The organism is uncultured Amphritea sp., assembly GCF_937127095.1.
Lineage (GTDB): Bacteria > Pseudomonadota > Gammaproteobacteria > Pseudomonadales > Balneatricaceae > Amphritea.
Genome location: NZ_CAKZLP010000054.1, coordinates 1 through 57,671 on the forward strand (window position 1 = coordinate 1; position 57,671 = coordinate 57,671).

The following is a 57,671-nucleotide window of genomic DNA, read 5'->3' on the forward strand; positions in this document are numbered from 1 at the left end:
TGCTGAAGCCGAATAACTACGTGGGGTGTAGTGGTAGGACTAGGCGGATTCGAACCGCCGACCTCTACCATGTCAAGGTAGCGCTCTAACCAACTGAGCTATAGTCCTGAAGAGATGCGTATTATACGGTTGCGACTGATCTATTCAATACCTTAATCAATAAAATTTCACTCTCATATCATTTATTTCAAAATATACGGACTGGAGTGCTTCTATCAGGCGATTGCCCCACTACACAGAAAGAAAAAATGAACACTAACGATCACCCACCTGCGAACTGATCAAGCTCCACAGGGGGAAGATAGCAGAGCGTCTGATCAGACCTCCGTATCGAAGAGAGTAACCCGGTTACGGCCGTTCTGCTTAGACTTATAGAGCGCTTGGTCAGCCTGTTCCAACCAACTCAACGCACTATCTTGTTCCTGTGTCAGTTGGGATACCCCCAAACTGATAGTCACAGACAGGCTATGCTCACCATATTCCATAACAGTCGCTTCGACAGCTGCACGTATTCGCTCAGCGAAAATCAGCGCATTTTCGCCACTGGTGCCGACCAGAATAGCGCCATACTCTTCGCCGCCGTAACGACCGGTAATATCCGTTTTTCGTACATACTGCTGAAGCGTCTGCGCTATGGTCTTAATCACCAGGTCACCGGCCTGATGACCATAAGTATCATTCACTTTTTTAAAGTGGTCTATATCAAACATAATCACAGAGCTGGTTTCATGCATTCGCGCGAATCGATCAAATTCTTTTTCCAGACACTCCTGCCAATAGGCCCGATTATATAGCCCGGTCAGGCCATCAGTTCTGCTCAGGGATTGCAGCTGTTTATTCGCTGCCTCTAATTTCTGCTGCGCTATCGCATTATCAGTGACATCGTAGATCAGAATTCCTATATGATCGATCTGCCCGGTAGGCGAGCTTAAAGGAGACAGGGTGACATTCTGATACATATAGTGCGCACTGCCCGTAATAGGCCGGTGACTCTTAAACGGGAACAGGTAAGGCCTTTGTTCCCAGGAAATATAGGCGGTGTTGCTTAGCAACAAAACAGCTTCAATTTTTTTCTTCAGCCACCGCACAGGCAGTTCAGGATAGAGCGAAAAGAGATTTTGATTGACCGCTTTGCTGGCAGAGATACCTGAATGGTTTTCCATAAAACCATTCCACATACAGATATAGCTGTCACGATCAACGACCACCAACCCCACTTCCAGATTCTGCAATAAACCCAGGTTCCAGTGCAGATCTTCAATTTCCTGATGCGTATCTCCAATCATGAAAAATATCTCGCCATTTCCTGTAATTTAGGCAGTGAGTCCGCTGTGAAAATAACCAGAAGTTCACAATGAAAACCCTGTGATTTTAACTGATAATTAATAGAGATCATCAGCGTCTTCTGCCACTGGGAGTTCTGCTCTGTCATACCGGAAAAATTGCGCAATATTATCGGTGTTGCTCTGCTTAGAGCGATGTCCAGTTGCTTTGAAAAGCTTGATAAAAAAGCGCCGATTAAGACATTCGAAAGAAACATCTCCAGTTCTGCCTCAAGCTGATCCCCCTGGCCTTGCATATCCATCAAACTGGCAATGGTTTCCAGGTTGCTATGCTTAATAACCAGTATCGCCTCTCCTGCGAGTTCAGGGCCAACAAACCCCTGACTGACAAGATTAAAGCCACTATTGACAGCAGCAAGCAGCAGTCCTTCAGTTTCTGCGGGTGACACCAGACTTACTTTAGGAATCGGTAGATCAACAAAGGTATCCAGCAGACTGGCTAGCATAGCCCCAGCCTGCCCCATGGCTACGTTAGATATTTCCTGATAGTAATCCGGGAGTTCAATCACTTCTTCGCTGTGTATGTCGCTGTCAGGATGTTCCAGTTCAGTGAGTAAACCATATTTATGTAATACGTCTGCAATTATCTCAGCAGAACAGGGCTTTTTAATAAACTCCAGCGCGCCCAGTTTTAATACCCGCTTTCTTGCTTCAGGCTGCACATCACCCGAGACAACAATGACCATGGTCGGGAGATCATCCCGGCGAATCTCTTCCAGTACCTGATAACCATCCATGATCGGCATATTCAGATCCAGAAACAGAATATCACCTTTTTGAGCACGCACTGCATCCAGCGCTTGCTGGCCGAGTTCGGCAAAGGTAATGTCTACATTCCAGCCTTGTAACGCTGAAGCCATCTGCTTACGCGCCAAACGAGAATCATCGCATATGACAATAGGGACGGGGGCACTCAAAACACTATCCTTCTACATTCTTTTATTATTCTATATTCCATTCTGCTACATTCATTCCTGAGCAATACTGGGAAGGGTCATAGAGACTAGAGAATATTCAATCAGAACACAATTCCAACTAAGACTTAAATAAATTTTCAATCTATTTTTAAACAGTTACCCTATCCCCCCCATTCGGTCTAACTGACATTTTGTTTAGTTATTCCTTATTTAAGGCTTGCCTTAACAGCTGTATATATGAAGCATTATTAAGTCTGTATAAGCGATGAGGCTAAAGAGATAAACCGCCGCAACAAAGCCCTCAATACTGTTCCGCCCCGGGTAAACCCGCATCAGAACCTGTAGCTGTGACAATGAATCTCTCGACAAGTAGCACCAAATCCAAAAATTTCACTGTTTATCTTTCTAATATTTAATCTCTATGACTGGGAAAACACTAAACTCTGCTATTTTTTGGCGTAAAAATCTGTTCAACCGGTGCTAACTTTATATGAGTGAAGGGTTATTGTGTTTTCTCATCTGCAGGAGTGCTGGATATGTTAATTGGTATCCCAAAAGAGATTAAGAATAATGAGTACCGTATCGGGATGACGCCGGCCGGGGTGCGTGAACTGGTAAGCCATGGTCACCACGTCATGGTTCAACGTGACGGCGGCACGGCAATCGGTCTGCTCAACGATCACTATGAAGCCGCTGGCGCCTCACTGGTTGATACTCCGGAGGAGATCTTCGCCACTGCAGAGATGATTATCAAGGTGAAAGAGCCTCAACCTGAAGAGTGCAAAATGCTCCGTCCAGGGCAGCTGCTGTTTACCTATCTGCACCTGGCCCCCGACCCGGAACAAACCCGTTTACTGCTTGAGTCAGACTGCGTCGCTATCGCCTATGAAACGGTCACTGATGCGCAGGGAGGCCTGCCGTTGCTAGCACCAATGAGTGAAGTGGCGGGCCGGATGTCAGTTCAGGCAGGTGCCCATGCCCTGGAAAAGGCGCAAGGGGGTATGGGTATTCTGCTTGGTGGCGTGCCCGGCGTAGCACCTGCTAAGGTCACTGTAATCGGAGGTGGTGTTGTCGGTATTAATGCCGCACGAATGGCGATGGGTCTGGGGGCAGATGTTACTATTCTGGATCGTTCACTGCCCCGCCTGAAAGCGCTGGATGAGCAATACGGCCCACAGCTGAAAACCCTTTATTCCAGCGTTGAAAGTATCGAGCATGAAGTGACTCAATCAGACCTGGTGATCGGCGCGGTGCTTATTCCGGGCGCGGCTGCCCCGAAACTGGTTACCCGTGAGATGCTGAAGAAGATGAAGAATGGCTCAGTGCTGGTAGACGTTGCCATCGATCAGGGCGGTTGTTTTGAAACCTCCCGCGCCACCACCCATCAGGACCCTACCTATGAGGTGGAGGGTATTATTCACTACTGTGTTGCCAATATGCCCGGAGGAGTCGCACGAACCTCAACCTTTGCGCTGACCAATGCCACCCTGCCGTTTGCACTGGCGTTAGCCAATAAAGGCTATCAGCAAGCACTGATTGATGATCCTCATCTGCGTAACGGTTTGAATGTGCACCGGGGAAAAGTCACCTATCAGGCGGTGGCAACCGCCCTGGGATATGACTGTCTGGCGCCGGAGCAAGCCGTCGGTTAACGGAGTCAATCAACAACGTTTCAGTTTCGACATAGCAAAAAAACGCTATCGACAGGATAGCGTTTTTACTGCTGTCATCCGGAAAAACCTGCTTTTCCGGCAACCTTTAAGCGGGCAGTTGTGATCATTGTCGCTACCCTCTATCAGTTACTGCATCTCATCTGAATAAATCATATCGGTATCTCTCATTACAGGCGTTTACCAGTTCCACGAACTCTTCTGCAGGAACCGGTCTGCCGAAAAAATACCCCTGTATCGAATCACAATCGATATGGTTGAGAAAATTATACTGAAATTCATTCTCTACTCCCTCAGCAACCACTCTGAGCCCCAGCCCTTTTGCCATGGTTATAGCCGCCTGCACCAGTTGCTGGTCACCCTGATCATCTTCCAGATCCTGGATAAAACTTCTATCCACTTTGACAATATCAAAGGGAAACTGTTTTAGATAACCCAAAGAGGAATAGCCGGTACCAAAGTCATCCATAGCAAGGATGATACCCATTGCCTTAATCTGATTCAGTGTCTGAGCCGTTTCCTCATCATTTCGGATCAGAAGCCCCTCGGTAATCTCCATCACAAGTTGAGTGGGGGGAAAGCCGGTCTTACTTAAACTACTCCGCAATGCCGAAAGGATATGGCCATCTCTGAACTGGACCGGTGAAACATTCACTCCCATTCTGAAGTCTTGGCCTAAGGTTTCTCGCCAAGACTGGCCTCGACTACAGACCTCCAGAATAATCCAGTCGCCAATGGGCACTATCAAACCGGTCTGCTCAGCGACCGGAATAAACTCATCGGGTGAAACCTGGCCTAACTCTGGATTATTCCACCGTATCAGAGCTTCAGCCGCAACCACCCGTTGCTGTTTAAGGTCGAAGACAGGCTGAAAATGCAGACTCAATTCCTGACGTTCTAAAGCGTGTCGAAGTTGTCGGCCGATTTCCAGATTTCTGATAACGTCTTCATTCATATCAGGGGTATAAAAGTTGAAGCCGTTACGCCCGGCGGCTTTAACCCGGTACATCGCGGTATCTGCTTTGCGCAGAAGCTCATCCGGCACGGTACCATCGGTAGGTGAAACCGCGATACCAATACTACCACTGATAAAATAACTCCGATCTTTAACCCTGAACTCCCGACTTAGCGCTGATAAAATGTTCAAAGCGATCTCTTCCGTAAGATACAGGTCCTCCTGTCCTTCAATCACAAGGATAAACTCGTCACCACCGTAGCGGGACAACGTATGTTCACCACCGAGGGTCGCACGTAGCCGGTTTGCGACCTTAATCAGCAGTTCATCGCCCTCCTCGTGGCCCATGGAATCATTAACCCACTTGAAATCGTCCAGATCAATAAACATCAGAGTAAGCAGGTTACCTTCTGACTGAGCTTTAACAATCGCGCTATGTAACTTCTCATGCATCAGAACACGGTTAGGCAGATTGGTCAGCGCGTCAAACTGGGCCTGATAAAGAACCTTTTGCTGATGCTCTTTCAGCTCGGTGATATCACGGATACAGCTAATGCCTACTATCTCGTCATCAACCTGGGTTTGTTGATAGTTAACTATGGCATTGAAACTTGTGCCATCGGGCCGCAGTGCATCACATTCAAAGCTGGACTCTCCATGACTATATAATTTTTCAATTTCTGTACGACCTTGGGTATTAAACAACTCAAGTAGCAGAAGATTCTTTAACTGATCTCCCCGACACTGAAACAAACGTTCTGCTGCCAGGTTAAAATCGAGAATATGATCACCCCGATGCATGATTACCGCTTCCGTTGAAACCTCTGATAGCTGTAATAACCGCGCTTCACTTCTGCGCAAAGAGGCCTCAACCTGAACCCGCTGCTCAATCTGTTTTCTTCCCTCCCGGTATAAAAAAATGATCAGCGAAAAGACTAACAGCGAAATACCGGACATCAGATATAGAATCCGATGACCAAACTCGCCGCCCCAGGAGGAGTTATGCTCATTGAGATAGACCAGACTCCAACCGGGTAACAATGAAGACGTCTGCTTAAACACCTTGTACTGAATGCCTGCAGAATCCTGAACAGTATCTGTATTTAGCCATGCCAGAGAGATCGTTTTTGCCGGATCAGATAAAGAGTAACCAAGCTCTGGACTCAACGTCGAATCCAGCACGGGCATTCGCTGTAAAACCCACTCTTTACGACTCGACGCAAATATGACCCCGTCGGCATCAATCAACAAAACAATGCCGGGTAACCCATCAAACTTATCTTCCAGTATTCCAGGGGGAAATTTATTAACAACAACACCGAGTAACGCGCCCGTTTCATCTTCAATTCTATGGGAGAAATAGACTCCCCTTCGATGCGTAGTTGCCCCAACTGCTAATTGAAGAGCAGAACCAACGGATATCGCTTCTTTAAAATAGGGACGATAGGCAAAATTATCCTTTAACAACTGCTCTTTTTCAGCAACATCATTCACCGCGATTATATCGCCCTGTACATTCAGCAAATAACAGAGAGAAGAGTTACTCAGATCACAAATACTGTTTAATACGGGGGTTAAATCTCTGTCTCCTTCGACAAGATAATCTCTTATCTCTGGAAGCGTGGATTGAATGGCCACCTGAACACGAAAACCATCTATCAGCGATTTCAGATCATGATTAATATAAGAAACAACACTTCCAACATTACGCTGGGCATCTTGCTGGGTGTATACCCCTAAAACAAGGTAGTTAGCAATGACACCCAATGTTGCTGTAAGTCCGCAGGTGAACGTCAGCAATAACAGGATATTTCGGGCTCTCATATATCAATTTCACCATACGTATTGGATACTGCTCAACACAGTGGATTTACTGTGGCGGTGTTCTCAGGAACAATAAAATGACTGATATACAATATAGAGAATCTGAACGACAAAAAGTGACATTGCCACTCAGTTTGGGTAACTGATAGATTTCGTTATGCTCTATAAAAGCAGGGGCACTCTCGCAATGTCTGGCCCCTTTACTGAGAAGATGGATGATCTATAAGCCACTATGTTTGAGTTTCTCCAGCTGATCCCGGTATTGAGCAGCTTTCTCAAATTCCAGATTTTTGGCCGCTTCATACATCTGATCTTCCAACCGACTCATCGTCTTAGCCAACTCAGCAGAACTGAGTTTCTTAGCGTCAAGCTGATACTCTGTCACCGGCTCGGCGACTTTACGTCCTGATTTGGTTTTACGCCCCGGAATTGAAGACGCTCCCTCCATGATATCTGCAACTGATTTCTGAATACCGATCGGGGTAATGCCATGCTGCTCGTTATAGGCGATCTGCTTATTCCGCCGCCGTTCGGTTTCATCGATTGCCCGTTGCATCGAACCGGTAATCCGGTCGGCATAGAGAATAGCCCGGCCATTAATATTTCGTGCAGCACGACCAATGGTCTGGATCATTGAGGTTTCTGAACGCAGGAAGCCCTCTTTATCAGCATCCAGAATGGCCACCAGCGACACCTCCGGCATATCAATACCTTCCCGCAGCAGGTTAATACCCACCAACACATCAAACTCGCCGATGCGCAGATCGCGGATAATCTCAACCCGTTCGACGGTATCGATATCAGAGTGCAGATAACGCACCCGCACTCCATGCTCGTCCAGATAGTCGGTCAGATCCTCTGCCATGCGCTTCGTCAGAACAGTGACTACAATCCGTTCGCCCTTGGCGGCGACGGTATTAATCTCACCCAGCAGATCATCCACCTGAGTGCGTGCCGGACGAATCTCAACGATGGGATCAAGCAGACCGGTTGGCCGAACCACCTGCTCAACCACCTGACCGGCATTGGCTGCTTCGTACTTACTCGGGGTCGCCGACACCATAATCATCTGTGGCGCCTGACGTTCCCATTCTTCAAATTTCATCGGCCGGTTATCCAGTGCAGAAGGTAGCCGGAAACCATATTCAACTAATGTTTCTTTGCGGGAACGGTCGCCTTTATACATTGCTCCCAGCTGCGGGATGGTGACATGGGACTCATCCATCACCAGCAGCGCATCCGCTGGCAGATAATCAAACAGTGTCGGAGGCGGCTCGCCCGGCGCCCGCCCCGACAGATAACGGGAATAGTTTTCAATCCCGGAGCAATAGCCCAGCTCCTTAATCATCTCCACGTCATACATAACCCGCTGCTCAAGCCGCTGCACTTCAACCAGTTTATCGTTACTGCGCAGCTGCTCCAGCCGGGGGTGCAGCTCTTCGAGAATATTATCGACCGCTTCCAGCAGTTTCTCCCGCGGCGTGACGTAGTGGGATTTAGGATAGATAGTTGCCCGGGGAACCCGACGCAATACCTCGCCTGTCAGCGGATCAAAATAGCTGATGTTTTCCACTTCATCGTCAAACAGTTCGATCCGTACCGCTTCTTTCTCTGATTCCGCAGGAAAGACATCAATCACATCGCCCCGCACCCGATAGGTACCCCGGTGTAGTTCAACATCATTGCGAGTGTACTGAAGCTCAGCCAGACGGCGCAAAATGGTTCGCTGATCCGCAGCATCACCCCGGTCCAGGTGCAACATCATCCCCAGATAGGATTTGGGATCCCCCAGACCGTAAATCGCTGAAACCGTCGCAACAATAATGGCGTCATCACGCTCCAACAGCGCCTTGGTTGCCGATAATCGCATCTGCTCGATATGTTCATTAATCGATGCATCCTTCTCAATGAAGGTATCCGATGAGGGCACATAGGCTTCTGGCTGATAATAGTCGTAATAGGAAACGAAATACTCGACAGCGTTGTTCGGGAAAAACTCGCGAAACTCGCCATACAACTGCGCAGCCAGGGTTTTGTTGTGCGCCATAATAATGGTCGGGCGCTGTAATTCTGCGATCACATTCGCGATAGTAAAGGTTTTGCCTGATCCGGTAACCCCTAAGAGGGTCTGAGCCGCAAGACCGGCATGGATACCATCAACCAACCCCTTAATCGCGGCGGGCTGATCACCGGCGGGTTGAAACTTTGACTGAATCTGAAAACGTTGCTTCATAATAGCTGTTTCATAACTGATCTATACGACACAAAAATGGAAGCCGACTATTATACCTGTATGAAAAATTTTCTGCTGAATGATCATCTGATAAAAACTACATCACTATTTCAGACATAGTTGTCACTTTGTTGAAAGAAATACTACTTTTAACCTGATTCAGCGATGAAAATGATTTTTCCGCAACCCGGATTCCGGTATCATTTATCGGTTAAACACACCGTGGTATAGCACCACTTTTTTTCAGAGGATATGGCTAGGACAATGCAACTCTCCGATCGCGTTAACAGCATAAAACCTTCTCCGACACTGGCAGTGACTAACCGTGCTGCTGAACTGCGTGCAGCGGGTAAAAACATTATTGGCCTGGGTGCAGGCGAGCCTGATTTCGACACCCCGGATCACATTAAAAACGCTGCTATTGAAGCGCTGAACAACGGCTTCACGAAATACACAGCTGTTGACGGCACGCCCGCTCTGAAAAAAGCCATTATTGCCAAATTCAAACGGGATAACGGTTTTGATTATGAAGCCAATCAGATTCTGGTGTCATGTGGAGGAAAGCAAAGTTTCTTTAACCTGTCTCTGGCGCTGCTGAACGCGGGCGATGAAGTGATTATTCCGGCGCCTTACTGGGTATCTTATCCGGATATGGTGCTGATGGGTGAAGGCGTACCTGTCATTGTTACCACTACCCAGGAAGCCCGCTTCAAAATCACACCGGCGCAACTGGAAGAGGCGATCACTGACAAGACCCGACTGCTGGTACTGAACAGCCCGTCGAACCCGACCGGTGTTGCCTACACTGAAGCAGAACTGAAAGATCTGGGTGAGGTACTGGCTAAGTATCCAGACGTACTGATCGCAACCGATGACATGTACGAGCATATCCTGTTCACCGATACGCCGTTCATCAACATTCTCAACGTCTGCCCTGAACTGTATGACCGCACCATCGTCTTGAATGGCGTATCCAAAGCCTATTCGATGACCGGCTGGCGCATCGGTTATGCCGCAGGCCCGGCGAAACTGATCGGCGCGATGAAGAAGATCCAGTCGCAGAGCACTTCCAACCCTACGTCTATCTCTCAGGTTGCTGCACAAGCCGCCCTGGATGGCGATCAGGAGTGCGTTAAAGAGATGGTCAAAGCGTTCAAACAGCGCCATGACTTCGTGGTCGAAAAACTGAACGAGATCGAAGGGGTTGACTGCATCCCTGCTGACGGCACTTTCTATGCGTTCCCGAGTTTTCAGCAGGTCATCGACAAAGACGAGCGCTTTGAAAACGATATCGATCTGGCTGAGTTCCTGCTACTGGAAGCCGGTGTTGCGCTGGTGCCGGGTTCGGCCTTTGGCGCTCCGGGTAACATGCGTTTATCCTTCGCAACCTCTCTGGACATTCTGGAAGACGCGATCAGCCGTATAAAAGCAGCTCTGGAAAAATAATTTTTCAGCGCTCTGTAAGCCGGGCTCAGCCCGGCTTTTTTTTATTATCATCGTCGCTACCGACACTCCATCCCACCTCCTCTACAGCAAGCCTGATCAGGCTTAACAGTTCAAAAAACTTTAATCTAAACAGCATTGGCATTTCCGCAAAGTCTCACTATAATATTTCTTTTTAAGACGACCGGTCTAATCAGCATGACTCGCCCCAAAAGAAACGAACACAACCGTGAGAAGATCCTACAAACAGGTATGGATCTGTTTAACCGTAAGGGTTACCACGGCACCGGGCTGAAAGAGATCCTCGACAGCTGCCAGGTTCCGAAAGGCTCTTTTTATAACTATTTCGAGAGTAAAGAACAGTTTGCCGTTGAAGTACTGGAATACAGTCATCAGCTCGAAGATGAAAAGTGGGATGAACGCACAAGCGCTGCCGAAGGTCATTTACTGAAGCGCTTTCTATATGCGATCAATCTCTTCATCGAAGATTATGAGAATGATCCCGATTCAACAGGCTGTTTATTAACCAACATGATGGGAGAAGTCGGTAATGCCAGCGACTCCTTTCGAGAGATCATAAGACTCTCCTGCGACCGCGTCATTGACTGCATCGAAGAAAGCTTTAAAGAGGGACAGTTACAGGGCAGTTTTCGCGCTGATATTCCCGCCCGGGCTCTGGCCCAGCTGTTTTGGGATAGCTGGCAGGGCGCTCTTTTACGCACCAAAGTCGAAGCATCAACCACGCCCCTTCGTGAAGTGGCGGACACTATATTTAAACTATTTGCACCATTGGAAAATCCTGAGACTAAGGATGGAGATAATAATGAAATTTAATCAGTTCTTGCCCCCTGCACTTCTCAGCCTGACGCTGATCTGTACCCCCATGGCTCAGGCTGCAGGCCTGCCCGCGGAAGTAATACATGTGCAAAGCAAATCCCTCACTCAGATGATTGAAGCCGTTGGCGGTCTGAGTGCAAATGAGTCGATCATTCTCCGCCCCGAACAGAGCGGCAGCGTTGAAAAGGTTCAGTTCACGGAAGGCTCATCTGTTAAATCAGGTGAAACATTGATCGTGTTAGAATCATCGTTGTACAAAGCCCAGCTACAGGAAAGCAAAGCACGGGTGAATCTCAGTCGTATCGCTTATAACCGGGCGGCCAGCCTGGTGAAGAAAAAGGTCGGCTCGCAGCAGGATATGGATTCATCGCTGGCGCAGCTGCAGGTCGATCAGGCACAACAAGCGGTCGCTCAGACCCAGTTAGACAAAATGACTATCGACGCCCCCTTTGATGGCGTTATCGGCCTGCGTAAATTCAGCCCCGGCGATTATATCACCACGGGCCAGGACCTGGTCGAGCTGACCGATATTAATACCATGAAGGTTGACTTCAAAGTACCGGAAAATCAGCTGCCGAATATCCGTATCGGGCAGCAGATTAAGGTGCTGGTTGATGCCCTGCCCGGTGAAAGCTTTGATGGTTCAATCTATGCCATCGCCCCCAGCATCGATGAGCGCAGCCATAACATCGCCATCCGGGCTAAGATCGAAAACCGCGACAACCTGTTGCGTCCCGGCCTTTTTGCCCGGATTCAGATTATCCTCAGCACCGATGATAATGCGGTGATGGTCCCTGAAGAGGCGATCATCCCTCAGAACGATAGTTTTTTCGTCATGACGGTAACTGACGGCACGATTGGTATGGCCCCGGTTAAACTGGGCCTGCGTCGTAATGGCGAAGTGAATATTGTCTCCGGTCTGGAGGTGGGTCAGGTTATTGTCACGGCGGGTCAGATAAAACTGTTCCCTGGCTCTCCTGTCACACCGATCTTCGTTGACGGCACGGCAGAAAAACCTGCCCAGCCTACAGCTGAACAACAACCAGGAGCCTGAGCATGATCCTTTCCGAAATAAGCATCAAACGACCGGTATTGGCGACTGTTATGAGTCTGCTGATATTACTGGTGGGTGCCGTTTCCTATGACCGCCTCACGGTAAGGGAATATCCGAAGATCGATGTCCCTGTAGTCACGGTTGAAACCAACTACCCCGGTGCCAGCTCATCGATTATAGAGTCTCAGGTCACCCAGATTATCGAGGACTCGCTGTCCGGTATCGAAGGGGTAGACTACATCAGCTCGGTTAGCCGTTCGGGCAAAAGCCAGATCACCGTCACCTTCAAACTGACCCGTGACCCTGACGATGCTGCCAGTGATGTACGGGACCGGGTCGGCCGGGTGCGGGGCGCGCTGCCCGATGATGTCGAAGAACCCATCACTGCAAAAACAGAAGCGGATGCGCAGCCGGTATTCTGGCTGGCTCTTTCATCTGATAACCACAGCATGATGGAGATCTCTCAGATCGCTGACAAGATGGTTAAAGATCCTCTGCAAACCGTTGATGGCGTTGCCAACGTTATGCTGTTTGGTGACCGCCGCTTTGCTATGCGCATCTGGCTGGACCCTGCCCGCATGGCTGCTTATAAGGTCATCCCTCAGGATATTGAGAGCGCCCTGCGCAGCCAGAACGTTGAGATTCCTGCTGGCCGTATCGAAAGTAGTCAGCGGGAGTTCAGCGTCCTGGCAAAAACCGACCTGAACAGCATTGAACAGTTTGAAAATATCATCATCCGCAATGACAACAACTATGCGGTCAAAATCCGTGATGTAGCCCGGGTGGAAATCGCGCCTGAAGATGAACGCCGAAAGTCTCGTTTTAAAGGCAAATCCGCGGTCGCGCTGGGGGTTGTAAAACAATCAACTGCAAACCCCCTTGATGTATCCAACGGCATTCAGGAGCGTCTGCCACTGATCACAGCAGCGCTCCCGGAAGGGGTTAATGTCGAGATTGCCTATGACTCCTCTGTCTTCATTTCTGAGTCGATCAAGTCTGTTTTCAAAACGATCTTTGAAGCCAGTATTCTGGTAATCGCGGTTATCTTTTTCTTCCTGAGAAACCTGCGGGCAACACTGATTCCGATAGTAACAATCCCGCTGTCACTGATTGGCGGTTTTGCCCTGATGCTGATGTTCGGTTTCAGCATTAACACCCTCACGCTGCTGGCCATGGTGCTGGCAATCGGTCTGGTGGTCGATGATGCCATCGTTATGCTGGAAAATATCTACCGCCATGTTGAGGAGGGGCTATCGCCGATTCAGGCAGCGTTCAAAGGCAGTAAAGAGATAGGTTTTGCCGTTATTGCCACCACCATGACACTGGTGGCCGTATTTGCCCCGGTTGCGTTTACACCGGGACGCACGGGTAAGCTTTTCACCGAATTTGCCCTGACCCTGGCAGGCGGCGTGCTGGTTTCCGGCTTTATTGCGCTGACACTGTCGCCCATGATGTGTTCTCGCCTGTTGCACCATGAAAAACGTCACAGTGCGGTCTTCAATCTGATTGAAGGCTGGATTCTGAGCTTAACTAACGGCTATCAGTCACTGCTGAAAAAGGTGCTCAAGTCACGTCTGTTGGCAATACTGATCATGGCCGTCAGCCTGGGTGGAGCGGGCCTGCTGTACACCCAGTTGCCCCAGGAACTGGCACCGGTAGAAGACCGGGGAACCATTTTGGCGATGTCGATCTCTCCTGATGGCGCGTCGGTCGACTATGTCGACCGCTATGCAAAACAGGTGGAAGGGATGATTGCAAAACAACCCGCCAGCAACCGTTACTTTACGATTGTCGGCTTTCCGACTGAAACCAACTCTATGACTTTCATGGGTCTTAAACCCTGGGACGAACGGACGCAGAAGCAGCAAAGTATCGTTGCCGAACTGACCCCGCAACTGTTTGGCGGCGTCACCGGTACGATGTCATTTGCTATGAATCCTCCCTCTCTGGGACAGAGCTTTGTCTCCCGGCCTGTGGAATTCATTATTAAGTCAAACACCGATTATGCCGATCTGAAACTGATCTCTGACCAGCTGATGGCTCGGATCTTAAAGAATCCTGGCTTTGTGCAGCCGGATATCGATCTGAAGCTGAACAAACCAGAGCTGTCGCTGAATGTGAACCGCGAGAAGGCTTCGGAGATGGGGCTGGATATCAATCTGATCGGCCGCAGTATCGAAACCTATATGGCGAGCCGTAATGTGACCCGCTTTAAGAAAGAGGGTGAACAGTACGATGTTATCCTTCAGGTTGAACCCGGCCAACGGAAAAACCCGGGAGATCTGAGTAATCTGTATCTGCGCACCAACGACAACAATATGGTGCAGCTGAGCTCGGTGGTAGACATTAAAGAGAGTGTCGCGCCCAAAGAGCTGAACCACTTCGATAAAATGAAGTCGGTTAAGTTTCAGGCGATTCTGGCGCCCGGCTACAGTCTGAAAGAGGCACTGGATTTTCTCGAGCAACAGATGGCTGAGATCAGCCCGGAAACACTGTATGATTTCGGCGGACAATCGCGTGAGTTTAAAGAGTCCGGCAGTGGCCTGATGGTCACCGCAGCGTTAGCGCTGATCTTCACCTTCCTGGTTCTGGCGGCACAGTTTGAAAGCTTCCGTAACCCGATGATCATTATGCTATCTGTTCCTCCGGCACTGTTCGGTGGCCTTTTTGCTCTGTATTATTCCGGCGGTAGTCTGAGCATTTACAGTCAGATCGGTCTGATCACCCTGATTGGCCTGGTGACAAAGCATGGTATTCTGATCGTGGAATTTGCCAACCAGCTTCAGGATCAGGGACGCGAACTGCAGGATGCTATTATTGAATCAGCAACCCTGCGTTTACGCCCGATTCTGATGACCACCGGTGCAATGGTACTCGGCACACTGCCGCTAGCCATAGCGGTCGGTGCCGGGGCTGAAAGCCGTCAACAGATCGGCTGGGTAATTGTCGGTGGTTTGACCTTTGGTACCCTGTTAACCTTATTTATAGTACCAACGGTTTACAGTTATCTGGGACGGCGTCGGTTCAAAAAAGTAGAGCCGGACTATCAACTAATGGAACAAGGATCAGAGCAGTGAAAGCAACTCAACGCACCATACACCATACTCTGCTGGCCACCGCCATCAGTTGTGCACTGATAGCGCCTCAGGTGAATGCCGGAACATTGTCAAATATCTATCAGCAGGCCCTTGATCAGGATCCGCAGCTAAAGGCCGCTGAAGCCGCGTCTAAAGCCGGTGCTGAAACACTGCCACAAAGCCGGGCAGGGTTGCTGCCAAGCATTTCACTCAACGGCAATACCACCTGGATTGAAGCGGAAACAGCAAGCTACAACAACCACGGCTATACCGTGAGTCTGAGTCAGCCACTGTTTTCAGCGTCCTCCTGGTTTACCTATCAACAGGGTATCGCACAGTCTGAAGTCGCCAGTCTGCAGTTTGACCAGGCTCAGCAAAATCTGATCCTACGGGTAATTGACAGCTATCTGGGGGTGCTGCGGGCACAGACCTCGTTGGAAACATCCCAAGCACAGGAGCGTGCAATCAAACGCCGCCTGGATCAGGTTAACGCTCAGTTTGAAGTAGGCCTGATCGCGATCACCGACGTTCAGGAAGCCCAGGCAACCTATGACAATGCCAAGGTTGCCAGAATTCTGGCTGAAGGAGATCTGGACAACAGTTTCCAGGGGCTGGAGCGTCTGACCGGACAGCCTGTGGGCACAATTGACCCGCTGTCTAAAGAGTATCCAATTGAAAACATCAGCCCCATCGAACCCCAGGCATGGTTGGAAAAAGCCATGGCTGGAAACCTGTCACTGAAAGTGGCTGAAGCGAATACGGAAGCCGCCCGTCGCCAGGCACAGGCCGCCTCAAGCGGTCATTTGCCAACGCTATCCCTGACGGCCAGCTATGACCGGGATAAAGGTAAGCCGAGCGGCACCAGTGGCTGGGAAGAGACTAACCAGATTGGCCTGACCCTGTCGATGCCGATCTTCTCAGGAGGGGCGACCAGCTCTATAAGTCGCCAGGCCGAATACGGTTTTGCCCAGGCACGCTTTAATCAGGATGATGCCCTCAGAGGCGTGACTCAGGAAGTCCGTAACCTGTTGCGTAATCTGCAAACCAACGTACTCAGTGTGGCTGCCCGTAAGCAAAGCATCCTCTCCAGCGAGACAGCATTGCGCGCCACAGAAGAGGGCTTCAACGTCGGCACACGAAATGTTGTCGATGTACTGCAGGCAGAGCAACAGCTCTATTCCGCTCAACGGGATTATGCTAATGCGCGTTTCGACTATATCCAGAACCTGTTCAGCTTTAAGCAACAGATCGGCACCCTCAGCCCCGAAGATGTTATCGGCCTGGACCAGTGGATGCAGGCAAAATAAGCCTCCCCAATATATAAAACATAAAAAAGGCTGATGGGTTAAACCATCAGCCTTTTTGTTGGGCGCTGTTCATGAATAACAGGAGTCAGCCCGTTACTCTGTAACAACGATCTCACTTAAACCATTTTTTTCAGCAAACTGATACAGCTTACCGGTTTTTTTCATGGTGAGCAGGAAATCATCAACCTCACCTAACCAGCCCATCTCTCCTTTAGGCACTGCATAAGCGTAATAGGTTTTAGCCAGCGGCGATTTGGGGGCAAATAACACCGCCCACTCGGTTAAAGCGGTCATTCTCTTGCCGTAGGGATAATCGGTCATAAAGACATCTGCTCTGCCACTCAGCACTTCCTGTTCGCGCGCTTTAAAACTATCCACCACAGACACATCTGCACGTTTAAAAGTCCTTTTAACCACCGGCTCCATATAGGTGCCTTTCTGCACCACTGCAATAACGCCCTCCCGGTCAATCTCTTCCCAGCGGGTGACGACGGTGTTGTCTTTCGTCCCTACAGCATAGATTCCACTGGCCAGATAGGGCTTGGAAAACTCCATATGCGGTTTACGGCTATCACGCACACCAACACCATGCATGGCGATATCACAGGCATCATTTTCCAGATTAGAAACCAGATGCGAAAAAGAACTTTCAATAAACGTCAACTTAACCCCAAGACTGCTGGCCAACTCATGGGCCATATCAATATCGATCCCTTCCAGTTGCTGAGTGCGGGGGTTGCGATAGCTGATCGTAAAGTAATCGGGCCAGATACACACCCGAACCTCACCCGTGCGCTTAATTTTTTCAGCCCGTTCACTGGCGATGGCACTGTTCATTAAGAGCGGCAGAAGAGATAATGCCACGCAGAGCATAGTTTTAAGGTAATTGGTCATGGTTTTCAGGTCCTGCTTCAGCTGTCTGCAATCAATTAACTTCTATACGTTCGTTTATTTCAAGCCTTTATCTGAGATATGATCAGATTTGTTCCGCTTCTTTGATACGAGTTGTAATTCAATGAGAAATAGTAGTCCAAAGAAGCCCCCTTCTTTTGCCAGATGGATCTATGGGGGGGTGTTAGCAACAATCCTGCTGTTCGCCACGGTTCTCTGGTTCAGCTTCATCCAAAGCATGGACGAGCGGGATGAACGCTCAGCACTGTATGCGCGAATGATCGAAGGCACAATAAGCCGTACTCTGGAAGGTCTGGAGATAAGCTTAGTTTCCCTTTCTGATGACCTTATCGAAGCCGAATTGGAATCAGTCAACGTCGATAAAGTTCGAGAGAAAGCACTTAAAATACTTAAATTTGCCCCTCAACTAAGACAAATTGTAGTGGTCAAAGGACGTGAAACCCTCTTCGATACTCGCAGTGTGTCGCCTGAAAACATCAACATCAATATTCTGGGTTTCAATCAGTCCGAACAAAGTGCAACCTCATTAGGACTCATCATCGGCAATGCCCTGAAGGGGCGTTTTCTTCCGCTGCAATACACCTTTCCGGATGAAGCAAGTATACGTGAACTGATACCGGTCGCGATTGAAACCCGATCCAGTCAGGGTGAGAGGTTGCTGATTATTGCGACCTTTAATCCAAGTTATATTACCCGCTATATCGACGATCTTGATCTTGAAAAGAGAGATAGAGTTTATCTGACTGACCTTTCAGGCAATAGTCTGATTCAAAAAGGGCTATACGGTCCCAACAGACAATATGTTATCCCTCAACTCAGGAAAATCTTATCGACCGGAGCCGACCAATTCTCTGCCAGCAACTTTTTTGGCCCTATCCCACTGAATACAACCACCATCCGATTGCTTTACAAATACCCATTGGCTGTTGCTATCGTGGTTAATCATCAGGGATCTTTTTTACTCTGGCTACAGCAGAAACGCAGCCTGCTACTGATCCTGTTAGTGTCCGTAGTCGCCCTCATTGCAGGTGCACTCTTCACCGTGCGCAACGGACGCAAAGCCCTGCAGATGAAAGCAGAAGTCAACCTGCTCTCCGAAGTTGTAGAACACAGCCCTACCGTTATCGTGATTACCGATCCAAATGGGGTAATTGAGTACGTCAATACCTGCTTTGAGTCGGTTACCGGCTATCGTAAAGATGAAGTAATCGGACAAAATCCCCGGGTGTTGAAGTCCGGCGAAACATCTGACGCTGAGTATGCCAAAATGTGGCAGGCTCTCACCAACGGGCAGACTTGGTATGGTGAATTTCACAATAAGCATAAAGACGGCAGCTTATACTGGGAGCGGTCATCCATCGGCCCACTGATTAATGAGGAGGGAGAGCTCACCCACTATATCGCCCTGAAGCAACCGATAACCGAAGAGAAAAATGCGCAGGAGAAACTACGACTGGCATCTGCGGTGTTCAGTGTTGCGGCGGAAGCCATTATGGTGACGGATAGTCAAAACCGTATTCAGATGGTCAACGAATCATTCGAACAGATAACCGGATATACCGAAGCCGAAGTCCTTGGTAAAACACCGGTAATTTTGAAGTCAGGCGATCATAATCCAGGGTTTTATCAAGAGATGTATCGCAAACTAAAAGAACAGCACGCCTGGGAGGGAGAGCTCTGGAATAAGCGTAAAAACGGTGAAGTCTACCCTCAATGGCTCACGATCTCCTCCCGCTATAGCCCCACAGGCGTGCTTGAAGGCTATGTTGCCCTGTTTAGTGATATAACCCAGCGCAAGCATGATGAAGCGATTATCATCCACCAGGCAAACTATGACACCCTCACCGGGCTGCCCAACCGGCACCTGTTTGAAGACCGTTTAAAACAAGCGATGGCTGTCTCTGATCGTAGCCGGACTCAAACCGCCCTGCTGTTTATAGACCTTGATCGGTTTAAGTATGTAAACGATACCTTTGGCCACTTCGCAGGCGACCTGCTGTTGAAACAGGTGGCACAACGAATTGGCTCCTGTCTGCGAAAAAGTGATACGGTTTCCCGCCTCGGAGGGGACGAGTTTGCCGTTGTCATCACCGAGTTACACAACCTTTCAGCCATAGAACATATCGCCCAGAAAATTCTACTTAGCCTGGCTAAGCCTTACCTGCTTGAAAACAATGAAGCCTATATCTCCTGCAGCATAGGTATCGCCATCTATCCGGATAATGGTTCAGATTCAGAACGTCTGCTACTCAATGCCGATAATGCCATGTACAAAGCCAAGGAAAAAGGCCGCAATACCCGGGAATACTTTAACCAGCAACTTAACGAAGATTCACAGCGTCGCAGCCTGCTGGAGCAAGATCTTTATAAAGCGATCGAAAGAGATGAGTTCTATCTTGTATACCAGCCAATCTGGTCAATTGACGGCTCATGCATAGAGTCCGTAGAAGCACTGATTCGCTGGCAACACCCTGAGCGCGGCACTATCTCGCCCACAGAGTTTATCCCCATCGCGGAAGAATCAGCACTGATACACACTATTGGCAAATGGGTGATCAGGGAAGCCTGCCGGTTCGCCAGACAACTTGCAGATAGCGGCATGAGTGCGCCGAAAGTCAGTATGAATATTTCCAGCGCTCAGTTTCTCCGCGGCAACGTTGACGCACTGCTGACCGAGGAAGTGGAGACTCTTAAACTGACGGGCTCAGCACTGATCGTAGAAATTACTGAAAGCATTCTGCTACTGGAAGAGGAGAAAATATTTAAGCAATTGGAAGCTATCGTTTCGATGGGGATTGATATTGCAGTCGATGATTTTGGCACCGGCTATTCATCCCTCAGCTATCTGAAGAAATATCCGATACAGCGATTGAAAATAGATAAGTCATTTATTGATGATCTGGTGTCTAACGAGGATACCCGTTCGTTGGTATCAGGCATGCTCTCTCTGGCCGATTCCCTGTCCCTGAAAACGGTGGTTGAAGGCGTTGAAACCCAGGGACAGCTTGATCTGCTGCGCCAGTTTGGTTCCCCCATGATACAGGGCTACCTGCTAGCCAGACCGATGACGGGAGATATGTTATTAACCCTGCTGGAAAAACAAGCGGGCTCAACGTTGAAGTAACCCTGCAACCGGGAAGCCTGTTCTAACGCGCCTACTGATAAGCGCTATAGAGCTGAACAGATAGAGCGGTACACTGCCTAACACGTTAAGACCTTTTTTTCAGGTTATCCCGAATCACATCAAGCCTTTCTTTCAGTTCTTCGTTCCCCTGCATCTGATCAAGCTCGACCGAATTTGTCGTCGTGTGGGACTCTGCACGCTCCAGCGCACTCGTAAGATCATTAAGACTTGCCGTGATCGCCTCGTAGATCTTCAGGTCAACGGTGTCCAGTGTATTCAGCGCGTCAACCGCCTGCAGCATCAGTGCGGGAAGCGTTTCCAGAATCGTATGTTCAATCGATTTTTCTTCTAGCTCTGACTGCAGCCGGGTACGATCGGCTAGCCAGCTTTCCAGTTGTTTTCGTTCATCCAGTGTGAGTGCCGCAGCAACATGTGGCGCTAACCGGTCAACCTGAGCATGAAAGGATGTCACCACCAGCCGTTGCTCTTTACCGCTATCGGGATCATCAAACACCCGAACACATTTTATGGTTTCGCCGATCGTAATAAACTCCATTAATTACCTCTTTAGTCTGTACATTATTGATATATTGATCAGATCACAGGAACAGATCTTAACGGTTGCGCTGGCAGTTCACTGTTCTCATAGCTTAGCACTCAGCGCTATTTGTTGCCGAAAGCCCGCAGCTAAAAGTCAGATTAACAGTTTCGCCAGCCCCAGGAAGGAAAAGAAGCCGATGGCATCGGTAAAGGTTGTCAGTACCACACTGCCCGCAACCGCCGGATCGATAGACATACGTTGCAGGATCAACGGTATAAAAACACCGCCGATCACTCCGGTCACTAATACGATTAGCAGCGCCATACCAAACACCGCGCCCAGCATCGGATCACCAAACCAGTAAAGCGCGATAGCAGCAACAACAAGCGCCCAGACAACACCATTAAGAAACACCACAGAGGCCTCATGGGCGATCAACTGGGCGATATTGGTTCGGCCAATCTGGTTCAGGGCTAAACCCCGGGTAACCAGCGTAAGCGTTTGTGAACCCGCCACCCCGCCCATACTGGCAACCACCGGCATCAGCACCGCCAGCGCGATCAGTTGCTCAATCACCGCTTCAAATAATCCGATAACCCAGGCGGCAACAAACGCGGTAATCAGATTAATTCCCAACCAGTAACCGCGCTTATACGCGCTGGTTAATACCGGTGAAAACATATCCGCATTACTTTCCAGACCCGCCGAACGCAACATCTTATCGTCGGCCTGTTCCTGAATCACATCAACCACATCATCGATGGTTATGCGGCCCAATAAGCGATAGTTATGGTCAACCACAGGGGCTGAGAGCAGATCACAATCCTGAAATATCCGCGCCACTTTATCCTGACTGGCATCGACCGGTATCGCCTGAAAGTTTTGTTCAAGAATATCGGCAACCAGGGTGTCCGTCGGCAGAGAGACCACTTCACTGAGAGGCAAAACCCCTAACAGTTTATTGGTTCGGTCCACCACCATTAAACTGTCTAACTGCTGGGGCATTTCGCCCTCTTTTTTTCGCAACAACCGCAGATAGCGCAACACGGAGAGGATAGAAACATCTGCCCTGACAGCCGTGGTATCGGTGTCCATCAGACCACCGGCGGTGTTATCAGGATAGTGCTTAACACTGTTATAGCGGCGCTTACGCAGCTCGTCCATGGCGGCAATCATCGCATTGATGACAGTGCCGGGAAGGTCCTCATCAATATCCGCCAGCTCATCCGGCTGCAACAGGAACAAACTTTCTAACAGTGCATCTTCGGGGGTGTTATCAATGAGGAACTGACGTACTTTACCGTGCACACTTTTAAGGACACCAGCACGTTTTTGTACATCGAGGCAGGCCCAGATATCGATGCGATTTTCAGGTGTAGTCGCCTCAATCAGACGGGCCGTTTCACTGCTGCTGACCTCAGCCAGGAGGTTATTGAGCGCAACATCATCCTGCCGCTCTATCGCTTCATGGATCTGATCAATACGCAGATTAACCTGAGACATATACACCCTACTCCCGATTCATAGACTCCCTGAACGATCCAGTAAGCGGATTAGCCAGCAACGATTGCTGGCCCGAAATCATCCGTAACGGTCTGATGAACACTGTACCGTGCAGCCTGCTTTAAAGATCTCTATTTTTACCATTTTTTATATTATTTTCGCCACCCTGACATTGCAGGCTACTCCCGCAGTTCTTGCAAGAGATCAACGCCAGGGCTGAAGTATAAGGCTTTAGTTAAGTCGCGGTACCGGATAGCCAGCCAGACAGATCGCCCGTCCGTGATCATGCACCTCGACCAGAGCCTTATGCAGACTCTTCACTGCGGAGTCATAATCGGTCTCTTCAATTACAAACTGCATATCGACCTGGCGCATAGACTGGTGAATAGCCAGCACACTGATATTGCCTTCAGCAACCGCTGCCACCGCTTTGGCCAGAATGCCCGGCACCTCCATATCGCTGCCGATAGCCGAGGCGATCGCCACCTTTTTCTGGTCCAGTTCTGCCTCAGGAAACCGTTCAGCTAACGCAGTACGGATACGTTTTACGGTTTTCAGATTAGTCGTAAGGTAATGGGTGATGGTGTTGGCATTGGTATCTTTGGCGACAATATGCGCCCGAAAGCGTTTAATCAGCGCAAGTATTTCCCGGTCATAATCTTCGATACTACCGGCCATGTCCTGGTCAAATAGTTCAAGCGCATAGACGCCCTTGCAACCGGCAATAATCTCAACCCGGGGGGTGCTGCTAACATAGTCTCCGGTAATCAGCGTTCCGGTATGCTCCGGCTCGAAGGTATTCTTTACCCGCAGTGGCACGTTATGCTGACGCAGGCCTTTTGCCGCCTTGGGATGGATCGCTTCCATACCCAGATTGGCCAATTGATCCGCCACATCGTAATTCGTCCGCCCAATCGGTACAGCATTATCTTCTCCGACAATTCGCGGGTCAGCACTACTGAGGTGAAACTCTTTATGGATAACCGCTTCCCGGGCATTGGTCAGCACCGCCAGGCGGCTGAAGGTCATCTCACTGTAACCCCGGTTAAACGAGGACATCAATCCATCTGCACTGTGGGCATAGCCGGTTACCACCGGTAACTGAACATCCAGATTGATATTCTGGAAGGCCGAACGAATCCGGTCATCCAGTGACACATGGCGATTGGTGTCCCAACCGGTCAGATCGACGTAACAGGCATTCACCCCATCACGCTTCAGCAACTCAACCATATTCCAGGCACTGTGCGCCTCACCAATACTGGCTAACATCTCCCGTACGGTTTCCAGATGTGCATCCAGGGCAAAGTGACCATGCATGCACAGGCTATGCAGATCAGAGAGACACTTCTGCGCTTCCTGCAGCCGTTCATCAATAAAATTATTCGCTCTGATCACCTGATCGCCTTTGCCAAACAGCTGCAGGTTCAGGTCATACATCTCACACTTAAGTTGTTCCAGCGCCTGTAACCAGCTTTTATCTTCCATGCTGCTGGCAAACAAACCATATACGCCCGGCTGACCACTTTTTTTATGTTCCAGTAGCTTGTCCGTCATTCCACCATAGGCTGAAACAACAAATACGCGCTGATAAAGTGTGTCAGGATTGGACGGTTTAAAAATAATATTATCCCGGACTGACACATAATCAGACATCGATGTGCCGCCGATCTTTTCTATAGTATGCATAACTCTCAAATTTTCTGGTTATAAGATGGTTGCAGACATAGCCTGCCTGTTAAACCTGAGCCGCACAGAGCGGCTCACAGGTCAGTCGACAACCGGAAGCGCGCTAATATGTTCGCGACTGCAGATATACTCCGGGCGGGGAGGCTGCTCACAAAAAGGCTCAACAACCCTGTTGCTGAGTGCGTTATAAACAAAGAAAACGTTAGAACGTGGCTCAGGGGTGATGTTGCCGTTTGAGCCATGCATGACATTACAGTCAAACACGATGACACTGCCCGGCTTACACTTAGCGGTGACAATACCACCCGACTCCGCCATCACGTTCAGCTGCTCATCTGAAGGAACGCCGTATTCCTGCTTCTTCAGCGAGGCTTTAAAATGATTCTCCGGGGTCACTCCGGCACAGGCGGCATAGCGTTGATGTGAACCCGGCATCAGCATTAACGGACCGTTATAGTCGAAGTTTTCCGTCAGCGTGATCGACATACTCAACGCCCGCATTCGCGGCATACCATCTTCAACATGCCAGGTTTCAAAGTCCGAATGCCAGTAGAACTCTTTACCCCGGAAACCCGGTTTATAGTTCAGGCGAGACTGATGGATATACACCTCATCATTGAGAATATAGCGTGCCAGCTCTGCCAGCCGGGGGTCCGCCGCCAGCTTCTTGAACAGAGGGCTATTCACGTGTACCTGAAACACCGAGCGCACTTCGCCACTTTCGGGTTCGGTAATGGTTTCACCGGACTGTTTTACGGCACTATCATTACGCAGCCGCTCCAGCTCCTGCTGAAACATCATCACTTCAACGGGGGAGAACAGATCCTCCAGCACCATATAACCCTGCTCAGCATAGTCATTTATCTGCTGTTCAGAGATCGGCGCTTCTCGATCCTTGGGCGCATAAACAGTGGGATCCTGCCGCGCGGTAAACTGGTGCACTCCCTGTCGAGAGGGGTAGACATCTTCACACTCTTGCTGACCCGACATAAACATTCCTTTTACATTCATAATCAAGCCGTCACTGCTTCTGCGCTCAGCTCATAAGCGCCGTCAGCGTTATGAACCTCTTTACCATTCAGCGGTGGATTAAAAACACAGGCCATCTGCATCTCTTCAAATGCCCGCAAGATGTGCTTATCATTTTTATCAAGGATATACAGCGTGCCCGGCTTAATCGGGTATTTTTTACCCTCTGGCACGGTCTCTACTTCACCCTCACCGGAGATGCAGTAAACCGACTCCAGATGATTCTGGTAATGCATGCCAAAATCAGCGTATTTATAGATAGTGGTGATGTGAAAAGAGAAGCCCATATTGTCATCTTTCAACAGCATCCGCGTGCTCTCCCAATTACCATCGGGGGATACCACTCGGCGGTTGCTCTGCTCGGCTGTTGCTAAATCACGTACAATCATTTTGTTTCCTCTTTGTTCAGTTGTGCTTAATTCAGTTACTTAGTGTCTGTTTCGGGCTGCAGGGTGATGACCATATCTTCACTGCCGGATACAGTGACCACCTCATCTGCCGGAATCAGCAGGCTTTCCGCCGACTTCAACCGATAGGGACGTGAACGGGACATCACCCGAATAAGCCCTGAGCCGCTGATACAGTGAAGCCTGTATTTACACTTCAGCGACCTCTCGGGAAGCAGTACCCACGCCCCCCTCTCTTCTCAAAAGATGAATCAGATCCTGCTGCGTCATCCTTAGCTGGCCAGACTGACCTGATCGAAGTACTTCTTCTGCTCCATAAAGCTATCCTCTTTGGCGCAGACTTCACGAATAGCGTTCTCGAGAATATCGATACCGGCTTTCAGGTTGTCCATGCTGATAATCAGAGGGCAAAGCAACTTAATGACCTGGTCATCCGCACCACTGGTTTCAATCATCAGGCCATTCTGGAACGCTTTAGAGGTGATCTTATCTGCCAGTTCACCACTGACACAGTTGATGCCCTGGAACATCCCCCGACCACGGGTAGAGAAGTTGCCATCACCATACTCTTTGGCGATCTGCTCCAGACGCTCTTTGACATAACGCCCTTTCATCTGCACATCTTTAGCAAAGGTGTCATCGGACCAGTAACAATCAATCGCAGCTTTTGCGGTAACAAACGCGAAGTTATTGCCCCGGAAAGTGCCGTTATGCTCACCCGGTTTCCACTGATCCAGTTCCGGACTAAACAGAACAACCGCAAACGGAAGTCCGTAGCCACCCAGGGATTTTGACAGAGTCACGATATCCGGCTTGATACCCGCTTCCTCGAAGCTGAAGTAGGTACCGGTACGGCCACAACCGGCCTGAATATCATCGACAATCAGCAAAACATCATGCTTGCGACATACTTTTTCAAGCTCCTGCAGCCAGGTGAAACTGGCAGCATTGATGCCGCCCTCACCCTGAACGGTCTCAACGATGACCGCGGCAGGTTTGTCGATACCACTACTGGAGTCGCTCAGAACCTTATCCAGATACAAGGTGGTATCAATATCGTCTCCCAGATAACCGTCATACGGCATCCGGCTGACACCGCTCAGGCTGACACCCGCAGCACCCCGGTGGTGAGAGTTACCGGTAGCCGCCAGCGCGCCCATGGTGACACCGTGGAAGCCATTGGTGAAACTGATAATATTTTCACGACCGGTGATATTACGCGCCAGCTTCAGCGCCGCCTCGACAGCGTTCGTTCCGGTAGGGCCGGTAAACTGCATCACATAGTTAAGACCGCGGGGCTTAAGAATTTTTTCATTAAACGCTTCAAGAAACTCGCCTTTAGCTTTGGTATGCAGATCCAGACCGTGGGTGATGCCGTCGGAGTGGATATACTCCAGCAGCTTCTCTTTAAACATCGGATTGTTGTGGCCGTAGTTAAGTGTCCCGGCACCGGCGAGAAAATCAAGATAGCGCGTGCCATCTTCATCATAGAGGTATTCTCCCTGCGCCTTGTTGAAGACACGTGGAAACGAACGGGCATAGGACTGAACTTCAGATTCAATCTGTTCAAAAATTTTCATAAAAGCACTCTTAGTAAGAATTAGTGGATAATTTATATCGAACTACGAAATATTACTTTTGGACTGGTCCAATACGGACCAGGAGCTCTGAATCGTGCTGATCATTAAAATGAGTCACACGATCAAATATCAGAGCGCGCTCAAGAGGCGCATTGCACTGGTCTGCCAGACGGGTAAACAACGCCCAGGACGGAGCGTTATCTGAGGTAATAGTGGTCTCAACATGAGACACCGAACGGTTTGCTTCAGATGCCAGTAAATTCAGTAACATCTTCGTTGCAAGCCCACATCCACGGGCGTTCGGAGAAACAGCTACCTGCCAGACAAACAGCGTGTCAGGTGCCTGCGGCTTACGATAGCCACTGATAAAGCCAACCACCTGACCCTGATGCTCCGCGAGTATCGAGGTTTCTGAAAAATGGCTGCACTGCAGCAGGTTGCAGTAACATGAGTTACTGTCGAGTTCGGGAATGTGATTGATAAGCTGATTCACTGCATAACCATCGGCAGCTGTGGGGTTGCGTAAAATTACGCTTGAGATATCCATTGTCCCTCTAATATTTAGAATTACATTTATTTAGCTTTGCAAATTACTTTTATATTATAAAACATACTAAGCAGCGTTAAACAACCTATATAAATGGTTATTTAGAACAAAACCCTTAAAAATATACTTTGTTATGCTAATTATTCAGGCAAACTATAGATCGATTTGTGGAAAAAAGTCAGGATATTCCGTAGAATAGCCAACCAACTACAACTCAGGACAAGCCATGGAAAACAGCCAGAAAGCACTGGTGCTGCTACGTCAGATTATTCGCTCAACCGATATGCAGGATAAGGAGATCAGCCGCAGTACCGGGGTGACCCCGCCGCAGCTGATGGTGATGCAGACTCTACGTGAAAACATACAGCTAACCACCGGCGAGCTGGCTAAAGAGATGGTGCTGACGCAAGCAACGGTGACCAGCATTCTGGACCGCCTGGAAAAGAAGGAACTGATATCCCGCGAACGAGGCAGGGAAGATAAACGTAAGGTTTGGGTCAGCCTGACAGAAACCGGCAACGAGCTGATGAAAGGTGCCCCAACTACACAGCAGGACATCTTTGTGAGAAACTTCGAAGATATGCAGAATTGGGAACAGTCGATGATTGTGTCAAGCTTGGAGCGGATCGCATTCATGCTTAACGCTCAGCATCTGGACGCAGCCCCCCTATTGGATATCGGAGAACTGGATCGTTCTCAGCAAGACTACACAAAAAGCTAAGGCTCAGAAAAGCCCATTACGAAAGGCCCGCTGCAGCTAACAGAGGCCTATCAGGATTCAGTGAATAACCGGGGTCGGGCTATCATCTTCCGGCAGCAAGGGATGACCGCTGCTATCACTTCCCAGTACACCCCGCTCCACTGCCAGCTCTAACAGTTGCGAGACCACCATCTGTGTCAGATGAGCACTGACGATCATACCGGCTGGCGGATCACCTTCAAACATATCTTCATCCACCATCCCGTCGCCTCGCAACCCCAGAAGCAACGGATTTTCATCCACCAGCGGCGCCAGATCATCAGGGGCAAACAGGGAGTACTCTGAGGCAACCTGCAACGCCAGAGCGTACGCATTCTGATGGGAATCGGTTAACCGCTCAGAGAAGGCCGACTCAGCCCGATTCATAACCCCGGTCAGCAGACTCTCCCCGGGCAACACCAGGTTCTCACGGGCCGTCTCAGACAGACTATAATCCACTTCTGCTGCGTCAGGCTCAGGCAACGCTAACTCTTCAGCGTCAAGCATCAGCCGGCCATTATCATCCACAACCAGCCAGCCCCGCTCAAGTGCAACATCCATCAAACCTTCCATCATCGCCGCGGCAATATTAGCACTGATGATCATGCCGACACTGGGGTTATCCCGTTCTTTCTCGCTGGCGATGAGATTACCACGACGCGCCGCCAGCAGAGTCGGGTCTTCAGCAACGATCCGTGCCAACTCATCCGCGTTCAGGTAGAGTCGTTCATTACAGATTTTTTCAGCAGTGGTGTAAGGGTATCGACCCGCATCCTGCTCCATCAGCAGCAGATAGTCCGCCCTCACCTGCTCTATCAGTGTTGTCAGTATCTGACTCATCTCTATCTCCACACTGCAGCTGACTACAGTTTTCACCTAAATTATTTTAGCTTATCGACCCTAAAAACCGCCAATCTATAACCTATACTAATGTTTACACACTCTCAGCCGAAGCAGTATTAAGAGGCAGGAATCTTTAGTAAAGGGCCAGATTCCATACCTCTATGGATCAATATAATAAGAGGATGGATCATGCTTAGTCAGATACTCTGGTGCAGCACGTTTACTGGCGAAGAGGATGAAGAGGGTAGCATCTACATACTGTCGGACAATTAACGCGGTTAAACCAAAGCGGTTGAATCAATGATAGATTAGCCCGATCGGGCTAATATGATTACGCTGCTGATCAAAACAGTGTCGCAGCTCAGACAACGGCTGCAGCACATAATCTACCGGATCTGCCGGCAGATCATACCAGTCCAGGGTGGAAACCCGGGTCATTAGATCGTATTCGCCAATCAAAGCATCCAGATAGATCATCACCGCCTCAATACGCGGCTCCATATCCAGCGACTCGGGAAGATCCTGCATATAGATGTCCAGATGATAACGCCCGGATTCTACCCGGTAACCAAACCAGAACTCATCCAGCTGAAACTGCTCATCACCAAAGTTAACCGTGGCAGGCACCGGATCGTAGCGATTATTAAAGGCCACAAAACTGACCCCACCGATATCGGGTGCAGCACCCACCAGCGTCAGCACTGAACTGATCGATTCAGGATAGCCATCGCAGCCAAAGATCATCTCAACACTGCCCTCACCTTCATCACGTTCGAAGTGGAAGGTCAGGTTAGCATCAATACCTCTCAGGCTTTTACTGTATTCCAGCAGCAGTGACTCGTTATCAAACTGATTCTCTGACTCACTGGTCAACAGCCGGTCAATTGTCTGCTCTACCTGCTGCCAGAAACTCTGGATTTTTTCGCTTGGTTCAATCATGTACGAGGAACAACCACCCCTGTTTGCCCCTGATATTTGCCATCACGGTCTTTATAAGACGTTTCACACACCTCATCAGCCCCCAAAAACAGCATCTGAGCAACACCTTCGTTGGCGTAAATTTTCGCAGGCAGCGGCGTGGTATTAGAAAATTCCAGCGTCACATGCCCCTCCCATTCGGGCTCCAGAGGCGTCACGTTAACGATGATACCGCAACGGGCATAGGTACTTTTGCCCAGACAGATGGTCAGAACATCACGGGGAATGCGAAAGTATTCAACCGTCCGCGCCAACGCAAATGAGTTTGGCGGAATAATACAGACATCAGATTTCACGTCGACAAAACTGCCGTCATCGAAGTTTTTCGGGTCGACAATAGAGGAGTTGATGTTGGTGAAAATTTTAAATTCATCGGCACAACGAACATCGTAACCATAACTGGAGGTACCATAGGAGATCAGTCGTTCTTCTCCACGACGACGCACCTGGCCCGGTTCAAACGGTTCGATCATGCGCTGTTCAAGTGAGGTACGGCGAATCCAGCTGTCTGATTTGATACCCATCTTTTCAGTTCCAGTTATTGGTTATATTGTGCGGCCGCACATAATATCGTTTTTGCTAAAAAAAAACCGCATTTTCAGAAAAAAAATGCGGTAGCTGATCGCCAGAACCCGGCATCCGGGGTATGCCTGGTTAGTCCTGACTGATAGAGATATTCGGCATCGCTTGCTGCACACCACTCCGACTTTTCAGCGCTTCAACGACCTGACGCGCAGTCGCACGGTAGATTGCGGATTCAGCACCGTCAGGGTCCGCCACCAAAGTAGGCTTACCACTATCAACGGCTTCTCGAATCGACATTTTAAGCGGCAACTGGCCCAGTAAAGGCGCCCCATAAGTGCGGGACAGATCCTCACCACCGCCACTGCCAAAGATCGCCTCTGCATGACCACACTGACTACAGATATGCACACTCATATTCTCAACAATACCAAGCACCGGAATATCCACCTTGCGAAACATCTCAATCCCCTTCCGGGCATCCAGCAACGCGATATCCTGCGGTGTAGTCACAATCACGGCGCCGCTCACAGGCAGTTTCTGGGATATTGTCAGCTGAATATCACCGGTGCCCGGCGGCATATCAATAAACAGAAAATCAAGATCTCCCCACAGGGTCTGGGTAACTAGCTGCTGCAACGCGCCACTGGCCATCGGGCCGCGCCATACCATCGGTTGCGAGTCATCAATCAGAAAAGCGATGGACATCACTTCCAGTCCATGCGCCATTACTGGTTTCATCGCGTTTTCACCGGAGGGCTCCGGACGAGTTTTCGGTGCAACGCCCAGCATCGTCCCCATACTCGGACCATAGATATCGGCATCGAGAATACCCACACGATAGCCTTCTGCCGCCATTGCCAATGCCAGATTAACGGTCGTTGTAGATTTACCTACGCCTCCTTTACCGGACGCGACAGCAACAATATTCTTAATATTTTGCATGAAATAACACCTTAGCCTGTGGCTTTACTGTGCATGTAAACAATAAAAATTATTAACCAACCATATTAGTCAGGTATTATGCATGAAGCTGTGGAAAACCTCCAGATACAGAAAGCTCCAAACACACTATGGTGCCACAATTTAAGATCTGTTGACTCACTCTTTATAAGCTTCAACCTTAAAAGCATCGATTTTGTACCCGGAAGAGCCAAGCTCGTGCGTTGTCGTTTTAACACTTAGCTTACCGACAATCCAGACCGCATCATAAAGGTTCTCAACATTAACACCCGGCTCGTAGGTCACATGAATAATCTGATTGGAAGGCGGTGGCGGCACATGAATACAGGCACCGAAATAGGGCACCAGAAAGAACTCGGTCACCTTTAAGCCCTCCTCCACCAGCGGTACGACAAAGCCTGGGATACGAACCATTTTGCCGTCCATCTCCGGAACAACCGGCGCCGAGCTCAACGCCTCCATCATCACTTTCAGCTTTATCTCAGCCATGGGATCATAGTCATCCAGTGATGAGAACTGACTGGTATCAAAGATTTCCATCGGTGAATAGTCAGCGGGCATCAGAATATCCCACTCAATCGTCTCAACCTGTTCGCCATTAACCGTTTCAGCCTTCACCGGCGCCACACAGACAATTACCATCAGAGACAACAGAGCAATTATTTTATGCATTATTTTCCTCATTTACCCTTCTTACAAACGCACGGTCATGCCATCGGCAAGACTATATCGATAAGCACCATAGCCCGGCAACAGCCCACACAAAAGCCCCGTTATAAAGACTAGCGACAGCAATTTAAGTTCATATAGTCCAGGCAGGCTTAGCTCTAAAAAGAGACCAAAGTGGTTTTCAATAAAAGGGATGGAAATGGCTAGTCCACCATAGAGAAAAATCAGCGACAGCAAAATGCCCGATAGCGTCAACCCACCGGTCTCCAGCACCAGCAGCAAGCATACCTGCCAGGGTCGCGCGCCAACCGCTCGCAAAATCGCCATCTCACGCCGACGTTCATTCAAACTGGTCAGCAACGCTGTCAGCATCCCAAACAAGCCCGTGGCGACGACAAACCCGGAGATAATTAACAGGGTACTTTCAACGATACCAAGCATGCTCCAGAGTTCCTGCAGCGCCACGCCGGGCAGGATTGCCTGCAACGCCTCTTTGCGGTAGTTGTTAATGGACCGTTGCAGCTGAAATGTCGACATTTTTGACTTTAACCCAACCAGAATCGCAGTGATCTGTTTTGGCTCCAACTTACGTTCAGATACTGGGGTCGTGCCCCCGGAACCGGGTATATAACTGCCCGACTGCCAATCGATATGGATAGCCTCTATCGCAGCAAGACTAACATGCAGCGTACGATCCAGAGGCGTCCCGGTTGGCTCAAGAATACCGACAACCGTAAAAGGCTGGTCCTCATGTTTGCTGAAGCTGGTAGTGCCAGTGCCATGACTAATCACAACCTTCTGACCTAGCTGATAATTCAGTTGTTTCGCTACCTCGGCCCCCAACACCACATCATGCAGGGCTTCAAACGGCTGCCCGTCGCGAAAGGCTAAGGTGTGTTTGCGTCCATAGCGGTAGTGTTTAAAGTAGTCGGCGGTAGTCCCCAGCACCCGGTAACCCCGATGCGAGTCGCCCAGTACCATAGGGATCGTCCACTCCACTTTTGGCTGGGATGCGATCTCCTGATAACTCTGCCAACTGATATTATTGGTGGCATTACCTATGCGGAAAACGGAATAGAGCAATAATTGAACAGACCCGGATCGCGCTCCGACAATCAGGTCAGTACCCGAAATGGTAGAACTAAAGCTACTCTTCGCTTCTGTTCTGATTTTTTCTACCCCGAGCAGCAACGCGACGCTAACAGAGATAGAGATCACCGTCATAATCGCTGTCAGACGCCGGTTATAGAGGCTGCGCAATGCCAGCATTAAAACAACTTTCACAGGCACTCCTTTGCATGATTAATATCACCCAATGAAACTATCTGACTAAAGTGCGCTTCCAACGAGCGGTCATGGCTGACAAAAACCAGCGTACTCCCGGACAGTTCACATTCACTGATCAGCAGATTAAGAAACCCGTCACGGCTATCGCTGTCCAGCGCGGAGGTTGGCTCGTCTGCGACAACCAGCTCAGGGCTACCAATCAACGCCCTGGCCACAGCCACCCGTTGCTGCTGGCCAATACTAAGCCGTGTCACCCCTCTGCCATGCAACACATCACTGGCTATTCCCAGATGCTCCAGCAGGTGTATCGCAGCATTCTCGAGTGACCCATAACGTGCAGTTGCCCGCGCTTTACGTCGTGTTGAAAACCGACAGGGCAACATCACATTATCCAGCACCGAAAGATAGGGAAGCAGATTAAACTGTTGAAAGATCAATCCTAGATGATCAGCCCTGAAGTTATCTCTCCAGGCGCTGCCATGATGATGCAGAGGCTGTCCTAATACGCTGACACGCCCCTGCTGTGGGGTATGTATTCCAGCGATCAGATTAAGCAGCGTACTTTTGCCACTCCCCGAAGGGCCTTTCAGAAAAACTCGTTCACCTGCGGCAACGGTTAGCGCAGGAATATCCAGAACAGGCGGGCTATCCGGCCAGCCAAACACGACATTATCGAGCTGAATGATTGCGTCCGGTATAGCGTCCATCGGCGCCAAACTTAAAAGTTTATCCATCTGTTGTCTTCATCTAGCTGCTGGTAACTTTGACCAGAAGGACCAATTAGCTGAACCTGCAGCTGTTTCATCTGTGGGTAATATTCAAACAGCTCAACGGAGAAACCCTTCAGCAACGCGGGAGAGCCGCAATGAAACTGATATGACAGCTGAAAATCGCTATGATTATCTCCGTCATGGCCAGAATCTGCTTGATGACCTGTCTCATGGTCGTGACTCGCTTCATGGTCATGATCTGTCTCATGATCGTCCATCATGGTCGTTTGAACCTCTGCCAGATCTGCCAGACAGGCAGAACCGTCAGGAAAAACAAACAACTGTTCTGGTTTTTTTAGTTGCCCAATCACAGAGATCAGAGCATCCTTCTGCTGCTTATCAGCTGGAGCATGCTCAAAGCCAACGATATTGGCCGCTGGAGAGTTAATCTCTATCTGCAATGCCTTGCCTTCTAACACCACTGTCATGACGGCCTTACCATGCTCATGGCTCTCGAACTGTCGCTCAATCCCCTCAGCAACCACAACGGGCGCAACCAGTGCTAACAACACCCCACTCAACAGTTTCATTACCCACACCCTTCGTCTTTACAAAAAAAGGCAATGTTACAGTATAACATATCAGTAAGACAACAAACTCAATCATCCAAAAAGCAACCTTCGAGTTCAACACAGGGAAGGCCATCACACGGCTGAACAACGCCTGACACCAGGGTAACAGCGCAAGGTTTAAGAGGAATAATACAGAGAAGGAACCGGGCCTGAAACAAGACCCGGTTTAAAAAGCAGCCTCTAGCCTGAAACCAGCAACTGCTCCGCAAGTGCTTTTGCCGCCGGATAGTTCGTTTTACCACTGCCCAGTAACGGAATCTCATCAACCCGGAACACTTTCGCCGGCAACATCAGTGGCGGAACACCCTGACTGGTCAGGTAGCTTCTGAAGTTATCAACGTCAATATCCGCATCCAGCAGCAATATAATCTGCTCGCCTTTACGCTCATCCGGCAGATTAATGGCCACCAGCGCGGCTTCATCATCGACAAGGTGCTTTCTCACCTCCTGCTCAACCGCACCCAGACTGATCATCTCTCCACCCAGCTTGGCAAAGCGGGAATAACGATCAACGATCGTGAGGAAGCCGTCTTCATCCAGATGGCCTTTATCGCCACTTTTATACCAGCGCAAACCATCCATTTCGACGATTACCTCGGCGGTTTTTTCCGGATTATTCAGATAGCCCTTCATGATCTGGGTGCCCCCGATCAGAATCAGTCCATCTTCTCCGGTTGGCAGTTCCTCCAGGGATACGGGATCAACGATGCGGAAAGTCGAACCCGGCAACGCCAGACCCACTGTCCCCGGGCGGGTTCCCACCTGCACAAACCAGCCATCAACCGACAGATGATCAGGCAGGTTAACACTGGCAACCGGAGTCGTCTCGGTAGAACCATAACCCTCAATAACCGGCACCCGAAAACGGGATTCAAACGCCTGCTGCACAGCAGGGTCGAGTCGTTCAGCACCCGCAACCGCCACCCGAATCGACTGTAGCATCAACGGATGAAGCTTCTTGCTTCGGGTATAGAGACGCAGGAACGTTGAGGTCGCACAGATCATCGTTGCCCGGTATTTCGCCACCCCTTTACCGATGTTTACCGCATCGGTCGGGTCCGGATGGCAGACCACCGGCAACCCCTCAATCAGCGGCAGGAAGCAGGTTACAGTCAGACCAAAAGCATGAAATAGCGGCAACGTTGCCATAATACAATCGTCTTCACGGACATTCAGCACATCGGCAATCTGACGCAGGTTAGCGAGAATATTCCGATGACTGAGCATCACCCCTTTGGGCGCTCCCTCACTGCCGGAAGAGAACAGGATCGCAGCGGTATCCTCCATCTTCGTGCTGGCTCCCAGCCACCACTGCAGCACAGTTGTTGGCAGCACACTCAGCAAGCCCATCGTCACCATCGCTTCAGCTTTACCGATCTCCGCCTTGAGATCTTCCATATAGACCACCTGACGCCCTGCAAACAGGGCTTCAGGGTCAAGCCCACGGGCTTTGAGTTTGTTAACAAACTTGTGCGCCGTGACGACCGTCTTAACCTCGGCCTGCTCCAGCGCCGCCAGCTGCGCCGACTCAGTCGCGGTAAAATTAATATTAACCAGCGTCCGTCCGGCAAACAGCGCAGCCAGATTGGCTATCGCTCCGGCACTTGAGGTGGGTAACAGCAGCCCCATGCGCTGTCCCGGTGTTTTTTTCAACCGCTGACTAAACAGCACCACAGCAGTCAGTAAGCGACGATAACTTAACGGCTCCCCCTGAACATCGGTAATCGCCATATCAGACATAGCACTCTTGGCGGTATGAATGAAACTCTGTGGCAGCGGCTGAAGTGTGCCGGTATAGCGCTCCCAGGTATGAATCGACAGCTCGGTTACTTTCTTTTTGACCTCAGAGGCACTGCTGCTGATCGGCATTGGCTGACCGTAAGCAACGATTACATCGCGCTTCAGGCCACCGCGGCGAATCATTTTCATCTTATCGGTTGAGCGGGAGAAGCGGCTGCCCCACAGTCCCCGCAGATAGAAGGGAACTATCACCCCCTCAGCCTCTTCACAGGCGCGCTCAAAACCCTTTTTAAACTCACCGATCTGACCGGTGTGACTGATCGCCCCTTCAGGGAAAAGGCACACCACTTGCCCGGCACTGATCAGTTCACCGACTGTTTGCAGCGCCTCACGGCTATGACCGCTGGAGATCGGAATCACCCGGTACATCGACATAAACCACTTCAGGTACCAGCGCTCATAGATTGAACGTTCCATGACGAAATGAATATGACGGGGACAGGCCATCTGAATCATCGCCCAGTCCAGCCAGCTGATATGATTTCCCAATAGTAATACCCCCTGACCAGCACGGGGCAGATTTTCAAACCCCAATACCTGCAAGTTGTATTTACGCTTGATCAGACCCGCCACCAGTACCCGCACCAGCGCCTGCGGCAACATCCTGATAGCAAATAGCGCCGCGACAACACCCATCAAAGCCAGCAGCCAGAGCAACCAGAGACCATCAATCCCGGCCCAGGCGAACAACACGGTCAACGAGAGAAAACCGAGCATCGCTATATTCTGAATGAAGTTACTGCCCGCCAGCACTTTGCCGGTCTCTTTGCCGCTGGCATTAAACTGAATCAGTGCCTGTAGCGGTACATTTAACAGCGCACCACTGAGCCCGATCAGAAAGAACACCATCGCCTGATAGAACACCGATGAAACCTGCGGCAACAGAACCAGCCCTGCCGCTACGCCTACAGCCCCCAACGGGATCAGGCCAATATTGATATAGTGGGGCGACCAGCGTCCGGCCAGCACCGACCCCACCATAATACCCACACCCGCGAGCGCCATCGTGCCCTGAATGATAAAGGTGTTATGGATGCCATGATGAGATTCAGCCACCGCAGGAAACACCGCCAACATCACTTGACTGACCGACCAGAACAGCGCCACACCGATGATTGATAACCAGATAGTCCGGTTATGGTAGATCATCGACAGATTACGGGTCAGCGTCTTGCCACTGCGGTAGGCCTGCCAGTCATAGCTGACCTGATGATCTGTTTCACGGGTTTTCGGCAAGCGATACGCCAGCACCAGCTCAAACACCGAGCCAATCACCAGCAACCAGCCTAACGGCGCGATCATCTCCAGGCTTTGCTCTGGCGAGAGCTGAAAAGCCCCGTCAACACGGATCTCAAACAACAAAGAAAACACCGCGATACCGGTCAGAATAGCGATCATGGTCACCGCCTGAACCCAGCCGTTACCTTCGGTAATGTTCTCTTCGCCGACTAATTCACGAATAAATCCATATTTAGCCGGCGAGTAAAATGCACTTTGCAACGCCAGTATGAAGGTGAGCGCAAAGGCGGCAATAAACCACCCCTGAAAATAACTCAGGGTAATCAACAGCGTGACACCCACGGCCGCCCAGGCAGAAAATTTCATCACCCGGTTTTTCGGGTACTTATCCGCCAGAAACCCCGCCGGGGTAAACAACATGATGAACGGCAGCAAAATCAATCCATTGACTACCGCCGTCAGCACGATCTGCAGATCGCCGTCATACGCTTTAAACAGGGTGTTTTGAATAATGATCTTATGCCCAAGATCGACAAAGGCATTGATAAAGGCGATGGCAATAAAGGCCAGAAAACCATTGATGCGAAGAAGTGCTGACATCCTACTCTCCCTGATAGAACGATGAAGCAACTGATAATACCGGTGACGTGATCACCGGCGCTGAAATTTTAGTCCTGAGCATAACACTACCTCCCGATAAAGTGATCTCGAAAGTATCTTTTTATCGTCCAAGTAACACTATCTCCACAGTAACAGTATCAAAATACAATACTTAAAGTGCTAAATCCGGGTTCTCCATCACATGCTCAATGGATTATTCATCCCTTTGCTATCGTTACTTCCGTGTCAGATAGACACCACATTCAAGATGATGGGTATAGGGGAACTGATCAAACAGGGCAAAACGCTGCAAAGTATGGGTAACGGTAAGCTGTTTGAGGTTCTCGTGCAGTGTTTCCGGGTTGCAGGAGATATAGACAATATTGTCATACTCAGCCACCTGTTTTACGGTTTCGTCGTCCAGACCACTGCGCGGAGGATCAACCAGGACGGTACTGAAATTGTAGTGGGTCAGATCAACACCGCTCTGTTTCAGGCGGCGAAATTCACGCACCCCCTGCAACGCCTGGGAAAACTCCTCACTGGACATCCGCAGGATTTTCACATTATCGACCTGGTTAGCAGCAATATTGTATTGCGCCGCATCGACAGACACTTTGGCGATCTCGGTCGCAATGACCTGGCCAAAATTTTGCGCCAGCGCCATGGTGAAGTTGCCGTTACCACAATACAGCTCCACCAGGTCACCACCCGCATCACGGGTTACATCCAATGCCCACTCCAACATCTTAATGCACACCCCGCCATTGGGTTGCGTGAAGCTGTTTTCGACCTGTTTATAGATCAGTTCACGACCACCAAGCTGCATCTTCTCCAGCGCATAATCCTGATCCATTACAATCTTGGTTTTACGACTACGGCCGATAAAATGGATACCGAAATGATCTTTTAGTTTTTTTGCTTCCTCTATCCAGGCCTCATCAAGTGCTTTATGGTAAAGCAGACTGATAATCACCTCACCGGACAGCGTACTGAGAAAATCCACCTGAAACAGGCGACGGCGCAGCAACTCATTAGGGCGCAGATAATTCAGCAGTTCAAACATCACCTGCTGAATCGGCTCAGACACCATGGGACAGGTCTCGAGGCGGCTATGCTGATGCTTATCACCCGGCTGGAACATCACATAGTAAAGGTCATCACCTTCGTGCCACACCCGAAACTCGGCCCGCAGTCGATAGGCGGTTTTTGCCGACTCAAACAGCTCAATGCCGGGCAGATTAAAGTCAGCAAACTGCTGTTCGATGTCAGATTTTTTTTCGCTCAGCTGAGCATCATACTGGGACGGATCAACAACAGGCAGTGCCATCTAAACCTCGGAATATAGAAACAAAACAGGCCGCGCATTCTATCAGCCTGCCCCCATCACTCCAAGCTTTCCCGACAAGCACTCACTCATTTCCAGGGATTAGTTCAGAAACCGGTTTAAAAACCATTCCCCGACCCGGAATAGAGCTGCGAGGCAAAATCTTCAGACATCTGTTGCCAGCGGGGAAGCTTATTCTGCAGCCCCAGACGGGTGATATATTTTTCACTAATCTGGCTGCTGATATGGCAATCATTGACATTTACCACATCAGGCAGAATTGCATCCGCCAGATGAACCGCCGTTAACGGAGTGAATTTTTCACTCGAGGTTGCATTAGGATTAGAGTGATAAAGTACCGCCTCCACAACTTCAGGCGGCAGGTTCCACAACCCCAGCATATACGCACCGACCTCCATATGGGTGACTCCCAACCGGAGTTTCTCAATCGCATACAACGGGTGATTCAAGCGTGAAGCCTCCTGAAGCACCTCACTGTAGTGCTCAGCTTCACGGGTAGCGATCACCAGCATACCAATATCCTGAAGCAGCGCTGCCAGAAATGCCTTGTCGGCAATGTCGGCATTCACACGCTGCTCACGGCAGATCGCCCGGGCAAACCGACCAACCACCATACAGCGATCAAACAGGTTTTCGAAGGAAAATCCAGACCAGTTTCTATCCTGAGGAAAATGCTCAAATATACGCGACACCAGAAACAGGTCACGGATCTGACGTACGCCAAGAATCACTACCGCATCTTTGATTTTAAAAACCTTACTACTGAGCGCAAAGAAAGCAGAGTTCACCAGCTGCAGAATTTTGGCACTCATCGCCGGGTCCCGTTCGATAATCGCAGCAATCTCGCCAGCACCGTTGATATCAGATGCCAGTGCATCATTCAGAGCGACATACACTCCCGGCAATGAGGGTAACCTTTCAATCGCACCGACATACTCCCTGACCACCGGTTTATTGCTCGATTGAATCAGTCGCAGACTCTGGCCGACCTCATGAAACAGGTCGGTAACACCGGATGAAAATAGTAACGAACGGTGACAAAGTTCGGATGCTTTGGCCACTTGATAGTTCTGTAGTCCATCATTCAGCATTATCCGTATAATACCCGGATGCTTCGCCACCACTTTGCGCAGCCAGTTGTAGCGAAATTCAAAATCGTCCTGATTCAGCAGAACAACGATAACCTGGTAAGCTACTCTACCCAGCATCTCCATCGCCTGTTCAGGCTGTTTAGCCAGATCAATCGTAACCTTATCTTTCAGCTCTGCAGGCACATTGTTCAGGTCAGCCAGTGGCTTACCGAGCCAAAGCACCTTAATCTGATCTTCCTTAAGAATATATTCGAACATGATCCTCTCCATCTGCTCACTAGAGCGACTCCTTCCACTCAACTCCATAACCTGCTCATCCGGTGTCCCGACGGCAAGCGAAACAGATATGTGTCAAAAAAATTAACAGACTATTGTTAACATCGGTGATAATGCCCATTAAAAGCAGTTATCTGTCTATCAGCATCAAATCTCTGTATTGCCGGTATCCACTGCCTTAAGCTTTAATCCAAAGCCAAAGTAGTCAGTATAGTCTTAAGCGGCAACCCCGGAGCGAAATACTTAATTAAAGTCACACGAGCCAACATTCAGAGTACACGCTTCAGATACCTGTTTCTGGGCTATTTTTAATCCCTGATTTTTAATTCCTATGTAGGTTGTAGCTCTTTTTAAAAAAACTGTCTATGCAGTGTTACCCACAATAGTCACAAAAACGAATGCCTCAGATTCTTTATGATTCGTCTCCAACAGACAAAAAATCCCCGCTCCTTGCTGTAATTTCAGTCATTTAAGAGTAAAATTTCGCGCTTATCTCTGCAACCTAGACCTGCTCCGAATCATGACCGACATACAACGTAAGATTCTTGTTACCAGCGCTCTGCCCTATGCCAACGGCCCAATCCATCTGGGCCACCTGGTAGAGTACATCCAGACTGACATCTGGACCCGCTTCCAGAACCAGCGCGGCAATCACTGCACTTACGTGTGTGCTGATGATGCTCATGGCACCCCGATCATGCTAAAAGCTGATCAAATGGGGGTTTCGCCCGAGGCTCTGATCAGCCAGGTGAGCGAGGAGCATCAGCGCGATTTCGCAGGTTTCATGGTGGGGTTTGATAACTACTACTCAACCCATTCTGAAGAAAACAAACACTTTGCTTCGCTGATCTATACCCGTCTGCGTGACGGCGGGCATATCGCCAGAAAGACCATTACTCAGGCGTACGATCCGGAAAAAGAGATGTTCCTGCCGGACCGCTTCGTTAAGGGTGACTGTCCGAAATGTGGCGCGCATGATCAGTATGGTGACTCCTGTGAAGTCTGCGGTGCAACCTATAGTCCGGTTGAACTGAAAAACGCTTATTCCGCGGTATCCGGCGCCAAGCCGATTGAAAAAGAATCTGAACACTATTTCTTTAAGCTGGCTGACTTTGAAAAGACCCTGCGCAACTGGGTAGACAGCTGCGTGCAGGAACAGATGATTCATAAACTCAATGAGTGGTTCGAATCTGGCCTGCAGAACTGGGATATCTCCCGTGACGCGCCCTACTGGGGATTTGAAATCCCCGATGCACCAGGCAAATATTTCTACGTCTGGCTGGACGCCCCTATCGGTTATATGGCCAGCTTTAAAAACTGGTGCGATAAAAACACCGTCGACTTTGATGAGTACTGGAATGAAGCGTCCGACACCGAGCTGTATCACTTTATCGGTAAGGATATCGCCTACTTCCACACACTATTCTGGCCAGCCATGCTGGAAGGTGCCGGTTTTCGTAAACCGACCAAAGTGTTCTGCCATGGTTTCCTGACCGTTAACGGCCAGAAGATGTCCAAATCCCGCGGCACCTTCATTATGGCGGAAACCTACCTGAAGCATCTGCGTCCGGAATACCTACGTTACTACTTCGCTGCAAAACTAGGTTCCGGGATCGATGATATCGACCTGAGTCTGGATGATTTCCGCATGCGGGTGAATGCTGACCTGGTTAACAAGGTGGTTAACATCGCCTCCCGCTGCGCTGGTTTTATCCACAAGAAGTTTGATGGACAGCTGGCTGATTCACTGGCAGAACCAGACCTGTATGCTGAAGCAATTGCCTCAGGCGAGCTGATTGCAAACGCCTATGAAGCCCGTGAATACGGTAAAGCGATGCGGGAGATCATGCATCTCGCCGATAAAGCTAACCAGTATATCGATGCTGCTGAACCCTGGGTGCTGGCAAAACAGGAAGGTAAAGAGCAGGACGTACAAAACTGCTGCACCATGGGCATCAACCTGTTCCGGGTAATTATCTCCTACCTGGCACCGGTACTGCCTCAGGTTGCTGAAGATACTGCCGCGTTCCTGAATATCGACGGTTTTGCCTGGGATGCCGTTAAAACACCGCTGCTGAATCATAGGATCAACAAGTTTAAACCACTGATGCAGCGTATTGAGGAAGACAGCGTTAACGCCATGATCGAAGACAGCAAAGCCACACTGGCTGCAATCGCAGCGACAACACCGGCAGCGCCTGTAGCAGTGAAAACCGAACTGGAGAAGAATCCGGTTGCCGATGAGATAACCTTTGATGACTTTGCCAAGGTTGATCTGCGGGTTGCCCGCATCGCGAAAGCGGAACATGTCGAAGGCGCCGATAAATTGTTAAAACTGACATTGGATCTGGGTGGAGAAACCCGCAACGTGTTTGCCGGCATCAAGTCTGCCTACAATCCTGAAGACCTGGAAGGAAAGCTGACTGTCATGGTTGCCAACCTGGCACCACGGAAGATGAAGTTTGGTATGTCGGAGGGTATGGTACTGGCGGCTGGCCCGGGCGGTAAAGATCTGTGGATCCTCGAACCCCACGAAGGCGCACAACCTGGCATGCGGATTATGTAAACCGGCATTCATAATGCTTAGATATGATCCCGATACGTTATAATTCAAAGGCACTGTAAAGTGCCTTTTTTATTAAGGAAAAGATATGGCACAGGAAATTGAACGAAAGTTTCTCGTGAATATGGATAAAGTACACCTGCCTGATCAGGGACTGACTATCTGTCAGGGCTATATCCAGACCGCCGATAAAACCACGGTACGTATACGGATTATGGGCGATAAAGCGTTTCTCACTCTCAAGGGAGCATCCAAAGGCATCTCTCGCAGTGAGTTTGAATATGAGATACCGGTAACCGATGCCCGGCAGATGCTGGACGAGCTGTGTACTGGCCCGGTAGTTTATAAGACGCGCTATCTCATCACCCACAAAAGTCACCTCTGGGAACTGGATATCTTCACCGGAGACAATCAAGGTCTGATCGTCGCAGAGGTCGAACTGGACAGTGAGAACGAGCAACCCGAGCTGCCTGACTGGATTACTCAGGAAGTTACCGGCGACAAACGTTATTACAACTCCAACCTGCTCACCCACCCTTTCAAAAACTGGTAGACCGATGACTATTCCACACCCGTTTGAACACCTGACACCGAGCTTTATTCAGGACGCCATTGAAAGCCTGGGGTATCTCTGTGATGGACGGGTATTTGGTCTTAACAGCTACGAAAACCGTGTCTATCAGGTCGGTATAGATGAAAGCGAGCCATTGATCGCCAAGTTTTATCGTCCAAATCGCTGGAGCAGAGAGCAGATTCTGGAAGAGCATCAGTTCTGCTTTGAGCTGATCGCACAGGAATTGCCAGTCGTCGCGCCCCTGATTCGCGAGGGTGAAAGCCTGTTTACCTATGGCGACTTTATGTTTGCCCTGTTTCCCCGTAAAGGGGGGCACGCACCCGAACTGGATAATATGGACAACCTGCTCATCCTTGGGCGGATGCTCGGCCGGATTCACACCATCGGTGCCAGCCGTCCGTTTATCCACCGCCCAGAGATCGATATCGCCAGTTATGGTCATGAAAGCGTGCAACTGATCAGCGAGCGTTTCATTCCAGCGGAGCTCAAAACCTCGTACGACACCCTGACGGCTGACCTGCTGAAACTGATGGAGGAAAACTGGCAGATCTGTGAACCGATCAACCGGATCAGAGTGCATGGCGACTGCCATATCGGCAATATGCTCTGGCGCGATGACGCCCCGCACTTTGTTGATTTTGATGATGCCAGAATGGCGCCTGCGATTCAGGACATCTGGATGCTACTATCAGGTGAACGAGAGAGCCAGCAAGCACAGCTACTGGAGATCATCGAAGGTTACAGTGAGTTTTGTGACTTTAACCCCGCTCAGCTAAGACTGACGGAAACCCTGCGTACCCTGCGAATTATGAACTATGCCGCCTGGATCGCCCGCCGCTGGGAAGACCCCGCCTTCCCCCACAATTTTCCCTGGTTCAATACTGTACGCTACTGGAGCGAACATATCCTTGAACTGAGAGAACAGCTGTTCGCCCTGCAGGAAGCACCACTGCAGCTGTATAACTAAAAGCAGAGGTCCGAAGCCCGAACGTCGCTGCGCGACTTGTCCGCCGTTCGATAAAGCTAATCTGTTTTATAGGCACCACCGCTTTATAGCACGTTCGGACTATGCCCCCTGCACTCTATAAATGGGGAAGGCTTAAACAAATAAGCATGCCCGGCGATTCAGATAATACGCAGCGTTTTACTCATCACCGGTAATCTGATTACCGCCCTGCTGTTTAGATTGCTGAAGACAAATTTCAGCACGATTGAACATAGACTCGGCGCTATCATCCTCCCCCATCAGCGTGGCAACACCAATGCTGACTGTGAAACGCACATCGGTACCCGAATGCGGTGCGGACAGATCAGACACCATATTGCGCACCCGCTCTGCGGCCAGTATACCCTGTTCAGCGTTGGTTTCCGGCAGCAGGATGGCAAAACCATCTTCACCGACCCGGGCAAGAAAGTCAGCAGTACGCTTCAGACTATTGAGAGATTCAGCCAAGCGTTTGAGAATCTGATCACCGACATCCCAGCCTCGCTGATCATTGATCAGCCTCAGGCTGTCAATGTTGATCAGCATCAGGCTACAGATCCAGTCATAACGAACCGCCTGAGCGATAGATTGCGCCAGCACCGGCATCAGCGCCCGACGGTTGTACATGCCCGTCAGCAGATCTCTCTGTACCTGAGAGCTTTCCCGCTGGGCCATTTTTCGCCGACTGATATCCTCTATGCGACAGACCACACTGGGCTCATCTCCCGCAGAGGGGGCCATCCGTACTTCAACCCAGCAGGACTCAACCATCCCCTGCTGTTGCAGGAAGACGATCTCGCTCGGGTCGAACAGAACCTCTTTCACCATGAGCTGATTCAGACTTAAAGACTGATCAACCATCCCCTGCAACAACGAAGCGATCGCTGCAGGAAAAAGGTCACTCAGGTTTTTGTCTATCAGTAGATCACTTCCGCCCCAGGGGATGGGCGATTCGTTGTGCGAGGAAAAAATGATGGTGCCTTGCTGACTTAAAATCAGTACATCTTCAGACAGAACATTGAGCAGGGCATCAATACGGGTTTGAAGAAGATTGGCATTTTTCATTCGTAACTCCACAACTGATAGGTGTCAAAAATTAGCGATAAAGTTGCTAATAACCCTCTTCTTATAACATAGGCGGGAGATCTATCTGAAGAGCCGGTTACCATTCTGTGTAGATAAATCAATTTTAATGAAAAAAAACCCGCCGAAGCGGGTTTCTGATAAATGATTACTCTACGCAGTAGCACTTCAGCGGCGGAAAGCCGTTGAATTCAACCGAGCTGTAACTGGTGGTATAAGCACCGGTAGAAAACCAGTAAAGCCGGTCACCGATCTCCAGTGAGAGGGGCAGCTCATACTTAAAGTTTTCGTACATAATATCCATACTGTCGCAGGTCGGTCCTGCCAGCACAACCTCTTCACCCTCGCCTTCACGTTCAGTTTCCAACGGAAACTTAATCGCTTCGCCCAGGGTTTCGATCAGGCCGTTAAACAGACCTACATCGGTGTACACCCATCGGTTCAGAGCCGTATGCGACTTACGGGAGATCAGCACAACCTCACTTACCAGCAGTCCGCTGTCACCCACCAGGGAACGACCCGGTTCAAGGATGATCTGCGGCGGGTTATCACCGAAATCTTCCATCAGATAGCGGGTGATCTCTTCACAATATACTGAGAAATCGTTGGCTTTAGTCAGGTACTGTGCCGGAAAACCGCCACCCATGTTGATCATACGCAGCTCAATACCACACTCTTCACGTAAGCGCTCGAAGATCACCTTAACCTTCGCGATAGCCGCATCCCAAACGTCGATAAGACGCTGCTGCGAACCGACATGGAAAGAGATTCCGTACGGCTCAAGACCCAGTTTTTTCGCCATAATCGCCAGATCAAGCGCCATATCCGGGTTGCAACCAAACTTACGGGACAGCGGCCAGTCAGCGCCCTCAGCACCTTCGGTCTGGATACGAATATAGATACGGGAACCCGGAGCGTACTGCGCAATATTTTCCAGATCTGCTTCGGAGTCAGTGGCGAACAGACGCACACCTTTTTCGTAAAAATAGCGAATATCATCACGCTTTTTAATCGTGTTTCCATAACTGACACGGTCAGGTGATACGTTATGCGACAGCACCTGATCCAGTTCATAAATGGACGCGATATCAAAGCTTGAACCCAGGTCAGCCAACAGCCCGACAATTTGAGGATGTGGGTTCGCCTTAACCGCATAATAGATAGAGGCAAAGTCAAAACCGTTCTTCAGTTCCTGATATTTTTCTGCAACGGTTTGCAGGTCAATCAACTGGAAAGGAGTCTGATACTGATCGGCAGCCTGCTTCAGGCGAGTCCATTTTTCAGCAGAGATATGATCCGGCAATTTCATCACTATTTTTACCTGTACTCCTGCCGGTATCTCCGGCGGAAAGAGGAGTTATTCACTCCATTAGAAAACGCGAAGTATAGTTTAAACCCACCCTCTGTAAAGTGAATTTTTAAACTCAGCCAATATATTTTTTGCTTATCTTCAAACGATCATCTCGCCGCCCTGCGTTATGATTTTTTCTATCTCGGCGAAGGACTTCGCTTCATACATTATGTCAAACCCAACCTTGAGTTTACGGGAGATATCGCTGGCAGAAATGATGCCCCGGATGCGTCTGATACCCAATTCAGTCTGATCAACAACCAGCAGATGCTGATCCCCGGAATTCTTCAGCGTCAGCATAATATCTCCAATTCTGGAATGACGAATCTGATCATACGTCAGCGAGCGCAGATACTGCTTATGCAGCATAATATGCCCTACGGAAACTTCATCCCGGCTGACACCGTGATTCTGCATATAAACAATCACCTTACTGCCTGCAATGTCCTGCGCACTGATCACACCGACGAACTTACCCGCCAGGGTGATCACAAACAGCATGCGCACATGCTGAGTTTTCATCCGCTCAAGCGCATCATCAACGGCAACACCTTCGGTCACTGTCACCGGCAGCACCCGGCTAAAATCGGTCATCACCTCACTGGCGGGGCTGCGCAAACTGATCGGTTCCTGATTGACCTCAGGGGAAAGCAGATGTTCGACTTCACAGTTGTCCTGTAAACGTAAAGGATAGAATTCCTGAAACACTGGCACCTCCGAATTTTATTTTTATATTTTTCACCTACAGCATAGTTCTGTTTTCAGGTTATCTGCCACTTTTATTCAGCGGGGCGAATGCCCCCTGTTAAGAGCCTGAATAGCTCGCCCTAGAAAAACCGCGTTTGTTCACAACCTTAATTAATATTAAAACAGGCGGTCAGCCCCATTCCTAACACCAGCACCAGAGTGATGGCTTGATATAGGAAGAGACCTTTCGACTCTACATGGGACTCCTCTTCAACAGCCTTACCCGACCAAAATGGCCGTCTTGCTTCACGCAGCGCTTCACTTCTGGTCAGGCCTATGTCTTTTAGCGCACGAGCATCAAGACCTTTGAGTAGTTGCCTGCTGTAATAAATCTGCCTGTATTGTTTAACCTTTTTAAGAAAACGTTTCATTCTGATGCCCTCCACATTTAGGTCTTCAGTTTATGAATATTTCTGATACCATCACAGATTCAGCAATAAATATTTTTAACCGCTACAGATTCAATAAACCCATATCTGTAATGGTTTAAACACAGAAATCTGTACTGTTTTTTACACTGTACGGGAGAGTTTTGATGAAACTGTATGAACAGGTAGCAACAACCCTGAAGGACCGTATCGAGCTGGGCTATTATCTTGTTGGTGATAAGTTGCCCTCGGTGCGAGGTTTAAGTCAGGAACACGGCGTCAGTATCTCAACTGTACAGGAAGCCTATGGTCTACTGATTGATGATGGTGTGATTGAGTCACGGCCAAAGTCAGGTTATTACGTGCTGTTACGCCAGGCTCCACCAGAACTCCCCGCCACCAGCAGTCCGGCCCCTCAGCCACTGGTGGTAGCCCAGTGGCAAAAACTGCAACATATGATCAATGAGTATGGCAGTCCGGCCACCACCAAGCTGAGCCTGGCGCTGCCGGACACCCGGGCAGCCACCCTGAAACCACTGACACGTCTGATGTCCGAACTCAGCCGCAACGCTAATAGTCATGTGCTGGATTATGAACTGGCAGCAGGCTCTGATGCGTTGCGTCACCAGATCGCCAGGGTGATGGTCGACTCAGGTTGCCGGGTACATCCTGATGAGATCATCATCACCTCTGGCTGTCAGGAAGCACTCTCCTGCAGTTTACGAGCTGTGACTGAACCGGGTGATATTGTGGTGGTGGATTCCCCGAGTTTTTTCGGTTCGGTACAGGCGATCAAAATCAACGGCGTCAAAGCACTGGAGATACCTACTCATCCGGAAACCGGAATCTCCCTGGAAGCACTGGAGATGGCGTTTGAGCAGTGGCCGATCAAAGCCTGCCTGCTGACACCGACAAACAATAACCCGCTCGGTTACTCTATGCCGGACAAGAATAAAGTGCGACTGCTGGAACTGCTTAACCGCTATGATGTGCCGTTAATCGAAGATGATGTTTATGGCGATCTGAGTTATACCCTGCCCCGCCCGAGAACAATCAAATCCTTCGATACCCAGGGGCGGGTGGTTCTCTGTTCCTCATTTTCAAAATCGATCGCCCCCGGAGTCCGGGTCGGCTGGATCTCCCCCGGTCGCTATCGGGAGCATATTATGATGGTTAAATACCTCTCCAGCCTGTCGACCCCCAAACTGACGCAGATGGCAGTGGCCGAATTCATTGCGCAGGGCTATTACGAAAAACACCTGCGCCGGGTTCGGCGCGACTATCAGCGCGATCGCGACGCTATGATCGGCTGGTTAAAACGGGATATGCCGGAAGGCACCCGTATCAGCTACCCCCAGGGCGGTTATCTGTTGTGGGTCGAGCTTCCGGATCAGATTGATTCACATGAGCTGAACCGGCGTGCTAAAGAGCAAGGCGTAAGCATCGCCCCCGGAACACTGTTTTCCGCCTCGGGAAAATATAGAAACTTTATGCGCATCTGCTGCGTTAACAGTTCCAACCCGGCACAGGAAAAAGCGGTTACGATACTGGGTCGTTTATGCAAAGAGATGCTGACAAGTTCACTGCTGCCTGAGGAGTAGACCAATACAGCCAGAATGCACTTGAAAACATCTCATGATTTTTCCTCCAAAGTCTGCAATTTTTGACTACACTTTTTCTATATGTCAGGAGGTAGTAGGTTAAGGAAACAACTGCCGTGTGAATTATGACAATCCAAGGGGGATTGAATGTGGATGGATATAACCTGGAGTCACGTGTAAAAAGTCTCGAGGTGCTCACCTCTCTGCTTCTAGCAATTACTAACAACATACATCAGGGATCACCTGCACCACTAGAAACGATCAGAAGCCTGCTTAACGCTCACCCGGATATACTGTCAGAGGATCTGCTTAACTACATGGAAGAGCTTGAGAATACAGCCAGACTGCTGCAACAGCGTCATCAGCACTAATCATTGCTGATCGCTGAGTTGCTTATTTCATCAACCTTACCTACCACTGTGGCGATAATTTATTTATCGCCCCAGTATGATTCCCGCCACGACAGCTGCTCGGCTTCAGACAGAAATGTCCAGATTAACAGTCGGCTCACCTTCATCCCCTGAGACATAGCAACCACCTGAACGCGCTTCGCCCCGGCACTTTTTAATTCACGTTTAAGACGGGTGATGTTTTCCTGTTTTGACACCAGACAGCTAAACAGATAACACTGTTCGGCAACCTCCTTACTTTGAAAAATCATCCGTTTTATAAACGCCAGTTCGCCACCGTTACACCACAACTCATTGCTCTGGCCTGCGAAATTCAAAGTAACCTTGTCATCGCCTTTACCCAGGTTACGCAGTTTACGTCGGCTAACCGCTTCAGCTTCCTCTGCGGAACCGTGAAAAGGAGGATTACATAGGGTAAAGTCAAACCGGTCTGAGGGTTTTACGACCCCTCTGAATATCTGTCTGGCATCACTTTGCAAGCGACACTCGATCTGCCCTCTAAGCACGCTATTTGCTTCACTGATCAGTGTTGCGGTATTGATCGCCACCGGGTCTATATCGGTACCAACAAACTGCCAGCCATAGCTCCGGCTGCCGATGATGGGATAGATACAGTTCGCCCCCACTCCGATATCAAGCCCGGTGATATTACGCCCTTTTGGCACTACACCGTCATTATCAGCGGCCAGCACATCGGACAGGTGATGGATATAATCCGCCCGCCCGGGAATCGGTGGACAGAGATAGCCCGACGGAATGTCCCAGAAACTGATGCCATAGCTCTGCATCAGCAACGCTTTATTGAGTGCTTTTACGGCCGCTGGATCGTGAAAATCGATCGTTTGACTGCCAAACCGATTGACGGCGACATAGGGCTGAAGCTCAGCATTCAGCTGGCACAGCCGGTCAAAATCATAACGACCCTGATGGGGATTTCTCGGATGTAAGCGGGTAACCTGTTTCGCTTCACGATGATGTGCTTTAGCCATAGCCTGGAATAACTCTGCGATGAAAGTAATGCATTGTATCCTAAGTCAGGCAGAAAGCGCGCTATCAACGGATCTCAATATAAGGTAACCAGCGTTTATCCAGGTCAGCCTCATCGGTATCAAACTCGCCGATCGGTGGCTGACTCAAATCGTCAGGGGGAGAAGCAAGCCTGTTCAGGTCAACAGCATGAGCAGTGCCGCGAATCCCCTGATCGGTCAGTTCCATTTTGTAGTAGATTCCGTTCCAGAAATTCGCGCCAAACGCTTCAGGCGGCTTAAACATAAACAGCAGATCATGCTCCAGCCAGCGCAGATCATCCTCGGCCACTGTTCGCGGTTGTGTATAAGGGTAAGGAATAAAACACCAGAGTTCATCGCCCTCCAGACACTTCATCTCTTTCATAGAAAGGAAATAATCCTTAAACAGATCGTAATCCAGGTTAACCTTATAACTCAGCAGGCTATTCTCAGCCGGGCTCAATACCAGCTCGCCAATACGCTGTTCACTGCCATCTTTCTGTTGCAGATAGATCTGTCTGACACCCTCGCTTAAACTGGCTGCGCCAACCGATGTCACCAGGCAAAACAGAGAAACAAGCAGCATCAACCCAACAGATAGTTTTTTCATCACCGCGCTCCTGATTATAGTGCTTCAAGTTTAGGAGGCTAAAGCGAAAGCACTATGGTACTTCAGTACTGTTTTTATTATCGGGTAACGCTGAACTTTGAGCCCAATATGGATACAATGCCTGACCTTGCCGATTACCAGCCATAAATATAAATAAACCGTGTTTACAGAAGGGCGTTAATGAATACTGAATACCTGAAAGGATTCTTACTAACATCATTGGGTGTGCTGGTATTGAGTTTTGATGCCCTGCTAATCAGGCTGATTCAGGTTGAAGCTTTCAGCCTGCTGTTCTGGCGCGGCCTGCTGCTGGGCCTGATGGTAACTCTCTGGTGTCGCTACCGCTACCCGGGAAAACCCCTGTTTTATCGCGACTGGGCCTACATCCGCTCAGCAGTGTTTTACAGTATCTGCTCTATACTGTTTGTCGCCGCGATCCATCACACCTCGGTGGCCAATGTTCTGGTGATCATCAGTGCCCAGCCGCTGTTTGCTGCCATTATCGCGCGGCTGTTTATTGGTGAGCGCTCGGCCCCCATTACCTGGATCGCAATATTGATCTCCATGTTCGGCATCGGCTGGGTGATGAAAGACTCCTGGTCCAGCCCCAACCTCAAAGGGGACCTGATGGCACTCTTTTGTGGTATCGCTCTCGCGGCTAAGTTTGTTAACGACCGCGCCGTAAAACATCGAAATATGACTCCTGCACTGATATTTTCAGGCCTGCTGGTGAGCCTGATCAGCATTTTCTTCGGTTCGCCTCTGGCGCTATCGGGCCCCGATTGGGGCTGGATGCTGTTATTGTGTGTTATTGTTGTGCCAATCGCCTTTGTTCTGATTACCATAGGCCCAACCCTCATTTCAGCGGCAGAGGTCGGCATGCTGATGTTACTGGAAACCGCCTGTGGCCCTCTGCTAGTCTGGATATTTATTAATGAAGAGCCCAGTCGCGCAGCACTTCAGGGAGGCGCGCTGGTAATAATCACCCTGCTGATTCATGGATATATACGCTGGAAAAAATAAGCTGCACAGACCGAGTCTGAAAAAACATTTGCATCAGCCATGCTGAATCGTAAGAATAAGAAAACTAGTTTAGATATTAAGAATCTCATATGCGTAAATTTGAAGACTCCTTACCCCTGCAACTGCTCAAAGCCCGCGAAGCCACAATGGTGTTTTTCCGCCCGTTGCTGCAGGAAAACAGTGTAACTGAACAGCAATGGCGTGTTCTCAGGGCGCTTAAAGCCTATGAGGAACTTGAGTCAAAACAGCTTGCAGAACATTGCTGTATCCTCAGCCCAAGCCTGACAGGGATTATTAAACGCCTTGAACAGCAAGGGTATATAAAGCGCAAGAAATCAGAAGAGGATCAGCGACGCACGCTGTTAAGTCTGACAGACAAAGCACTTGATCTGTTTAAACGCTTAAGCCCGGATGTTGAGTCGCGCTATAAAGCGTTTGCTGAACGATATGGTGAAGAAAAACTGGAGCAACTGTCTAAGTTACTAAAAGAACTGACGGAGCTGGAAGCCTGAGCCGAGTATAGCCAGGCAGAGAACTCACGGAGAACAACTGCTGTCGTCGGGGCAGCATAATCGCCACCTCGACAACAGCAGCAGGCCCGGCAAATAACGCTGAAAGCCTGCAGTGTTAGCGGTTAGCGCTGCAGTCCACCAATACAGATGTACTTTGTTTCCAGATAATCATCCAGACCATATTTAGACCCTTCACGGCCCTGACCAGACTCTTTCACACCGCCAAAAGGGATCACTTCAGAGCTGATAGCCGTCTCATTCACCCCAACCATGCCGTATTCGATCCCTTCAGATACACGCCAGATACGCCCAACATTTTCGGTATACACATAAGCCGCCAGACCAAACTCAGTATCGTTGGCCATCGCAATAGCCTGTGTTTCGGTGCTGAACTTAAAGACCGGCGCAACCGGGCCAAAGATCTCCTCAGAGAAGATACTCATACTGTCATTGACGTTGGTCAGCACAGTTGGCTCGTAGAAACAGTTACCCAGTTCTGATGGCTTACCGCCAGTGACAACATTAGCACCCTGCTTCACGGCATTCTGCACAATCGCATCGATATCGCTGAGAGCTTTCTTAGAGACGACAGGGCCGTGGGTGGTCTCAGCATCAAAGCCATACCCCAGTCGGAACTCTTTTACCGCCGCCGCAAACTTTTCTACGAAAGCATCGTAGATACCTTCCTGAACCAGCAGTCGGTTAGCACAGATACAGGTCTGGCCGGAATTACGGTATTTAGACACCAGCGCGCCTTTAACGGCCAGATCCAGATCAGCGTCATCAAATATAATCACCGGTGCGTTGCCCCCCAGCTCCATTGAGGTACGTTTAACGGTATCGGCACACTGTTTCATCAGCAGTTTGCCCACCGGAGTGGAGCCGGTAAAGGTCAGTTTTTTAACTGTCGGGTTGGAGGTCATCTCACCACCCACGGATGAAGAACGTGAGCTTGGCAGAACACTGAACAGACCCGCTGGCAAGCCTGCACGGTTAGCCAGCTCGACCAGCGCCAGTGCTGACAGCGGCGTTTCTGCGGCAGGTTTAAGAACGATGGCACAACCGGCAGCCAGCGCAGGCGCAGCCTTGCGGGTAATCATCGCATTGGGGAAGTTCCATGGGGTAATCGCCGCCACGACGCCAACGGGCTGTTTAATCACGATGCTGCGGCGATCACTGGCGGAAGGCAGTACGTCACCATAGATCCGCTTGCCCTCTTCGGCAAACCATTTCAGATAGGATGCACCGTAAAGCACTTCACCTTTGGATTCGAAAACCGGCTTGCCCTGTTCGATCGTCATGATCGCCGCCAGATCATCGATGTTTTCAATAATCAATGCATGCCAGCGTTCCAGTATCCCGGATCGCTGCCCTGCCGGAAGGGCTTTCCATTCCTGCATGGCGACATCAGCTGCGGCAATAGCGCGGGCCGTTTCCGTTTGACCAACACTGGCAACTTCAGCGATCACATCACCAGTTGCGGGATTCAGCACAGCAAAAGTGACACCGTCGTCGCCATCAACCCACTGCCCGTCTATAAACGCCTGAGTTTTCAGCAACGAGGAATCTTTCAGTTCTAATTTCATAGCTATCTCTTTTAACGTTATCGGGCAGCTGCGCCCCGTTGGTATCAATTTTTTGTGTTATAATACACAACACTACTTAACATGTTAAGTTTTTATATCTTCCTGATTCAGCTGAACATCCTCATATTATGCTTTTGAACGGTAAAACTGCTCCATAAGCACGGGACTTTCCGGTAACGTTGAACCACCGTCCACCGTAATCGTCTGGCCGGTAATATACGCCGCCTGCTCTGACGCCAGAAACAACATGGCATGGGCAATATCAGCCGGGGCGCCCAGGCGGCCTATGGGAATCTGGCTGGCCATCTCCTGCAGCCCCTCTTCATCAACCAGCGCCCCCATTGCCGGCGTCAGGATATAGCCCGGTTCAACGCCGTTGACGGTTATGTTCTCTCTGGCAAATTCCAGCGCGGCACTACGGATAAATCCATTCAGACCACTCTTGGAGGCGGCATAATGCGCGGTTTCCGGCATCACAACCTTAGGGCCGGTCACCGATGAGGTAAAAATAATTCGACCGAATGGCGCCTTTCGCAGATAGGGTAAGGCCGCCTGAGTCAGCCAGAAGGCGGCCTTCAGATTAACAGACAGGGTCGTATCCAACTGTTCATCCGTTAAGGTCTCGATGGATTGCATCGGGTAGACCGCCGCATTATGAATAATGGTGTCGAGGCGACCATATAGCTCAATCGTTTTTTCAATCAGGCTCTCATTTTCAATGCGGCTGCCCACGTCACACTGAATCAACGCAGCCTGGCCGCCCGCCCTAACTATACTGTCGACCGTCTCCTGGCCGTTTGCAGCGCTACGGGTCGCCACAACAATCGTTGCACCGGCGGCCGAGAAAGCATACGCAAGTCCTTCGCCGATCCCCTGTCCGGCCCCCGTAATAATGACAACCTTACCGCTCAGATCGATATGCATAATCAACTCCTGAATAATAATATGTTGGGTATCAAGAAAACTCAGTGAGACACCTTCTCTGTCGTCGGTGCAATAATAAACAAGCCACCGGTTACGGTGACTTGTCGTCAAGCGACGCTGAAGCAAACGCAGGGCAATATCAGGACTGCGACAGAAACCGCTTTGCTTGCTGGCAAGCCATCCGGATCAGTTCGGGCGCCAGTTCCTGTGCCGTTTGCGTTTCCTGACGGCTGCGAATCCAGCCAAGATAGGTGAAGCCACGAGCGGTGAGGAATAACTCCAGTAATCCCAAATCCCCTTCACTCAGATGCCGGTGCTGACGATAACCGTCAAAAAGCGCCTCTTTGGCAACGTCATAAACGTTTTCTTCGATGATGAAATAAAGTGCTGTTGCCAACTCGAACATATGCCAGCCAAAACCGGCATCATCAAAGTCCAGTAGTCGAACTCCGGCACCATCAGCCATCAGGTTTTCGGGCACAAAATCAGCGTGGATCAGGCTGTAATTCTGCGGTGCTCTTGGTAATTGCTGTAGCCTGAGCCGGACTTTTTCCCGGGCTTCAGTTATCAGCGCTTTCTGCTCAGAGGTCAGCAGTTCCAGCTCCCAAAAACGCCCCCAGAATGGCTGTTCGCCCACC

Annotated in this window: 48 protein-coding genes and 1 tRNA gene (1 of these 49 running past the window's edge); 15 read left to right on the top strand and 34 right to left on the bottom strand. The window is 49.8% G+C overall.

Annotation, left to right across the window (positions count from 1 at the left end; genetic code table 11):
• Positions 1-31: 31 nt before the first annotated feature.
• From Q0499_RS11755 to Q0499_RS11765, 3 genes are all read right to left on the bottom strand, one after another.
• Positions 32-108 (bottom strand) — tRNA-Val (locus tag Q0499_RS11755).
• Between the two features lie 209 nt (positions 109-317).
• Positions 318-1,286 carry a diguanylate cyclase gene (locus Q0499_RS11760; RefSeq protein WP_299199563.1) on the bottom strand — a complete coding sequence of 323 codons (969 nt, stop codon included), beginning with the start codon at positions 1,284-1,286 and terminating at the stop codon, positions 318-320.
• Complete coding sequence (locus tag Q0499_RS11765) at positions 1,283-2,260, bottom strand: response regulator (RefSeq protein WP_299199565.1); 978 nt, start codon at positions 2,258-2,260, stop codon at positions 1,283-1,285. Before Q0499_RS11765 ends, Q0499_RS11760 begins: the two co-directional genes overlap by 4 nt.
• 536 nt (positions 2,261-2,796) lie before the next feature.
• Between Q0499_RS11765 and ald the strand changes: the two genes are divergently transcribed.
• Entirely contained in the window at positions 2,797-3,912 is a 1,116-nt protein-coding gene (gene ald, locus Q0499_RS11770) for an alanine dehydrogenase (protein ID WP_299199567.1), read from the top strand.
• A gap of 157 nt (positions 3,913-4,069) precedes the next feature.
• On the opposite strand, the gene Q0499_RS11775 is transcribed toward ald, so the two are convergent.
• Entirely contained in the window at positions 4,070-6,709 is a 2,640-nt protein-coding gene (locus Q0499_RS11775; protein WP_299199569.1) for an EAL domain-containing protein, read from the bottom strand.
• 220 nt (positions 6,710-6,929) lie between these two features.
• Complete coding sequence (gene uvrB / locus Q0499_RS11780; RefSeq protein ID WP_299199571.1) at positions 6,930-8,942, bottom strand: excinuclease ABC subunit UvrB; 2,013 nt, start codon at positions 8,940-8,942, stop codon at positions 6,930-6,932.
• Between the two features lie 264 nt (positions 8,943-9,206).
• Here uvrB and Q0499_RS11785 point away from each other — a divergent pair, with 264 nt between their 5' ends.
• From Q0499_RS11785 to Q0499_RS11805, 5 genes are all read left to right on the top strand, one after another.
• A complete protein-coding gene (locus tag Q0499_RS11785; RefSeq protein ID WP_299199573.1) occupies positions 9,207-10,388 on the top strand; it encodes a pyridoxal phosphate-dependent aminotransferase in 1,182 nt (393 codons plus the stop codon).
• Positions 10,389-10,583: 195 nt separating this feature from the next.
• Complete coding sequence (locus Q0499_RS11790; RefSeq protein ID WP_299199575.1) at positions 10,584-11,219, top strand: TetR/AcrR family transcriptional regulator; 636 nt, start codon at positions 10,584-10,586, stop codon at positions 11,217-11,219.
• Positions 11,209-12,276, top strand: coding sequence for an efflux RND transporter periplasmic adaptor subunit (locus Q0499_RS11795; RefSeq protein ID WP_299199578.1), 1,068 nt, complete (start codon positions 11,209-11,211; stop codon positions 12,274-12,276). Before Q0499_RS11790 ends, Q0499_RS11795 begins: the two co-directional genes overlap by 11 nt.
• A gap of 2 nt (positions 12,277-12,278) precedes the next feature.
• Positions 12,279-15,353: an efflux RND transporter permease subunit gene (locus tag Q0499_RS11800; protein ID WP_299199581.1), complete on the top strand. Its 3,075-nt coding sequence runs from the start codon at positions 12,279-12,281 to the stop codon at positions 15,351-15,353.
• Positions 15,350-16,660, top strand: a complete 1,311-nt coding sequence (locus tag Q0499_RS11805; protein WP_299199583.1) for a TolC family outer membrane protein — start codon at positions 15,350-15,352, stop codon at positions 16,658-16,660. Before Q0499_RS11800 ends, Q0499_RS11805 begins: the two co-directional genes overlap by 4 nt.
• 93 nt (positions 16,661-16,753) lie before the next feature.
• Here Q0499_RS11805 and Q0499_RS11810 read toward each other — a convergent pair whose 3' ends face one another.
• Positions 16,754-17,554, bottom strand: a complete 801-nt coding sequence (locus Q0499_RS11810) for an ABC transporter substrate-binding protein (RefSeq protein WP_299199585.1) — start codon at positions 17,552-17,554, stop codon at positions 16,754-16,756.
• Between the two features lie 178 nt (positions 17,555-17,732).
• On the opposite strand from Q0499_RS11810, the gene Q0499_RS11815 reads away from it, so the two are divergent.
• Entirely contained in the window at positions 17,733-20,696 is a 2,964-nt protein-coding gene (locus tag Q0499_RS11815) for an EAL domain-containing protein (protein ID WP_299199587.1), read from the top strand.
• A gap of 85 nt (positions 20,697-20,781) precedes the next feature.
• Here the strand turns inward: Q0499_RS11815 and Q0499_RS11820 are convergent, their stop codons facing one another.
• From Q0499_RS11820 to ectA, 8 genes are all read right to left on the bottom strand, one after another.
• Entirely contained in the window at positions 20,782-21,252 is a 471-nt protein-coding gene (locus Q0499_RS11820) for a hypothetical protein (RefSeq protein ID WP_299199589.1), read from the bottom strand.
• Positions 21,253-21,390: 138 nt separating this feature from the next.
• Complete coding sequence (gene mgtE / locus Q0499_RS11825; protein WP_299199591.1) at positions 21,391-22,740, bottom strand: magnesium transporter; 1,350 nt, start codon at positions 22,738-22,740, stop codon at positions 21,391-21,393.
• Positions 22,741-22,971: 231 nt separating this feature from the next.
• Positions 22,972-24,429 (bottom strand): aspartate kinase, encoded by a 1,458-nt coding sequence (locus Q0499_RS11830; RefSeq protein ID WP_299199593.1) that lies wholly within the window; start codon positions 24,427-24,429, stop codon positions 22,972-22,974.
• An 81-nt stretch (positions 24,430-24,510) separates the two neighbouring features.
• Positions 24,511-25,419: an ectoine hydroxylase gene (gene thpD / locus Q0499_RS11835; RefSeq protein WP_299199595.1), complete on the bottom strand. Its 909-nt coding sequence runs from the start codon at positions 25,417-25,419 to the stop codon at positions 24,511-24,513.
• 23 nt (positions 25,420-25,442) lie between these two features.
• A complete protein-coding gene (locus tag Q0499_RS11840) occupies positions 25,443-25,847 on the bottom strand; it encodes an ectoine synthase (protein ID WP_299199597.1) in 405 nt (134 codons plus the stop codon).
• Positions 25,848-25,882: 35 nt separating this feature from the next.
• Positions 25,883-26,011, bottom strand: a complete 129-nt coding sequence (locus Q0499_RS11845) for a hypothetical protein (protein WP_299199599.1) — start codon at positions 26,009-26,011, stop codon at positions 25,883-25,885.
• A 126-nt stretch (positions 26,012-26,137) separates the two neighbouring features.
• Positions 26,138-27,445 (bottom strand): diaminobutyrate--2-oxoglutarate transaminase, encoded by a 1,308-nt coding sequence (gene ectB / locus Q0499_RS11850; RefSeq protein WP_299199601.1) that lies wholly within the window; start codon positions 27,443-27,445, stop codon positions 26,138-26,140.
• Positions 27,446-27,497: 52 nt separating this feature from the next.
• Positions 27,498-27,992 (bottom strand): diaminobutyrate acetyltransferase, encoded by a 495-nt coding sequence (gene ectA / locus Q0499_RS11855; protein ID WP_299199603.1) that lies wholly within the window; start codon positions 27,990-27,992, stop codon positions 27,498-27,500.
• A 226-nt stretch (positions 27,993-28,218) separates the two neighbouring features.
• Between ectA and Q0499_RS11860 the strand changes: the two genes are divergently transcribed.
• Positions 28,219-28,713: a MarR family transcriptional regulator gene (locus Q0499_RS11860; RefSeq protein WP_299199605.1), complete on the top strand. Its 495-nt coding sequence runs from the start codon at positions 28,219-28,221 to the stop codon at positions 28,711-28,713.
• A 57-nt stretch (positions 28,714-28,770) separates the two neighbouring features.
• Here the strand turns inward: Q0499_RS11860 and Q0499_RS11865 are convergent, their stop codons facing one another.
• The 11 genes from Q0499_RS11865 to Q0499_RS11915 form a co-directional block, all read right to left on the bottom strand.
• Positions 28,771-29,571 (bottom strand): hypothetical protein, encoded by an 801-nt coding sequence (locus Q0499_RS11865; protein ID WP_299199607.1) that lies wholly within the window; start codon positions 29,569-29,571, stop codon positions 28,771-28,773.
• Positions 29,572-29,871: 300 nt separating this feature from the next.
• Entirely contained in the window at positions 29,872-30,513 is a 642-nt protein-coding gene (locus tag Q0499_RS11870; protein WP_299199609.1) for a hypothetical protein, read from the bottom strand.
• The gene (dcd, locus tag Q0499_RS11875; protein WP_299199611.1) at positions 30,510-31,076 is read right to left on the bottom strand and encodes a dCTP deaminase; all 567 of its coding nucleotides are present in this window, start codon (positions 31,074-31,076) and stop codon (positions 30,510-30,512) included. Before dcd ends, Q0499_RS11870 begins: the two co-directional genes overlap by 4 nt.
• 130 nt (positions 31,077-31,206) lie before the next feature.
• Positions 31,207-32,019 carry an iron-sulfur cluster carrier protein ApbC gene (apbC, locus tag Q0499_RS11880; protein WP_299199612.1) on the bottom strand — a complete coding sequence of 271 codons (813 nt, stop codon included), beginning with the start codon at positions 32,017-32,019 and terminating at the stop codon, positions 31,207-31,209.
• Positions 32,020-32,175: 156 nt separating this feature from the next.
• Complete coding sequence (locus Q0499_RS11885) at positions 32,176-32,709, bottom strand: DUF3299 domain-containing protein (RefSeq protein WP_299199614.1); 534 nt, start codon at positions 32,707-32,709, stop codon at positions 32,176-32,178.
• A gap of 21 nt (positions 32,710-32,730) precedes the next feature.
• Positions 32,731-33,990 (bottom strand): ABC transporter permease, encoded by a 1,260-nt coding sequence (locus Q0499_RS11890; protein ID WP_299199616.1) that lies wholly within the window; start codon positions 33,988-33,990, stop codon positions 32,731-32,733.
• Complete coding sequence (locus tag Q0499_RS11895; RefSeq protein WP_299199618.1) at positions 33,987-34,727, bottom strand: ABC transporter ATP-binding protein; 741 nt, start codon at positions 34,725-34,727, stop codon at positions 33,987-33,989. The genes Q0499_RS11890 and Q0499_RS11895 overlap by 4 nt, the downstream gene beginning before the upstream one ends.
• The gene (locus Q0499_RS11900) at positions 34,712-35,293 is read right to left on the bottom strand and encodes a DUF2796 domain-containing protein (RefSeq protein WP_299199621.1); all 582 of its coding nucleotides are present in this window, start codon (positions 35,291-35,293) and stop codon (positions 34,712-34,714) included. Before Q0499_RS11900 ends, Q0499_RS11895 begins: the two co-directional genes overlap by 16 nt.
• 222 nt (positions 35,294-35,515) lie before the next feature.
• Positions 35,516-38,974 carry an acyl-[ACP]--phospholipid O-acyltransferase gene (locus tag Q0499_RS11905; protein ID WP_299199623.1) on the bottom strand — a complete coding sequence of 1,153 codons (3,459 nt, stop codon included), beginning with the start codon at positions 38,972-38,974 and terminating at the stop codon, positions 35,516-35,518.
• A 235-nt stretch (positions 38,975-39,209) separates the two neighbouring features.
• Positions 39,210-40,304, bottom strand: coding sequence for a tRNA (uridine(54)-C5)-methyltransferase TrmA (gene trmA / locus Q0499_RS11910; protein ID WP_299199625.1), 1,095 nt, complete (start codon positions 40,302-40,304; stop codon positions 39,210-39,212).
• 116 nt (positions 40,305-40,420) lie between these two features.
• Complete coding sequence (locus tag Q0499_RS11915; RefSeq protein ID WP_299199627.1) at positions 40,421-41,671, bottom strand: HDOD domain-containing protein; 1,251 nt, start codon at positions 41,669-41,671, stop codon at positions 40,421-40,423.
• A 538-nt stretch (positions 41,672-42,209) separates the two neighbouring features.
• Here Q0499_RS11915 and metG point away from each other — a divergent pair.
• The 3 genes from metG to Q0499_RS11930 all read left to right on the top strand — a co-directional run bounded on the left by metG (position 42,210) and on the right by Q0499_RS11930 (position 45,793).
• Positions 42,210-44,255: a methionine--tRNA ligase gene (metG, locus tag Q0499_RS11920; RefSeq protein WP_299199630.1), complete on the top strand. Its 2,046-nt coding sequence runs from the start codon at positions 42,210-42,212 to the stop codon at positions 44,253-44,255.
• Positions 44,256-44,340: 85 nt separating this feature from the next.
• Positions 44,341-44,805: a CYTH domain-containing protein gene (locus Q0499_RS11925; protein WP_299199632.1), complete on the top strand. Its 465-nt coding sequence runs from the start codon at positions 44,341-44,343 to the stop codon at positions 44,803-44,805.
• A gap of 4 nt (positions 44,806-44,809) precedes the next feature.
• A complete protein-coding gene (locus Q0499_RS11930; RefSeq protein ID WP_299199634.1) occupies positions 44,810-45,793 on the top strand; it encodes a serine/threonine protein kinase in 984 nt (327 codons plus the stop codon).
• 177 nt (positions 45,794-45,970) lie between these two features.
• On the opposite strand, the gene Q0499_RS11935 is transcribed toward Q0499_RS11930, so the two are convergent.
• The 4 genes from Q0499_RS11935 to Q0499_RS11950 form a co-directional block, all read right to left on the bottom strand.
• On the bottom strand, positions 45,971-46,876 hold the full coding sequence (locus Q0499_RS11935; protein ID WP_299199636.1) for a GGDEF domain-containing protein: 906 nt from the start codon (positions 46,874-46,876) through the stop codon (positions 45,971-45,973).
• A gap of 166 nt (positions 46,877-47,042) precedes the next feature.
• Positions 47,043-48,203 carry a type III PLP-dependent enzyme gene (locus tag Q0499_RS11940; RefSeq protein ID WP_363317796.1) on the bottom strand — a complete coding sequence of 387 codons (1,161 nt, stop codon included), beginning with the start codon at positions 48,201-48,203 and terminating at the stop codon, positions 47,043-47,045.
• A gap of 141 nt (positions 48,204-48,344) precedes the next feature.
• Positions 48,345-48,953 carry a CBS domain-containing protein gene (locus Q0499_RS11945; RefSeq protein WP_299199638.1) on the bottom strand — a complete coding sequence of 203 codons (609 nt, stop codon included), beginning with the start codon at positions 48,951-48,953 and terminating at the stop codon, positions 48,345-48,347.
• Between the two features lie 146 nt (positions 48,954-49,099).
• Positions 49,100-49,363, bottom strand: a complete 264-nt coding sequence (locus tag Q0499_RS11950; RefSeq protein ID WP_299199641.1) for a DUF1127 domain-containing protein — start codon at positions 49,361-49,363, stop codon at positions 49,100-49,102.
• 164 nt (positions 49,364-49,527) lie between these two features.
• On the opposite strand from Q0499_RS11950, the gene Q0499_RS11955 reads away from it, so the two are divergent.
• Positions 49,528-50,961, top strand: coding sequence for a PLP-dependent aminotransferase family protein (locus Q0499_RS11955; RefSeq protein ID WP_299199644.1), 1,434 nt, complete (start codon positions 49,528-49,530; stop codon positions 50,959-50,961).
• Positions 50,962-51,110: 149 nt separating this feature from the next.
• Positions 51,111-51,332: a hypothetical protein gene (locus Q0499_RS11960; RefSeq protein ID WP_299199647.1), complete on the top strand. Its 222-nt coding sequence runs from the start codon at positions 51,111-51,113 to the stop codon at positions 51,330-51,332.
• A gap of 59 nt (positions 51,333-51,391) precedes the next feature.
• Here the strand turns inward: Q0499_RS11960 and rlmF are convergent, their stop codons facing one another.
• Together rlmF and Q0499_RS11970 are read right to left on the bottom strand one after the other, a co-directional pair.
• Positions 51,392-52,360 carry a 23S rRNA (adenine(1618)-N(6))-methyltransferase RlmF gene (rlmF, locus tag Q0499_RS11965; RefSeq protein ID WP_299199649.1) on the bottom strand — a complete coding sequence of 323 codons (969 nt, stop codon included), beginning with the start codon at positions 52,358-52,360 and terminating at the stop codon, positions 51,392-51,394.
• A 64-nt stretch (positions 52,361-52,424) separates the two neighbouring features.
• Positions 52,425-52,988, bottom strand: a complete 564-nt coding sequence (locus Q0499_RS11970; RefSeq protein ID WP_299199651.1) for a hypothetical protein — start codon at positions 52,986-52,988, stop codon at positions 52,425-52,427.
• A 180-nt stretch (positions 52,989-53,168) separates the two neighbouring features.
• On the opposite strand from Q0499_RS11970, the gene Q0499_RS11975 reads away from it, so the two are divergent.
• The gene (locus Q0499_RS11975; RefSeq protein WP_299199653.1) at positions 53,169-54,011 is read left to right on the top strand and encodes an EamA family transporter; all 843 of its coding nucleotides are present in this window, start codon (positions 53,169-53,171) and stop codon (positions 54,009-54,011) included.
• A gap of 89 nt (positions 54,012-54,100) precedes the next feature.
• Complete coding sequence (hpaR, locus tag Q0499_RS11980; RefSeq protein WP_299199655.1) at positions 54,101-54,523, top strand: homoprotocatechuate degradation operon regulator HpaR; 423 nt, start codon at positions 54,101-54,103, stop codon at positions 54,521-54,523.
• A 122-nt stretch (positions 54,524-54,645) separates the two neighbouring features.
• Here hpaR and Q0499_RS11985 read toward each other — a convergent pair whose 3' ends face one another.
• The 3 genes from Q0499_RS11985 to Q0499_RS11995 form a co-directional block, all read right to left on the bottom strand.
• Positions 54,646-56,109 (bottom strand): NAD-dependent succinate-semialdehyde dehydrogenase, encoded by a 1,464-nt coding sequence (locus Q0499_RS11985; protein WP_299199657.1) that lies wholly within the window; start codon positions 56,107-56,109, stop codon positions 54,646-54,648.
• Between the two features lie 126 nt (positions 56,110-56,235).
• Complete coding sequence (locus tag Q0499_RS11990) at positions 56,236-57,033, bottom strand: SDR family oxidoreductase (RefSeq protein WP_299199660.1); 798 nt, start codon at positions 57,031-57,033, stop codon at positions 56,236-56,238.
• A 139-nt stretch (positions 57,034-57,172) separates the two neighbouring features.
• A protein-coding gene (locus tag Q0499_RS11995) for a phosphotransferase (protein ID WP_299199662.1) crosses the window boundary here: on the bottom strand, positions 57,173-57,671 show its 3' end. It continues 524 nt past the right edge of the window; 499 of the gene's 1,023 nt are visible here — the last part of the coding sequence; its start codon lies beyond the right edge, outside the window — the gene reads right to left on this strand; its stop codon occupies positions 57,173-57,175.

Excerpts from the sequence above, each read along its gene's own strand:
- Q0499_RS11865 (WP_299199607.1), bottom strand. The coding sequence starts at position 29,571 with ATGAGTCAGATACTGACAACACTGATAGAGCAGGTGAGGGCGGACTAT.
- mgtE (WP_299199591.1), bottom strand. The coding sequence starts at position 22,740 with ATGTCTCAGGTTAATCTGCGTATTGATCAGATCCATGAAGCGATAGAG.
- Q0499_RS11845 (WP_299199599.1), bottom strand. The coding sequence starts at position 26,011 with ATGTCCCGTTCACGTCCCTATCGGTTGAAGTCGGCGGAAAGCCTGCTG.
- Q0499_RS11860 (WP_299199605.1), top strand. The coding sequence starts at position 28,219 with ATGGAAAACAGCCAGAAAGCACTGGTGCTGCTACGTCAGATTATTCGC.
- Q0499_RS11985 (WP_299199657.1), bottom strand. The coding sequence starts at position 56,109 with ATGAAATTAGAACTGAAAGATTCCTCGTTGCTGAAAACTCAGGCGTTT.
- apbC (WP_299199612.1), bottom strand. The coding sequence starts at position 32,019 with ATGCAAAATATTAAGAATATTGTTGCTGTCGCGTCCGGTAAAGGAGGC.
- Q0499_RS11870 (WP_299199609.1), bottom strand. The coding sequence starts at position 30,513 with ATGATTGAACCAAGCGAAAAAATCCAGAGTTTCTGGCAGCAGGTAGAG.
- hpaR (WP_299199655.1), top strand. The coding sequence starts at position 54,101 with ATGCGTAAATTTGAAGACTCCTTACCCCTGCAACTGCTCAAAGCCCGC.
- Q0499_RS11785 (WP_299199573.1), top strand. The coding sequence starts at position 9,207 with ATGCAACTCTCCGATCGCGTTAACAGCATAAAACCTTCTCCGACACTG.
- Q0499_RS11950 (WP_299199641.1), bottom strand. The coding sequence starts at position 49,363 with ATGAAACGTTTTCTTAAAAAGGTTAAACAATACAGGCAGATTTATTAC.
- Q0499_RS11840 (WP_299199597.1), bottom strand. The coding sequence starts at position 25,847 with ATGATTGTACGTGATTTAGCAACAGCCGAGCAGAGCAACCGCCGAGTG.
- Q0499_RS11925 (WP_299199632.1), top strand. The coding sequence starts at position 44,341 with ATGGCACAGGAAATTGAACGAAAGTTTCTCGTGAATATGGATAAAGTA.
- Q0499_RS11760 (WP_299199563.1), bottom strand. The coding sequence starts at position 1,286 with ATGATTGGAGATACGCATCAGGAAATTGAAGATCTGCACTGGAACCTG.
- Q0499_RS11935 (WP_299199636.1), bottom strand. The coding sequence starts at position 46,876 with ATGAAAAATGCCAATCTTCTTCAAACCCGTATTGATGCCCTGCTCAAT.
- Q0499_RS11800 (WP_299199581.1), top strand. The coding sequence starts at position 12,279 with ATGATCCTTTCCGAAATAAGCATCAAACGACCGGTATTGGCGACTGTT.
- metG (WP_299199630.1), top strand. The coding sequence starts at position 42,210 with ATGACCGACATACAACGTAAGATTCTTGTTACCAGCGCTCTGCCCTAT.
- Q0499_RS11830 (WP_299199593.1), bottom strand. The coding sequence starts at position 24,429 with ATGCATACTATAGAAAAGATCGGCGGCACATCGATGTCTGATTATGTG.
- Q0499_RS11900 (WP_299199621.1), bottom strand. The coding sequence starts at position 35,293 with ATGAAACTGTTGAGTGGGGTGTTGTTAGCACTGGTTGCGCCCGTTGTG.
- Q0499_RS11940 (WP_363317796.1), bottom strand. The coding sequence starts at position 48,203 with ATGAAATTGCCGGATCATATCTCTGCTGAAAAATGGACTCGCCTGAAG.
- thpD (WP_299199595.1), bottom strand. The coding sequence starts at position 25,419 with ATGTCGGGTCAGCAAGAGTGTGAAGATGTCTACCCCTCTCGACAGGGA.
- Q0499_RS11915 (WP_299199627.1), bottom strand. The coding sequence starts at position 41,671 with ATGTTCGAATATATTCTTAAGGAAGATCAGATTAAGGTGCTTTGGCTC.
- uvrB (WP_299199571.1), bottom strand. The coding sequence starts at position 8,942 with ATGAAGCAACGTTTTCAGATTCAGTCAAAGTTTCAACCCGCCGGTGAT.
- Q0499_RS11895 (WP_299199618.1), bottom strand. The coding sequence starts at position 34,727 with ATGGATAAACTTTTAAGTTTGGCGCCGATGGACGCTATACCGGACGCA.
- Q0499_RS11955 (WP_299199644.1), top strand. The coding sequence starts at position 49,528 with ATGAAACTGTATGAACAGGTAGCAACAACCCTGAAGGACCGTATCGAG.
- Q0499_RS11885 (WP_299199614.1), bottom strand. The coding sequence starts at position 32,709 with ATGCATAAAATAATTGCTCTGTTGTCTCTGATGGTAATTGTCTGTGTG.
- ectA (WP_299199603.1), bottom strand. The coding sequence starts at position 27,992 with ATGGATATCTCAAGCGTAATTTTACGCAACCCCACAGCTGCCGATGGT.
- Q0499_RS11820 (WP_299199589.1), bottom strand. The coding sequence starts at position 21,252 with ATGGAGTTTATTACGATCGGCGAAACCATAAAATGTGTTCGGGTGTTT.
- Q0499_RS11975 (WP_299199653.1), top strand. The coding sequence starts at position 53,169 with ATGAATACTGAATACCTGAAAGGATTCTTACTAACATCATTGGGTGTG.
- Q0499_RS11810 (WP_299199585.1), bottom strand. The coding sequence starts at position 17,554 with ATGACCAATTACCTTAAAACTATGCTCTGCGTGGCATTATCTCTTCTG.
- Q0499_RS11775 (WP_299199569.1), bottom strand. The coding sequence starts at position 6,709 with ATGAGAGCCCGAAATATCCTGTTATTGCTGACGTTCACCTGCGGACTT.
- Q0499_RS11790 (WP_299199575.1), top strand. The coding sequence starts at position 10,584 with ATGACTCGCCCCAAAAGAAACGAACACAACCGTGAGAAGATCCTACAA.
- trmA (WP_299199625.1), bottom strand. The coding sequence starts at position 40,304 with ATGGCACTGCCTGTTGTTGATCCGTCCCAGTATGATGCTCAGCTGAGC.
- Q0499_RS11795 (WP_299199578.1), top strand. The coding sequence starts at position 11,209 with ATGAAATTTAATCAGTTCTTGCCCCCTGCACTTCTCAGCCTGACGCTG.
- Q0499_RS11930 (WP_299199634.1), top strand. The coding sequence starts at position 44,810 with ATGACTATTCCACACCCGTTTGAACACCTGACACCGAGCTTTATTCAG.
- dcd (WP_299199611.1), bottom strand. The coding sequence starts at position 31,076 with ATGGGTATCAAATCAGACAGCTGGATTCGCCGTACCTCACTTGAACAG.
- ald (WP_299199567.1), top strand. The coding sequence starts at position 2,797 with ATGTTAATTGGTATCCCAAAAGAGATTAAGAATAATGAGTACCGTATC.
- ectB (WP_299199601.1), bottom strand. The coding sequence starts at position 27,445 with ATGAAAATTTTTGAACAGATTGAATCTGAAGTTCAGTCCTATGCCCGT.
- Q0499_RS11990 (WP_299199660.1), bottom strand. The coding sequence starts at position 57,033 with ATGCATATCGATCTGAGCGGTAAGGTTGTCATTATTACGGGGGCCGGA.
- rlmF (WP_299199649.1), bottom strand. The coding sequence starts at position 52,360 with ATGGCTAAAGCACATCATCGTGAAGCGAAACAGGTTACCCGCTTACAT.
- Q0499_RS11970 (WP_299199651.1), bottom strand. The coding sequence starts at position 52,988 with ATGAAAAAACTATCTGTTGGGTTGATGCTGCTTGTTTCTCTGTTTTGC.
- Q0499_RS11905 (WP_299199623.1), bottom strand. The coding sequence starts at position 38,974 with ATGTCAGCACTTCTTCGCATCAATGGTTTTCTGGCCTTTATTGCCATC.